This window comes from Blastococcus sp. SYSU DS0510 (assembly GCF_054050835.1).
Genome location: NZ_JBJHAC010000027.1, coordinates 1 through 56,747, shown reverse-complemented (window position 1 = coordinate 56,747; position 56,747 = coordinate 1). Strand labels below are relative to the sequence as shown.

Here is a 56,747-nt window from a genome sequence, read left to right as displayed (position 1 = left end):
CGGCGACGTCGGCCTGGACGACGGCGTGCCCGCGGCCGGGCAGCTCGGCGGCGACCCGCTCCGCGGCCTCCCGCGAGGTGCCGGAGTGCACGGCGACCCGGTCGCCACGGGCGGCGAAGGCGAGCGCGATGGCCCGCCCGATGCCGCGGGACGCGCCCGTGACGAGGACGGCGCGGGACTCCGGGGCGCTGGTCATGGCGGCAGTCAACCAGCCGCGTCGGCCGCGCCTGCCCCGCCGGGGTGCGCCCGCGCCCTAGGGTGCGCGGGTCCCCGTCCGAGGAGGTCCCGTGCCCGCCGAGCGCCCGTCCCGCCCCGGCCGCCCGGTCGGGCTCGCCGTCGTGGCGCTGCTCCTGGCGCTCGCCGCCTGGACCGTCGCAGGGCTGCAGCCGCCGGATCCGCGCCCCGCCGACGCCCCGCCCACCGAGTTCAGCGCCGCCCGCGCCGTCGCGCACGTCGAGCGCATCGCGGCCGAGCCGCGCGTGGCGGGCAGCCCCGCGAGCGACGCGGTGGTGGCCGACCTGGTGGCCACGCTGACCGACCTCGGCCTGGACACCCGCGTGCAGAACGCCGTCGGCAGCCGGCCCGGCGGGGCGGGGGAGGCGCGCATGGCCCGGGTCCGCAACGTCGTCGCCGTCCTCCCCGGTGCCGACCCCACCGGCCGGCTCTACCTCGTGGCGCACCACGACTCGGTGGAGGGCGGCCCGGGCGCGGCCGACGACGCCGCCGGGGTCGCCACGCTGCTGGAGTCGGTCCGCGCGCTGACGGAGGGCCCGTCGCTGCGCAACGACGTCGTCGTCGTCCTCACCGACGCCGAGGAGGCCTGCCTCTGCGGGGCCGAGGCGTTCACCGCCTCGCACCCGCTGGCCGGCGGCGGCGTGGCGCTCAACGTCGAGGCCCGCGGCACCGGCGGGCCGCCGATCATGTTCGAGACCTCGCGCGGGAACGCCGGCCTCGCCGCGGTGTACGCCGACGCCGCGCCGCACCCGGTCGCGAGCAGCGTTGCCGTCGAGGTCTACCGGGCGCTCCCCAACGACACCGACTTCAGCGTCCTCCTCGAGGACGGCGGCTTCACCGGCATGAACACCGCCTTCGTCGAGGGCGCGGCCGCCTACCACTCGCCGCAGGACACCCCGGACCGGCTCGACCGCGGCACGCTGCAGGCCCTCGGCGACAACACCCTGGCGCTGGCCCGCGAGCTCGGGGGCCGCGACCTGGCCGAGCTCGCCGGGCCCGCGGCCGAGGACGCCACCTACTTCCCCCTCCCGGGCCTGCTGGTCCGCTACCCGGGCTCGCTGGTGTGGCCGCTGGCCGGTGCGGCGCTGGCGGCGGCCGCCGGGCTGGCCTGGGCGCTGCACGCCCGCGGGCTCGGCTCGCTGCGGCGCACGGCCGTCGCGGCTGCGCTGGCGACCGTCCCGCTGGTGGCGGCGCCGCTCGCCGCGCAGGGCCTGTGGGCGGCGCTCGTCGCGGTCCGCCCCGGCTACGCCACGATGCTCGACCCCTGGCGGCCGGGCTGGTTCCGGCTGGCCGCGGTGGCGCTGGTGCTGGCCGTGGTCCTGGTCTGGTACGCCCTGCTGCGCCGGCGGGTCGGCGCCGCACCGCTGGCCGCGGGTGCGCTCCTCTGGCTCGCCGTGGTGGCGCTCGTGCTCGCCGCCGTGGCGCCCGGCGGCTCCTACCTGGCCGCGTGGCCGGCGCTGGTCGGCGGGCTCACCGGCACCGTCGCCGTCCTCGTGCCGGGCCGGGTCGTCCGCGTCCTGGCCGCGCTGCTCACCGGTGCGGCCGCGGTGCTCGTCCTCGCACCGACCGCCGCGCTCTTCTTCCCGGCCCTCGGGCTGTCCCAGGCGTTCGCGCCGTCGGTCGTCGTCGCCCTCGCCGCGCTGGCCCTGCTGCCGGCGTTCGACCTCCTCTTCCCCGACCCCGCGGGCAGGGCCCGGCTCGGGTCGGCCGTCGTGCCCGTGGTGGCGCTGGCCACCGCGGGGGCGTGCGCCGCGGTCGGGCTGGCGGTCGACCGGTTCGACGCGGACCACCCGATGCCCAGCCGGCTGGCGTACGTGCTCGACACCGAGCAGGACCAGGCCCGCTGGGTGACGACCGAGACGACGCCGGGGGAGTGGACCGCCCGCTTCGTCGACGGCCGCGGCACGCTCGGCGCCGACCTGCCCTACCTCGCCGGCCGCGACCTGCTGACCGGACCGGCCGAGGTCGCCGACCTCCCGGCGCCGGCGGTCACCGTGGTCTCCGACGAGGTCCTCGGCGGGCGGCGGGAGATCGCCGTGCGGGTGGCGCCGCAGCGGAGCGGCGTCCGGCTGGTCGACCTCGAGCTGACCGTCGACGGCGGCAGCGTCGTCCGCGCCCGGCTCGCCGGCCGGGACGTGCCCGAAGGGTCGCTGGGCGGCAGCGCCCTGCGGATCACCTTCCACGCGCCGCCTGCTGACGGGCTGCAGGCCGCGTTCACGGTGGAGGGCGACGGCCCGGTGCGGCTGCGCGCCACCGACGGCAGCGATGGGCTGCAGGAGCTCCCCGGGTTCGATCCTCGGCCCGAGGGGGTCGACGTCGCCGGCACGCACGGCGCGGACCTGGTGCTCGTCACGGGGGTCACCGAGCTCGGCTGACCTCATCCGGCGGCGGAGCGCCGCGCCGTGCAGCCGGCCCACTGCTCGGCGAGGGCCAGCCGGGCCTCGGTCGCCGCGGCCCATCCCGGCTGCTGCACCCGGAAGGGGCCGGTGGCCAGACCGACGAGCACGCCCGCCACCCGGGTCTCCAGCTGGCCCAGGGGCCAGCGCCCCGCGAGCAGGCCGGCCACCCGGTCGCGGTAGGCCGTGATCGGCGCCGGGTCGACGGCCAGGTGCTCCAGCAGGACCAGGTGGCCCAGCAGGGTGGCCCAGTCGTCGATCCGGGCCCCCGGACCGGCGGTGTCCACGTCGAGCAGGCCGACGACCGCCCCGGCGTCGTCCACGAGCAGTTGCGCCTCGTAGAAGTCACCGTGCACCGGCACGACGGGGTGCCGGCCGGCGCCGGCCGCCACCGCGGCGGTGACCCGCTCCAGCCGGGGCAGGAGGGCGGGGGACACCGTTCCGAGCACCGCCGCGTGCGCCCGCAGGGCGGGCAGCGGGTCGCCGGGCGCGCCGCGCCTCTTCCGCGCCGCCACGGCCGGGAGCCGGTCGAGCAGGAGGTCGAGTGCCTGCGGGTCGGGCAGCCGCGCGGGGTCCCCGGTCAGCGCCTCCCGCAGGGGCGTGCCGGGCAGGCCGGGCAGCACGACCACGCCGTCGGCGGTGCTCGCCAGCACGGGCGGGACCGGGACGGCCGGGGCCAGGGCGGTGTGGCGGTGCACGAGGTCAGCGACCGCCGACGGGCGGACGACCTTGAGGAACCAGCGACCGGCGGGCGAGGTCACCTCCACGACCGCGCGCCGGCCGGGCCGGTAGGCGCGCAGCCGCAGCCGGGGGGCGGGGACGTCGATGCCGAGCGCGGCCAGCCGCCCGGCCACCCCGGCGGCCGAGGTCGCCCAGGCCAGCCCGGGCAGCGCGGGGTCCAGCGGCCACCGCCAGAGACCCACGGCGAGCGGTGCACCCCCGGCCTCGCCCTCGACGACGGCGGCCCCCGGTGGGATCGCGGTGCCCGTCGTCGCCGCGAGGTGCTCGCGGGTGGTGCGCCCGTCGCCCCACTCGACGACGGCGGTGTGGCGGACGGTGGCCGCCCCGTCGGGGCGCAGGGACACCGACGTCGCCGCGAGGGTCCGGAGCCGGCCGGACAGCGGCCCCAGCACGGCCGACCAGAGATCGCCGGCCGGCTCGCCGAGCAGGAGCTGCAGCGAGGGGGGCCACCACGGGGGGACCCGCACCGGGCAGAGCGGGCCGCTGTCCACCCCGCCAGCCTCGGTGGCGGCGGTGAACCGCGCGTGAGAGCCCGATGAGGGAGCTCTCACCAGCGGCCCCGGTGCACCACCTCGTCGACGCCCCGCCGGCCGCGGCGCAGCGACGGCGACCGGCGGTCCTCCGCGCCGGGGTAGCCGACCGAGACGCAGCCGACCGGCCGGTACTCCTCCGGCACCCCGAACGCCGACCGGAACGCGCCGACCCGCTCGGCCGGGACGCCGAAGAAGCAGGCGCCGAGCCCCTCGTCCACCGCGGTGAGCAGCATCAGCAGCGAGGCCATCCCGGCGTCGACGTCCCAGTAGGGCACCGGCCAGCGGGCCTCGTCGCGGTCGGTCCAGCCCTTGTCCGGCTCGGCGTAGCGGTCGAGGTAGGCGCTCTTGTTGGCGAGCGGCACGACCAGCAGCGGGGCCCGCCGCATGCGCGTCAGCCAGCCGTCCGGGTGGGTGGGGGCCGGCGCAGTCGCCGACCAGAATCGGTCGCGCTCCTCCGGTGTCTCCAGCACGAGGAACGCCCAGCCCTGGCTGAACCCGGCCGACGGCGCCCGGATGGCGTGCTCGAGCAGCCTCTCCCGCACCTCGGGGGGCACCGGGCGGTCGGGGTCGTAGTCGCGCACCATGCGGCGACGGCGGACGACGTCAGCGAACTCCACGGCAGCACTCCACGCCGTCAGCCTGCCGCACGGGGACGACGCCGGGTCAGGCCCTCCGGCCGAGCCGGGCCAGCGCCCGCGTCGTCCGGTCGGCGTCGCCGGGCACCTCCAGGGCCGGGCGGCAGATGCCGTCCATGTGCAGGGCGGGGCCGAAGGCGTCCGCCCCCGCCTCGATCCGGTCCAGCTCCTCGTCGGTCAGGCCGGCGTCGGCGCCGACGGCGCGGGCGACGTCCCAGCGGTGCACGACCAGGTCCCAGACGTAGAACTGCACGAAGGCGGCGCCGACCGTGGTGCGGCCGAAGAAGCCCTCGAACTCCCGGGCGGCGACGGCGTCGTCCGACACCGCCTCGGCAGCGCGCTTGGCGTGCTCGCGCCAGGCGGTCGCGGGGTCGGCGGCGACGTCCGGGGCCTCGCCGAGGTCGACGCCGTGCGTGGTGAGGAAGTCGCGTTGGGTGCCGATCACGTGCCCGACGACGTCGGCGGCGTCCCAGCCCTCGCAGGGGGACGGGCGGGCCCAGCCGGCCGGGGGGACGGCGTCGAGCAGCGCGGTGAAGGGGCGTTCGGCGGCCTGGAAGCTCGCGGCGGTGGAGGTCATGCCCCGGAACGTAGGAGCGTGCGGCAGGCTCGGTCTTGATGAAACCCGACAGGGCCGGTGGGGCGATGGACCACGTCGAGCGCGCCCACCTCAAGGACCCGGACGACACCTCGCACGTCATCCACCGCTATCCCGCGGCGCCGGAGTTCGACGGCCTGCTGCAGCGGTTCTGGATCCCGGTGTGGTCGGTCCCGCCCGGCCGGGAGGCCCCGCAGCGGGTGCTGCAGTACCCGGTCGCGCTGCTGGTCGTCTCGGGGGGCTACGCCCGGTTCTACGGCGTCGTGAGCGGGCTGTCGGAGACGACGCTGACCGGCGACGGCTGGGCGGTGGGCGTCATGTGCGCTCCCGCCGCGGGCGCGCTGGTCGCCGGGGGGCCGATGAGCGGGTACACCGACCGGTACGTCGACGTCGCCGAGGTGCTGGGGCCCGAGGGGGAGCGGCTGACCACGCGCGTCCACGCCGCCATGGCGCGGGACCCGCACGCCCCGGAAGCGCACGCCGCGGCGATGGCCGCGTTCGGCGACGCGCTGCGTCCGTTCCTCCCGGTCGACGACGACGGCCGGCTGGTCAACGAGGTGGTGGCGTTCGTCGAGGGCGACCGCGAGGTGGTCCGCGTCGCGCAGGTGTGCGCGCGCTTCGGGCTCTCCGAACGGGCGCTGCAGCGGCTGGTGCACCGCCGCCTCGGGCTCACGCCCAAGTGGCTGATCCAGCGGCGCCGGCTCCAGGAGGCGGCCGAGCGGCTGCGCGGTAACCCGTCGAGCATCGGCGAGGTGGCGGCGGTGCTGGGCTACGCCGACCAGGCGCACTTCACCCGCGACTTCTCCCGCGTGACCGCGATGACCCCCGGGCGGTTCGCCGCCCGGCACGCGGCCGGGAGCTGACGCCGGGCGCGCCGGAGGCGGTCCCTAGGCTGGCACCGTGCCGAAGCTGCAGCTGCTCCCCGCCGTCGACGTCGCCGACGGCCAGGCCGTCCGTCTGGTCCAGGGGGAGGCCGGGAGCGAGACCTCCTACGGCGATCCCCTCGAGGCGGCCATGCAGTGGCAGCGCGACGGCGCCGAGTGGGTGCACCTGGTCGACCTCGACGCCGCCTTCGGCCGCGGCAGCAACCGCGAGCTGCTGGCCCGCGTCGTCGGCGAGCTGGACGTCGACGTGGAGCTCTCCGGCGGCATCCGCGACGACGCCTCACTGGAGGCCGCGCTCGCCACCGGCTGCCGCCGGGTCAACCTCGGCACCGCCGCCCTGGAGTCGCCCGAGTGGTGCGCCCGGGCCATCGCCGAGCACGGCGACCGCATCGCCGTCGGCCTCGACGTCCGCGGCACCCGCCTGGCCGCCCGTGGCTGGACCCAGGAGGGCGGGGAGCTGTACGAGACCCTCGCCCGCCTGGACGCCGAGGGCTGCGCCCGCTACGTGGTCACCGACATCACCAAGGACGGCACCCTCAAGGGGCCGAACCTGGAGCTGCTGCGCGAGGTCTGCGCCGCCACCCCGCGGCCGGTGATCGCCTCGGGCGGGGTCAGCTCGCTCGACGACATCCGCGCGCTCGCCGCGCTGACCGCCATCGGCGTCGAGGGCGCCATCGTCGGCAAGGCCCTCTACGCGGGTGCTTTCACGCTGCCGGAGGCCCTGCGGGTCACCGAGGAGCTGGCGTGACGGTGCTCAACCTCGGCTCGGCGAACCCGTGGGAGCCGGTGGTCGGCTACAGCCGGATCGTCGTCCGGGGCGACACCGCCTGGGTGAGCGGGACGACGGCGCTCGTCGACGGCGAGGTCGCGCACCCCGGGGACGCCGCGGCGCAGACCCGCCAGGTGCTCGCCACCATCGAGCGCTCCCTGGAGCGGGCGGGGTTCGCCCTCGCCGACGTCGTCCGCACCCGGATGTACGTCACCGACATCAGCCGCTGGGAGGAGGTCGGCCGCGCTCACGGCGAGGTCTTCGGCGGCATCCGGCCGGCGTCGACCATGGTCGAGGTGTCGGCGCTCATCGACCCCGAGCTGCTGGTGGAGATCGAGGCCGACGCCGTGCGGGAGCCCGCGGCGTGACGCTCGCCGTGCGGGTCATCCCGTGCCTCGACGTCGACGCCGGGCGCGTGGTCAAGGGCGTGAACTTCGTCGACCTCCGCGACGCCGGGGACCCGGTCGAGATGGCCCGGGTCTACGACGCCGAGGGCGCCGACGAGCTGACCTTCCTGGACATCACCGCCAGCTCCGGCAACCGCGAGACCACCTACGACGTCGTCCGCCGCACCGCCGAGAGCGTCTTCATCCCGCTGACCGTCGGCGGCGGCGTGCGCGGCGTCGAGGACGTCGACAAGCTGCTGCGCGCCGGCGCGGACAAGGTCGCGGTCAACACCGCCGCCGTGGCCCGGCCGGAGCTGATCGCCGAGATCGCCCACCGGTTCGGCAACCAGGTGCTGGTGCTGTCGCTGGACGCGCGCCGGACCCGCGACGGCGCGGTGACCGACTCCGGCTACGAGATCACCACCCACGGCGGCCGCCGGGGCACCGGCCGCGACGCCGTCGAGTGGTGCGTGCAGGCAGCGGAGCTCGGGGTCGGCGAGATCCTGCTCAACTCCATGGACGCCGACGGCACCCGCGCCGGCTTCGACACCGACCTCATCGCGCAGGTGCGCCGCGAGGTGAGCGTGCCGCTGATCGCCAGCGGTGGGGCGGGCGCGGTGGAGCACTTCCCGCCCGCCGTCGCGGCGGGCGCCGACGCGGTGCTGGCGGCGAGCGTCTTCCACTTCGGCCAGCTCCGCGTCGGCGACGTCAAGGCCGGGCTCGCCGCGGCCGGCGTGCCGATCCGCCAGGAGACCGACCAGCCACTCCCCTGACGGTTGCCGGAGCGCGCCGGAGCCGGCGTGCGCCGCGCGCGGTATCCCGCAAGCGGGACGAAGGTCCGTCGCGGGGGCCGCGAGCCGGGAGCACCATGGTCGCTCCCGACTCCAGGAGGCAGTCATGGCGACTCCCACGCTGCAGTCCGGCATCCGCGGCTTCCGCGGTGAGGTGCTCCGGCCCGGCGACCCCGGCTACGACGACGCCCGCCGGGTCTTCAACGGCATGGTCGACCGTTCGCCCGCACTGATCGCCCGGTGCACCGGCACGGACGACGTCGTGGCGGCGGTGGGGCACGCCCGCGACGCCGGTCTCCCGCTCGCGGTGCACGGCGGGGGGCACGGCGTCGTGGGACACGCCGTCTGCGACGGCGGGCTCATGCTGGACCTCCGCCCGATGAACCGCGTGCAGGTCCAGGTGTCCGACCGCTCGGTGCGCGCCGAGGGAGGGGCCACGTGGGCGCAGTTCGACGCCGCCACCCAGGAGCACGGGCTGGCGGTCACCGGCGGGCGGGTGTCGTCGACGGGCGTCGGCGGGCTCGCGCTCGGCAGCGGCAGCGGCTGGCTCGAGCGCACGCTGGGCTACACCTGCGACAGCCTCATCGGCGCCGAGGTCGTGACGGCCGCCGGCCAGGTGCTCGAGGTCGGCCCCGAGCAGGAGCCCGACCTGTTCTGGGCGCTGCGCGGTGGCGGGGGCAACTTCGGCGTCGTGACCCGGTTCGACTTCCGTGCTTCGCCGATGGGGCCGGTGCTCCTCGGCGGCATGGTGATGCACCCGCACGAGGCCGCCGTCGACGTGGTCCGCCACTACCGCGAGTTCATGGCCCAGGCGCCGGACGAGGTCAACGGTGCCGCCGCCTTCATCTCCGCCCCACCGGAGCCGTTCGTACCGGAACCCGTGCGGGGCCGTCCGGTGCTGGGGCTGGTCGTCGTGTACGCCGGCGACGTGGCGCAGGGGCAGGAGGTCCTGCGGCCACTGCTCGAGTACGGCTCCCCGATCGTCACGATGGTGCAGCCGATGCCCTACACGGCGATCCAGCAGATGCTCGACCTCGCCTGCCCGCGAGGCATGCGCAACTGGTGGACGGCGGACTTCCTGCGGGAGCTGCCCGACGACGGCATCGAGAGGATCGCCGAGCTGACCGGCCGCGTGCCCTCACCGATGACCCAGGTGATCCTCGCGCCCGGCGGCGGCGCGCTGGCGCGGGTCCCGCGCGAGGCCACGGCCTTCGACCTGCGGGACGCGCCCTGGAACATCCACTTCCTGAGCATGTGGCCCGACCCGGCCGACGACGAGCGCAACATCGGCTGGACCCGGGAGCTGGCCGCCTCCGTGAAGCCGTACGCCGCCGCCGGCGCCTACCTCAACTTCCTGGGCGACGAGGGGGTCGACCGGGTCCGTGCCGCCTTCGGCCCGGACAAGTACGACCGCCTGGTGGCGATCAAGGACCGCTACGACCCGGACAACCTGTTCTGCCTCAACCAGAACATCGCCCCGTCCAGCAGGCAGCCGGGGCCGCACCCGGGCAGCTGACCCCTCCGGGTGGCGGTCAGCCCACGTCGATGCGGGCGACGTCGCGCCGGCCCGCGGCCCAGAGCAGCAGCTCGAGCGGCTCGCCGGTGACCGTGCGCCCGCCGGCACCGAACCGCTTCTCCTCGCCGGCGGCGTCCGAGCGGCGGAGCACGAGGCCGCGGCGACCGGCGGCCCGCCGGGCGTGGAGCGCGGCGACCGACCACAGCTGGTCCTGCTCGGCCCGGGCGAGCGTGCGCGGCGCCCACCCGGGCTGGGCGCGACGGACGTCCTCGTGGTGGATGGCGAACTCCGACACGTTGATCGCCCGGGCCACGGCCGGCCAGGCCGTGGGCGCCCAGGACGGCGGGCCGGAGCGGACCTGGCCCACCACCTCGGCGTAGGGGGTGGACCCGCGCAGCCGGTCCTCCAGCCGGTGGGACCACCAGCCCAGCCGCTCACCGCCGGGCACCATCTCCAGGCCGTAGCCCGGGAGGGCGTCGGGCCGCCGGTCGCGGACGGCGAGGTGCGCGGCCAGGTGCGCCGTGGTCCACCCCTCGCAGCACGTCGGCGCCTCCGGCCCGAGCTCGTCGAGGAGGTCGGCCAGGGCGGCGCGCTCGCGGTCCTGCAGGGGCGGGGGAGAGGCGCTCATCGCACCTTCGTACCGGGCGGGTGCGTCCGGCGACACCCGGGCCCGGGAAGAAGTCGCGTGCGGGCGTGGTTGGCGCCGCTTAGCGTTCCTAACGACCGCGCACCCCGTCCCGGTCGCCCGACCCCCGAGGAGCCCTGTGTCCCGCCGCAGAGACGCCGTCGTGCGACGCGGGCTCCGCCACATCCGCCGGGCGGTCCGCGAGCAGCCCCGGATGTTCACCCTGGCCCTCCTGGCCAGCAGCCTCTACGGCGCGATGACCGTCGCCAGCGCGTGGGTGATCGGCGAGATCACCTCCCGCGTGCTGCTGCCCTCCTTCGAGGACGGCGCCACCACGGGCACGGCGCTCGCGCTGGCCTCGGTCGCCATCCTCGGCGTCGCGCTGCTGAAGATCCTGGGCATCCTGGGCCGTCGCCTGTTCGCCGGGATCATGAGCTACCGGCTGCAGGCGGAGTACCGGCGCCGCGTGACCGGCCAGTACCTGCGCCTGCCGCTGTCCTGGCACCAGCGCCACCCCACCGGCCAGCTGCTCTCCAACGCCAACTCCGACGTCGAGTCGGCTTGGTTCTTCGTCGCGCCGCTGCCCTTCGCCTGCGGCGCGCTGGTGATGATCGGGATCACCGTGGTGGCGCTGGTCCTCACCGATCCGCTGCTGGCGCTGGTGGGCCTCGTCGTCTTCCCGCTGGTGTTCGCCGCCAACGTCGTCTACTCGCAGGTCATGAGCCCCCGGATGCAGCGGGCCCAGCAGCTGCGCGCCGAGGTCAGCGAGATCGCCCACGAGAGCTTCGACGCAGCCCTCGTGGTGAAGACCCTCGGCCGCGAGGACACCGAGACCGAGCGCTTCGCCGACCGGGCCGAGCAGCTGCGCGACGGGCTGATCGCCGTCGGCCGGGTGCGCGGGCTGTTCGACCCGCTGATGGAGGCGCTGCCCAGCCTGGGCACGCTCGCCGTCCTGCTCATCGGCGCCGGCCGGGTCGCCGACGGCGCGACCGACGCCGGCGAGCTGGTCTCCATCGCCTACCTGTTCACCCTGCTGGCGCTGCCCATCCGCGCCATCGGCTGGGTGCTGGCCGACCTGCCCCGCGCCCTCGCCGGGTTCGACCGGGTCACGCCCGTCCTGGAGGCGACCGGCGAGACCCCCTACGGGCCGGACGACGCCGTCGCGGGCGCCGGGGGTGCCGGGGTGGCCCTGCGCGACGTCGCCTTCCGGTTCGACGGGAGCGCCCGGCCCACGCTGAGCGGGGTGACCTTCGACGTGCCGGCCGGCCGGACGGTGGCCGTCGTCGGCCCCACCGGCTCGGGCAAGTCCACGCTCGCCGGCCTGCTGGTGCGCCTGGTCGACCCGGCCGACGGCGGCGTGCTCCTCGACGGGGTCGACCTGCGCCGGCTGCGCGAGGGCGAGGTCAGCGGGCAGGTGGCGTTCGTCGCCCAGAGCGCCTTCCTCTTCGACGACACGGTGCGCGGCAACGTCACCCTCGGCGCCCCCTACGACGACGACGAGGTGTGGGCCGCCCTGCGCGTGGCCGCCGCCGACGACTTCGTGGGCGCGCTGCCCGAGGGGCTGGACACCCGCGTGGGCGAGCGGGGCGCGTCGCTGTCGGGCGGCCAGCGGCAGCGGCTGGCGCTGGCCCGCGCCGTCGTCCGCCGACCCCGCCTGCTGGTCCTCGACGACGCGACCAGCGCCGTCGACCCGGCGGTGGAGGCGCGCATCCTCGACGCGCTCCGCGGCAGCGGGACGCCGACGACCGTCGTCGTGGTCGCCTACCGGCAGGCGACGATCGCGCTGGCCGACGAGGTGGTCTGGCTGGCGGACGGGCGCGCCGTCGCCCGTGGCACCCACGAGGAGCTGCTGGCCGAGGTCCCGGGCTACGCGGCCCTCGTCCGCGCCTACTCGCAGGCGGAGGTGCCGGCGTGACCGCCGCTGCCCAGCTCGAGGACCGCGAGCACGAGGGCGCCCTGGCCACGCTGCGGCGGGGCCTGCGCATGATGCCGGAGTTCCGGCGCGGCCTGCCGGTCACCTTCGCCCTCGCGCTGGTCGCCACGGCCGGCCGGGTGGTCGTCCCCATCGCCGTGCAGCAGGTCATCGACCGCGGCCTGGGCTCGCCCGAGGGCCCCGACCTGGACTTCGTCGCGTGGGTGGTGGCGGCCTGCGCGGTCGTCGTCGTGCTCACCGCCGTTGCGGTCTACCGCATGAACGTGCGCCTGTTCCGCACCACCGAGACCGCGCTGGCCGGCCTGCGCGCACGGGCGTTCCGGCACGTGCACGACCTCTCCGTGCTGCACCAGCAGGGTCAGCGGCGCGGCTCGCTGGTCTCGCGGGTGACCAGCGACGTCGACCAGCTCTCGGTGTTCATGCAGTGGGGCGGCGTGCTCGGGCTGGTCAGCGTGGGCCAGCTCGTCGTCGCCACCGCCGTCATGTTCGTCTACTCCTGGCAGCTGACCCTGCTGGTGCTGGTCTGCTTCATCCCCCTGGTGTTCGCCGTCCGCTGGTTCGCCCAGCGGCTGGTGCAGGTCTACGCCGTGGTCCGCGAGCGGGTCGGCGACGTGCTGGCCGCGGTGGCCGAGTCGGTGGTCGGCGCCCCCACCGTGCGCGCCTACGGGGTCCGCGCCCGCACGGCCGAGCGGCTCGACGCCGCCATCGACCGGCACTACCGCGCGCAGGTCGACGCGCAGAAGGTGACCGCCGCCGTGTTCGTCAGCGGGGAGTTCGTCGCCGCCGTCGCCAACGCCGCCGTCGTGGTCGTCGGCGTGCTGCTCGGGCTCGCCGGCGACATCACCCCGGGCACGCTCGTGGCCTTCCTCTTCCTCGTCACCCTCTTCGTCGCCCCGGTGCAGACCGCCAGCGAGGTGCTCAACGAGGCGCAGAACGCCGTCGCCGGCTTCCGCCGGGTGCTCGACGTGCTCGACACCGAGCCCGACGTCCGCGACCCGGCCGTCGCCGCGCCCGGCCGGGTGCGCGAGCTGCCGGCCGGCCCTCTCGGTGTCCGGTTCGAGCACGTCACCTTCCGCTACGCGCCGGGTGCGCGGGCGGCGCTGGACGACGTCGAGCTGACCATCGCGCCGCGCGCCCGCGTCGCGATCGTGGGCGAGACCGGCTCGGGCAAGACCACCTTCGCCAAGCTCGTCACCCGGCTCATGGACCCCGTCGAGGGGCGGGTGCTGCTCGGCTCCGACGACGCCGGCTGGGTGCCGCTGTCCGAGGTCGCCTTCTCCTCGCTGCGCGCGCGGGTGGTGATGGTCCCGCAGGACGGGTTCCTCTTCGACGCCACGGTGGCCGACAACGTCCGCTACGGCCGGCCCGGCATGACCGACGACGAGGTCGTCGCCGCGTTCGACGACCTCGGCCTGGCGCCGTGGGTCGCCGGCCTGCCGGCGGGCGTGGGGACGGCGGTGGGCCAGCGCGGGGAGTCGCTGTCGGCGGGGGAGCGGCAGCTGGTCGCCGTCGCCCGCGCCTACGTGGCCGACCCCGACCTGCTGGTGCTCGACGAGGCGACCAGCGCCGTCGACCCGGCCACCGAGCAGCGGCTCACCCGCGCGCTGGACACCCTGACCGAGGGCCGGACGACGCTGACCATCGCGCACCGGCTCTCCACCGCGGAGCGGGCCGACGAGGTGCTGGTCGTCGACGCCGGCCGCGTCGTCCAGCGGGGCGCGCACGCCGACCTGGTCGACGCGGACGGGCCCTACGCGCGGCTGCACGCGTCGTGGCGCCGCTCGTCGGCGGGGGAGCCGGAACCCGCGCGCTGAGCGGCCGGCGTTGTCTAGCCTGCCGGGATGGGCTCTGCACCGCGGGCGCGCGGGGACACCGGCACCCCCTCCCCGCGGATCCCCGGCATCGCGCTGGCCGCCGCGGCCATCGGGATCGTCGGCGCGATGCCCTCGGTGCTGCTGGCCCTCATCGTCCTGGGCCTGGAGGGGTGGCAGGCGGTCACCTCCGGGCTCTCGTGGACGTGGCTGCTGCTGATCGCCCCGGTGGTGCAGCTGCTCGCCGCGTTCTGGTTGCTGGCCCGGCGTGGCTGGCTGCCGCTGGCGCTGGCCTGGGTGCCGATCGCCCTCTTCATCGGCGCCGTCGCAGTGGTCGGCGCCGACGCTCCCGAGGGCGGCGCGGCGGCCCTTGCGCTGCTCCAGCTCGCCCTCCCGGTCCTCGCCGCGGTGCTGGCCTCGACCCGGCGGGTCCGCCGCTGGACCGCGGGGTGACGGTGCCCCGGCCGGTCCCGGCGGCACCCGGGCGAGCGAGTCGCGCCCGCGCAGGGCGGCGCGCTTCGGCGACGGCCCGCTAGCGTCACGGTCGTGGACACCGAGAAGGCCGGCATGGAGGCAGACGTCGTCGTGGTGGGGGCAGGCCTGGCCGGCCTCGTCGCCACCGCCGAGCTCGCGGACGCCGGCAAGCGGGTGATCCTGGTCGACCAGGAGCCCGAGGCGTCCCTCGGCGGTCAGGCCTGGTGGTCCTTCGGCGGCCTCTTCCTCGTCGACTCCCCGGAGCAGCGCCGCCTGCGGGTGCGCGACTCCCTCGAGCTCGCCCGCCAGGACTGGTTCGGCACCGCCGGCTTCGACCGCGACAGCGACCACTGGCCCCGCCGGTGGGCCGAGGCCTACCTGCAGTTCGCGGCCGGTGAGAAGCGCGCCTGGCTCAAGGAGCAGGGCATCGGCTTCTTCCCGGTGGTGGGCTGGGCCGAGCGCGGCGGCTACACCGCCACCGGGCACGGCAACTCGGTGCCGCGCTTCCACATCGTCTGGGGCACCGGGCCCGGCATCGTCGCCCCGTTCGAGCGCCGGGTGCGGGCCGCCGTCGACGCCGGCCTGGTGCAGCTGCGGTTCCGCCACCGCGTCTCCGAGCTCGTGGTCGCCGACGGCACCGTGACCGGGGTGCGGGGTGCGGTGCTGGAGCCGAGCGCCGTCGCGCGCGGCGAGGCCAGCTCGCGCACCGAGGTCGGGGAGTTCGAGCTGCGGGCGCAGGCCGTCGTCGTCACCTCCGGCGGCATCGGCGGCAACCACGGGCTGGTCCGGAAGCACTGGCCGGCCCGCCTCGGTCCCGCCCCGCAGCGGCTGCTCTCCGGCGTCCCCGCGCACGTGGACGGGCACATGCAGGAGGCGGCGATCGCGGCGGGCGCCAGCCTGGTGAACGGCGACCGGATGTGGCACTACACCGAGGGCGTCGTCAACCACTCGCCGGTGTGGGACAAGCACGGCATCCGCATCCTCCCGGGGCCGTCGTCGCTGTGGCTCGACGCCACCGGCCAGCGGCTCCCGGTGCCGCTCTTCCCGGGCTTCGACACCCTCGGGACCCTGGCCCACATCGGGCAGACCGGCTACGAGCACACCTGGTTCGTCGCCACGCACAAGATCGTGGAGAAGGAGTTCGCGCTCTCGGGGTCCGAGCAGAACCCCGACCTCACGGGCAAGGACCTCCGGCTCCTGATGACCCGCGTGAAGGCCGGCGTCTCCGGCCCGGTCCAGGCGTTCCTGGACAAGGGGGAGGACTTCGTCGTCGCCCGCACGCTGCCCGAGCTGGTCGCGGGCATGAACCGCGTCACCGGCGGCACCCCCGAGCTGGACCTCGCCCAGGTCGAGCGGGAGATCGTCGCCCGCGACCGAGAGGTCGGCAACACCTTCACCAAGGACCTGCAGCTCACCGCCATCCGGGGCGCCCGCAACTACCTCGGCGACAAGCTCATCCGGGTCGCGCCGCCGCACCGGCTGCTCGACCCCGATGCCGGGCCGCTCGTCGCGGTGCGGCTCAACCTGCTCACCCGCAAGAGCCTCGGCGGGCTGGAGACCGACCTCTCCGGCCGCGTGCTCCGACCCGGTGGCGAGGTGTTCCGGGGCCTGTACGCGGCCGGTGAGGTGGCCGGCTTCGGCGGGGGTGGCGTGCACGGCTACCGCTCGCTCGAGGGCACGTTCCTCGGCGGCTGCCTCTTCTCGGGCCGGGGCGCGGGGCGCGCGCTCGCGGCCGCGCTGTGACGGGGCAGCGGTGAGCGCACCACGCGACCCCTGGTCGGACCCGACGACCCCGACCGAGCCGGGGCCGGTCTACACCGGTCCGCCGCCCACGCTGCCGCCGCCCTCGCCGTACGGCGCACCGCCGTACGGTGTGCCGCCGTACGGCCACCCCGGCCCGTACGGCTACGCCGGCCCCTGGGGGGCGGCGCCGTTCCCCGGTGGCCCGGTCCCGCCCCGGGCCGGGCGTCGCCCGGGCCAGGTCGTCGGGGCCGCGGTGCTGAGCTTCGTCCAGGCGCTGCTGGTGCTGATCGCCTCGCTGTACGTGTGGTTCTTCGCCTCGCTGGCGCAGATGGCGATCGAGCAGAGCCCGACCGCCGCCCCCACCCAGGCGTACGAGTTCGCCCGCGAGGGAGGCGTGCTCTCGATCGTCCAGGTGGTCTCGGTGGTGCTGCTGGTGACCGCCGGCATCCTCGCGCTGACCCGGCGCACCCGGGTGGCCTGGCTGGCGCTGCTGGCCGCGCACGGCGCCCAGCTGCTGCTCGCCGCCTACTGGTGGGCCGAGCTCACCGACCTGCTCGGCCCGGCCGCGGCCACCGAGGACGTCGGCGGCGTGGTGGCGGCGTTCAGCCTGTTCTTCGCCGCGGCCCCGCTGGTCGCCCTCGGGCTGGTGCTGTTCGGCGGCGGTCGCAGCTGGTTCACCGCCCCGCAGGGTTGAGGCGCCCGCACGGCACACTGGGCGGCATGCCCGCGACCGACCCCTCCGTCCCCGCGCCGGCCCCCGAGGTCGCCGCCCTGCTGCGCCGCGACCCGGCCGGCCTGGTCGCCGCCGTCGTCCAGCAGCACGACACCCGCGAGGTGCTCATGGTGGCCTGGATGGACGACGAGGCCGTGCAGCGCACGCTGACCACCGGGCGGGCCACCTACTGGTCGCGCAGCCGGCAGGAGTACTGGGTCAAGGGGGAGACCTCCGGGCACCGCCAGTGGGTGCGGGAGGTCCGGCTCGACTGCGACGGCGACGCGCTGCTGCTGCTCGTCGACCAGGAGGGCGCCGCCTGCCACACCGGCGAGCGCAGCTGCTTCCACCGGGTGCTGCCCGCCGTGCAGGGGGTCGCGCCGTGAGGTTCGGGGTCACCGCGCCCTCGCGCGCGGAGTTCGCGGCGTCGGACGCTGCGGTCGTGCCGGTCACCCGCCGCCTGCTGGCCGACGGCGAGACCGCGGTCGGCGTCTACCGCAAGCTCGCCGGCAACCGCCCGGGCACGGTGCTGCTCGAGTCGGCCGAGCAGGGCAAGCGGTGGGCCCGCTACAGCTTCGTCGGCGTCCGGAGCGCCGGCGTGCTGACCGAGCGCGACGGGCGCACCCAGTGGCTCGGTGACCACGTGCCCGGGCTCACCGACGACCTCCCCGAGGACCCGCTGGAGGCGGTGCGGGTGCTCGCTCGGCGGCTGCGCTCGCCCCGAGGCGCGGGTCTGCCCCCGCTCACCGGCGGGCTCGTGGGCTACCTCGGCTACGACGTCGTCCGCCGGCTGGAGCGGCTGCCGAGCACGAGCACCGACGACCTCGGCATGCCGGAGCTGGCGATGATGCTGGTCACCGACCTGGCCGTGCTCGACCACAGCGACGGGTCGGTGCTGCTCATCGCCAACGCCCTGCCCGGGCGGGGGGCCGGCTCGGCGGACGCCGCCTACGACGACGCCGTCGCCCGCCTGGACGCCATGGCCGCCGCGCTGGTCCGGCCGGCCCCGTCGGCGGTCGCCGTCTTCGAGCCCGCCGACGTCCCGGCGTCGGTGCGCAGCAACCTGGCGCCCGGCGTCTTCCGGGACGGCGTCGAGGAGGTGCGCGAGCACATCCGCGCCGGCGACGCCTTCCAGGTGGTGCTGGCGCAGCGGTTCGAGCTCGTGACCGACGTCGCCGCGCTCGACCTCTACCGCGTGCTGCGGGCGACCAACCCGTCGCCGTACATGTACCTGCTCCGGTTCGCCGGACGGGAGAGCCCGTTCGACATCGTGGGCTCCTCCCCGGAGGCGCTGGTGACCGTGTCCGGCAGCTCGGCCGTCGTCCACCCGCCGGCCGGCACCCGCCCCCGCGGGGCGACCCCCGAGGAGGACGTGCGCCTCGCCGAGGGGCTGCTGGCCGACCCCAAGGAGCGCGCCGAGCACGTCATGCTCGTCGACCTCGCCCGCAACGACCTGGGCCGGGTCTGCGTCCCGGGCAGCGTCGAGGTCCCCGACTTCATGCGGGTCGAGCACTACAGCCACGTGATGCACCTGGTCTCGACCGTCGCCGGCGAGGTGCGGCCGGGGTGCGACGCCCTCGACGTCTTCGACGCCACGTTCCCCGCGGGCACCGTCTCCGGCGCGCCGAAGCCCAGCGCCATGACGATCATCGAGTCGCTGGAGCCGACCCGGCGCGCGCTGTACGCGGGCACCGTCGGCTACGTCGACGCCAGCGGGGACATGGACATGGCGATCGCCATCCGCACCGCGGTCCTGCACCAGGGTCGCGCCTACGTGCAGGCCGGCGCGGGGATCGTGGCCGACAGCGACGCCGCCAGCGAGGAGGCCGAGACCCGGCACAAGGCGCGCGCGGTGCTCGCGGCGATCGCGACGGCGGAGAGGCTGCGGGAGCTGGCGTGAGCGGCGCGACGGGCGGCGGTCGGCCCGGCGGGGCGCGGCGGGAGCTGACGGCCGCCGTCGTCGGCGCTGCTGCCGCCGGGGCGCTGGCGCTGTCGGCCGCGAGCCAGCGCTGGGCGGAGGTGACCGCCGAACGGCGGCCGCCCCTGCCCCCGGTGTCCGGGACGCTCACCGGCGGCGCCGCGGCACCGCTGGTGACCGCCGCCGGCCTGGTGCTGCTGGCCGCCGCCGTCGCGCTGCTGGCCGTGCGGGGCGCCGGCCGGCTGGCCGTGGGGCTGCTGGTCGCCGCCTGCGGTGGCGCCGTGGCCTGGTCCGGTGCCCGGGTGCTGGCCGGGGGAGTGGCCGACGCCGCCGCCGACCTGCCGGGCGTGAGCGGCACCAGCGTCACCGCGACGACGGTCGAGGTCGCCGCGGTCTGGCCCGGGCTCGCCGTCGTCGCCGGAGTGCTGGCGGCCCTCGCCGGGGTGCTCACCGTCCTGCGCGGGGCGTCCTGGCCGGCGATGGGGCAGCGCTACGAGCGCGACGCCGGGCCGGTGCGGGCGCGGTCGGACGAGGACCGCGCGGACGACGCCTGGAAGGCCCTGGACCGCGGGGAGGACCCGACCGAGCCCCCGCCGGCGCCGCGGTCCGACCGCACCACGTAGCGGAACGGGTCAGGGCCGCCTCGGCCGCCCCCGGGCCGGGGGGCGTCCGGCCCGCCTCTAGAGTGGGCCCACCCATCCGCCCGGGATCGACGTACGAGAGGCAGTGGCGCAGATGAACGACCACGGGACCTCGGCCGAGGCTGCGACCACGCCGTGAACGTGCTCGACGAGATCATCGAGGGCGTCCGCGCCGACCTCGCCGTCCGCGAGGCCGCGACGCCGCTGGACGAGGTGAAGGCCGCCGCGCAGGCGGCCCGGCCGGCGCGCGACGCGCTGGCGGCCCTGCGCGCTCCCGGCGTCGGCGTGATCGCCGAGGTCAAGCGGCGCAGCCCCTCCAAGGGCGACCTGGCCGACATCGCCGACCCGGCCTCCCTGGCGCAGCAGTACGCCGCCGGGGGCGCCCGCGTCATCTCGGTGCTCACCGAGGGGCGCCGCTTCGGGGGGTCGCACGCCGACCTCGCCGCCGTCCGCGCCGTCGTGGACGTCCCGGTGCTGTGCAAGGACTTCGTCGTCAGCAGCTACCAGGTGCACGAGGCCCGCGCGCACGGCGCCGACGTCGTCCTGCTGATCGTGGCGGCGCTGGAGCAGAACGTGCTGGTCGGCCTGCTCGAGCGGGTCGAGTCCCTGGGCATGACGGCGCTGGTCGAGGTGCACACGGAGGCCGAGGCCGACCGCGCGATGGCGGCCGGCGCCTCGGTGATCGGGGTGAACGCCCGCGACCTGACCACGCTGCAGGTCGACCGGTCCACCTTCGAGCGGATCGCCCCCGGGCTGCCGTCGGAGGTCGTGAAGGTCGCCGAGTCGGGCGTCCGTGGCCCGCACGACCTGATCAGCTACGCCGCCGCCGGGGCCGACGCCGTGCTCGTGGGCGAGGGCCTGGTCACCGCCGGGGACGCCCGCCAGGCGGTCGCGGACCTGGTGACGGCGGGCAGCCACCCCGCCACCCCGCGCACCACCCGCTGACCGGTCCCGGCCTCTCGACCCGGTCTGACGCGGTGAGCCCCCGGCGTGACCGCCGGTCCAGGCGCTGACCTGCGGGAAGTGTCGTACCGCCGGCTTAGCCTGCGGTTGTGTCGGTGGTCGGGTTCGCGGTCGGGGTGACGGTTGGGCCGGTGTCCGACGCGCCCTCGCCCTGGGAGCTGGCCGATCCGGAGCCGCGGCGGTTCGACGAGCCGCTGTCGGCGTGGCTGCCCGCCCGCCGCAGCGCCGGGGAGGTCGCGGATCTGCTGGGGCAGATCGTGGCCGCCGAGGCGCGGCTGGCGGCGCTGCGGGTGGAGCTGGTGATGGACCTGGCGGCGGCCCGCCTGGCCCCGGCCGATCCGCTGCCCGGCGGGGAGCGGGCCGGAACGGTGGGGCCCGCGGGTGTGAGTGAGTTCGTGCCCGATGAGCTGGCGGCGGTGCACAACTGCAGCCGGGCGGCGGCGGTCACGCTGCTGGAGCACGTCGAGGTCTCACCACCCGGCTGCCGGCCACCTTCGCCCGGCTGCGGCTGGGGCTGCTGGACTGGCCCCGGGCCCGGGCGATCGCCGCGGAGGTCGCCGCGGCTGGGGCCGACACCGATCCGGCGGTGATCGCCGCCGCGGAGGCCGCGGTGCTGCCCGGCGCCACCGGGCTCGGGGTGGGCCGGCTGCGCGAAGCCATGCGCGCGGAGCTGGTGGCCCGCGACGCCGCCGCGGCCGACCGGCGCCGGGAGATCCGCCGGCGCGGCGCGGACGTGTCGGTGCGGCCGGTCGGGGACGGGATGAGCGAGCTGCGCGCCCTGCTCCCGCATCCCGACGCCCGGGCCTGCCGGGCGGCGGTCGACGCGCACGCCCGGGCGGCGAAGGAGGCCGGGGACGAGCGGCCGATCGGCATGCTGCGCGCCGGCGCCCTGGCCGATCTGCTGCTGCGCCCCTGGCAGGACGCCCCGGCGGTGACCGCGCAGCTGACCGTGATCGCCCCGCTGGGCGCGCTCACCCCGGCCGGCTTCCTCGCCGCCGGCAACCCGCTGCCGGCCGCCTTCACCGCACCCGGGGTTCCCGAGCCGGTGGGGGAGGTGGACGGTGAGCCGATCACCGCCGCGCACCTGCGCGAACTGCTCGCCCAGCTCGACGCCTGCACCCTGCAAGCCCCGCCCGGCGGCAGCCTGGACATCGCCATCACCGACGACACCGGGGCGCTGCGGGCCGTCACCGGCCGGGCGGAGCTGGCGCGGCTGGCGGCCCGTGGCTGCCCGACCCACCCCGACGCCGCCTGCGGCTGCCCGCTGCTGGGCCCGCCGCCGGCGGTGGACCGCTACCGGCCCTCGGCCGCCCAGCAGCGGTTCCTGCGGGTCCGCGACCGCACCTGCCGCCACCCCGGCTGCACCGTGCCCGCGGGCTGGGCCGACCTGGACCACGTTCTCGCCCACGCCGACGGCGGCCAGACCGCCTGCCACAACCTGTGCTGCCTGTGCCGCCGCCACCACCGGCTCAAGACCTTCGCCCGCGGCTGGCAGCACACCATGAGCGATGACGGCGTGCTCACCGTCACCACCCCGAGCGGGGTCACCCGCACCACCCGACCACCCGGCTACCGCGTCCTGACCCAGCGACCCGGACCACCACCAGACCCGGAACCGGACCCGGACCCCGGCCCGGAACCGGACCCGGACCCCGGCCCGGAACCGGCGGAGGACGACCCGCCACCTTTCTGACCGCATGCGGCTGCGCTGGTCCGATCCGGTGACGTCGCGCGCCCCCCTGCACCGCTCGCGGCGCCCGGCGCGGGACACTGTGCGCATGACGACGACCAGCCCACCGCAGACCGGAGACCTCTCGCTCCCGGCGCGACCGGGCTGGCCCGACGCCACCGGGCACTTCGGGGTGTTCGGCGGCCGCTTCGTCCCGGAGGCGCTGATCGCCGCGCTCGACGAGCTGACCGAGGCCTACGAGGCCATGCGGGTCGACCCGGCCTTCCTGACCGAGTTCGCCCGCCTGCAGCGCGACTACACCGGCCGGCCGAGCCCGGTCACCGAGGTGCCGAAGTTCGCCGCCCACGCCGGCGGGGCGCGGATCCTGCTCAAGCGCGAGGACCTGAACCACACCGGCTCCCACAAGATCAACAACGTGCTGGGCCAGGCGCTGCTCACGAAGCGGATCGGCAAGACCCGCGTCATCGCCGAGACCGGCGCCGGCCAGCACGGCGTCGCGACGGCGACCGCGGCGGCGCTCATGGGGCTGTCCTGCACCGTCTACATGGGCGAGGAGGACACCCGCCGCCAGGCGCTCAACGTCGCCCGCATGCGGCTGCTCGGCGCCGAGGTGATCCCGGTGACCACCGGCTCGCGCACCCTCAAGGACGCGATCAACGAGGCCTTCCGCGACTGGGTGACCAACGTGGAGACGACCAACTACGTCTTCGGCACCGTCGCCGGCCCGCACCCGTTCCCCGCGATGGTCCGGGACTTCCAGCGGGTCATCGGCGACGAGGCCCGCGCCCAGGTGCTCGAGCGGGAGGGGCGGCTGCCCGACGCCGTCCTCGCCTGCGTCGGCGGCGGCTCGAACGCGATCGGCATCTTCACCGCCTTCGTGCCCGACGAGGGCGTGCGGCTGGTCGGCCTGGAGGCGGGCGGCGACGGCGTCGGCACCGGCCGGCACGCGGCGACGATCACCGGGGGGACCCCGGGCGTGCTGCACGGCGCCCGCTCGTTCCTCCTCCAGGACGAGAACGGCCAGACCGTGGAGTCCCACTCCATCAGCGCCGGCCTGGACTACCCGGGCGTCGGCCCGGAGCACTCCTACCTCCACCACATCGGGCGGGCCGAGTACCGGCCGGTCACCGATGCCGAGGCCATGGAGGCGTTCGCTCTCCTCTGCCGGACCGAGGGCATCATCCCGGCGATCGAGTCCGCCCACGCCCTCGCCGGCGCGCTCGTGCTCGGCAAGGAGCTCGGGCCGGACACGCTGCTCCTGGTGAACCTCTCCGGGCGGGGCGACAAGGACGTCGAGACGGCGTCCCGCTGGTTCGGGCTGGGCGACCGTCAGGAGGTCGACCCGGGCCCGGGTCTGGACACCGACCAGCGGCCCACCGAGGGTGCGGTCAGCAACGCCGAGGCCGTCGCCGGCCAGGACGCGGGGGAGACGGCGTGAGCGCGCTGCAGGAACGGATCGACGCGGCGAAGGCGGAGGGCCGCGCCGCCCTGATCGCCTACCTCCCGGTCGGCTACCCGGACGTCGAGGGCTCGATCGAGGCCATGGTGGCCGCGGTCGAGGCCGGTGCCGACGTCGTCGAGATCGGCGTCCCCTACAGCGACCCGGGCATGGACGGGCCGGTGATCCAGGAGGCCGTGGAGGTCGCCGTGCGCGCCGGGGTCGGCATGCCGGACGTCCTCCGCGCCGTGGCGGCCGTCGCTGCCGCGGGCGCCGTCCCGGTCGTGATGAGCTACTGGAACCCGATCGAGCGCTACGGCGTCGCCCGGTTCGCCGCGGACCTGGCCGCGGCCGGGGGAGCGGGCGCCATCACGCCCGACCTCATCCCCGACGAGGCCGGGGAGTGGCTGGCCGGGGCGGAGGAGCACGGCCTGGACCGGGTGTTCCTCGTCGCGCCGTCGTCGACCGACGCGCGCCTGCGCTCGACCACCGCCGCCTGCCGCGGGTTCGTCTACGCGGCCTCGACGATGGGGGTCACCGGCACGCGGGCCACGGTCGGCGACGCTGCCGAGAAGCTCGTGGCCCGCACCCGGGAGGCCGCGCCCGGCCTGCCGGTCTGCGTCGGCCTGGGCGTCTCGGACGGCGGCCAGGCGGCCGAGGTCGCCGCGTTCGCCGACGGGGTCATCGTGGGCTCCGCCTACGTCCGCGAGCTGCTGGAGGGCCGGGGGGTGGAGGGCGTCCGCGCGCTCACCCGGGACCTCGCCGCCGGTGTCCGCCGGGCGGGGGTGCCGGCGTGACGGTGCTCGCCGCCATCCCGAGCCCCACCCAGGGCGTCTGGGAGCTCGGGCCGCTGCCGATCCGGGGCTATGCGCTGTGCATCGTCGCCGGCATCGTCGCGGCCGTCCTGATCACCGAGCGGCGCTGGGTCGCTCGCGGCGGAGCGCCCGGGGACGTGCTGGACATCGCCGTGTGGGCGGTGCCTTTCGGCATCGTCGGCGGGCGCATCTACCACGTGATCTCCAGCCCGCGGCCGTACTTCGGCGAGGACGGCGCCCCGCTGCGGGCCTTCGCCATCTGGGAGGGCGGCCTCGGCATCTGGGGCGCCATCGCGCTCGGCGGCGTGGGGGCCTGGATCGCCTGCCGGCGGCGTGGCATCCCGCTGCCCGCGTTCGCCGACGCCCTGGCGCCGGGGCTCCTGGTGGCGCAGGCGATCGGCCGGCTGGGCAACTGGTTCAACAACGAGCTCTACGGCGGCCCCACCGACCTGCCCTGGGCGCTGACGATCTACGAGTGGAGCGGGGGCCGGGCGGTCACCGGCGCCGACGGCGAACCGGTGGTGCTCGGCACCTTCCACCCGACGTTCCTCTACGAGCTGCTGTGGAACCTCGCCGCGGCGGTGCTGGTCGTCTGGGCCGACCGCCGCTTCCGCCTCGGGCACGGCCGGGCGTTCGCGCTCTACGTGGCCTCCTACTGCGCCGGCCGGCTCTGGATCGAGCTGCTGCGCACCGACCCGGCCGAGACCTTCTTCGGCGTCCGGGTCAACGTCTTCACCTCGATCGTCGTCGGGCTGCTGGCGGTGGCCTACTTCGTCTGGCAGCGCGGCCGCCCCCGCGAGGTCATCGACCGCGGCGACGCGGCCACCTCCGGCGAGCCGGCCGCGCCGGGGTCCCCGGCATCCACCGAGGCGTCCGCCGGGCCCTCCTCCGGGGCGACGGCGGCCGGGGCGCGTGAGGACGATCACCGGCCGTCGTCCGGGAGCTGACCGGGGGCTCGCCGGGCGGCCCGCGCCTGAGCGTGTGCACCGTCACGGATCGGCTTCAGCCGTGTCAGGACGGCGTTACGGCTGTGTACGCTTCCGCCTGACCCACCCAGCGATCCTGGCGGGGTCGTAGTGTCGGACCGGGCCAGCGCTGCCCCGCGGACGACGGCTCGCCGGCACCAACCGGTGGGCTCGCGCGCGTCAGCCGGTCGGGGCCACCTGTGCCCGCCCGGTACCCCGCGATCCGCACGTGCCGCCATCTCCGCCGCCCTTGACCTCCGGCCCGGGCCCCCGCCCCCGTCCCGCCCTCGCCCCCGAGGGACGACGGTGCGCCGACGACGGGAGTGACATGACCGACCTTCCCGCCCCCGCCACCGCGGCAGCCACCACCACCGCCGTGCCGCCGGCCGTGCCGTTCTCGGCCGTGCCCGCGCCGTCCGGCCTGTACGACCCGGCCAACGACAAGGACGCCTGCGGCGTCGCCTTCGTCGCCGACGCCCGCGGCCGCCGCAGCCGCCGCATCGTCCAGGCCGGCCTCACCGCGCTGCACAACCTGGACCACCGCGGCGCCGCCGGGTCCGAGCCGAACTCCGGCGACGGCGCCGGCATCCTCACCCAGATCCCCGACGCGCTGCTGCGCGCCGAGGTCGACTTCGACCTCCCCCCGCTGGGCGAGTACTCCGTCGGCATCGCGTTCCTGCCGACCGACGCGGCCGAGCGCGCCGCCCGCCACGAGGACGTCGCCCGCCTGGCCGAGGAGGAGGGGCTCACCGTCCTGGGCTGGCGCGACGTGCCGGTCGACCCCGACGGCGCCGACCTCGGTCCCACGGCGCGGGCGGTCATGCCGCACTTCGCGCAGGTCTTCGTCGCCGAGACCATGGGCGGCCGGGCCGACGAGAAGGCCTTCGGCGGGAACATCGTCTGCAACGGCGTGACCCGGCTGGAGCGCCGCTCGTTCGTGCTGCGCAAGCGCGCCGAGCGGGCCGCGGTGGACGCGGGCAGCTCCCTGTACATCACCTCGCTGTCGTCGCGCACGATCACCTACAAGGGCATGCTGACCACCGACCAGCTGCCGCTCTTCTTCCCCGACCTGCGCGACGAGCGCTACGAGTCGGCGATCGCGCTGGTGCACAGCCGCTTCTCGACCAACACCTTCCCGAGCTGGCCGCTGGCGCACCCGTTCCGCTTCATCGCGCACAACGGCGAGATCAACACCATCAAGGGCAACCGCAACCGCATGCGGGCGCGCGAGGCCAAGCTCGACACCCAGCTCTTCGACGGCCCGGCCGGCCCCGCCTCCGAGCTCGGGCTGGACCGGATCTTCCCGGTCACCGCGAGCGACTTCAGCGACTCGGCCACCTTCGACGAGGTGCTCGAGCTGCTGCACCTGTCGGGCCGCTCGCTGCCGCACGCGGTGCTGATGATGATCCCGGAGGCGTGGGAGAACCACGACGAGATGGACCCGGCCCGCCGGGCCTTCTACCGGTTCCACTCCTCGATCATGGAGCCCTGGGACGGCCCCGCGGCCGTCTGCTTCACCGACGGCACGCTCATCGGCGCGGTCCTGGACCGCAACGGGCTGCGCCCGGGCCGCTGGTGGCACACCCGCGACGACCTGGTCGTCATGGCCAGCGAGGTCGGCGTGCTCGACATCCCGGCCGCCGACGTCGTCGCCAAGGGCCGGCTGCAGCCGGGCCGGATGTTCCTCGTCGACACCGCCTCCGGGCGGATCGTCTCGGACGAGGAGGTCAAGGGCGCCCTGGCCGCGGAGCACCCCTACGAGGACTGGCTGCACGCCGGCCTGGTGCACCTGCCGCAGCTGCCCGAGCGCCGCCGCTCGCGTCCGAGCCACGAGTCCGTCGTCCGCCGGCAGATGCTCTTCGGGTACACCGAGGAGGACCTGCGCATGCTGGTCACCCCGATGGCCGCCAGCGGCGCCGAGCCGATCGGCTCCATGGGCACCGACACCCCGATCGCGGCGCTGTCGGACCGCTCCCGGCTGCTCTACGACTACTTCGGGCAGCTGTTCGCCCAGGTGACCAACCCGCCGCTGGACGCCATCCGCGAGGAGCTGGTGACCAGCCTGGGCCGCACCTTCGGCCCGGAGCAGAACCTGCTGACCGCCACGCCGGCGTCCTGCCGGCAGGTGCACCTGCCGTTCCCGGTCATCGACAACGACGAGCTGGCCAAGATCCTGCACATCGACGACGACGGCGACCTGCCCGGTTACGCCGCCGTCCGGATCACCGGCCACTTCGACGTCAACGGCGGCGGCACCGCCCTGGCCGAGGCCGTCGAGCAGCTGCGGACCAAGGTCTCGAAGGCGATCTCGGCCGGCGCCCGGATCATCGTGCTCTCCGACCGCGACTGCGACGAGAAGCGCGCGCCGATCCCGTCGCTGCTGATGACCGCGGCGGTGCACCACCACCTGGTGCGGGAGAAGACCCGCATGGAGGTCGGGCTCGTCGTCGAGTCCGGCGACTGCCGCGAGGTCCACCACGTCGCCCTGCTGCTGGGCTACGGCGCCGCGGCGGTCAACCCGTACCTGGCGTTCGAGTCCATCGAGGACCTGATCCGCGACGGCGCCCTGACCGGCGTGGAGCCGGCGCAGGCCGTCCGCAACATGGTCAAGGCGCTGGGCAAGGGCGTCCTCAAGGTCATGAGCAAGATGGGCATCAGCACCGTCGGCTCGTACACGATGGCGCAGATCTTCGAGGCGGTCGGCCTCTCCCAGGAGCTCGTCGACGAGTACTTCACCGGCACCTCCTGCCCGCTGGGCGGCGTCGGCATCGACGTGCTCGCCGAGGAGGTGGCCATGCGCCACCGCCGCGCCTACCCGGAGAACCCGACGGAGCGTGCGCACCGCCGGCTGGAGACCGGCGGGGAGTACCAGTGGCGCCGCGAGGGCGAGGTGCACCTCTTCAGCCCCGAGACGGTGTTCCTGCTCCAGCACGCCACCCGGGCCCGGCAGTACGACGTCTTCGAGAAGTACACGCAGACGGTCGACAAGATGTCCGAGGAGGCCGCGACCCTGCGCGGGCTCTTCACGCTGAAGACGGGCGTGCGGCCGCCCGTGCCGCTCGACGAGGTCGAGCCGGTCAGCGAGATCGTCAAGCGCTTCAACACCGGTGCGATGAGCTACGGCTCGATCTCGCAGGAGGCGCACGAGACCCTCGCCATCGCGATGAACCGCCTGGGCGGGCGGTCGAACACCGGTGAGGGCGGCGAGGACCCCGACCGGTTCACCGCCGACCCGAACGGGGACCTGCGCCGCTCGGCGATCAAGCAGGTGGCGTCCGGCCGCTTCGGCGTCACCAGCGAGTACCTGGTCAACGCCGACGACATCCAGATCAAGATGGCGCAGGGCGCCAAGCCCGGCGAGGGCGGGCAGCTCCCCGGCGGCAAGGTGTACCCGTGGGTGGCGCGCACCCGGCACTCGACGCCGGGCGTGGGCCTGATCAGCCCGCCGCCGCACCACGACATCTACTCGATCGAGGACCTCAAGCAGCTCATCCACGACCTGAAGAACGCCAACGACGCGGCGAGGATCCACGTCAAGCTGGTCGCCGAGGTCGGCGTCGGGACGGTCGCGGCCGGGGTGAGCAAGGCGCACGCCGACGTCGTCCTGATCTCCGGGATGGACGGCGGCACGGGTGCGGCGCCTCTGACGTCGCTCAAGCACGCCGGCTCCCCCTGGGAGCTGGGGCTCGCCGAGACCCAGCAGACGCTCCTGGCCAACGGTCTGCGCGACCGGATCGTGGTGCAGGTCGACGGCCAGATGAAGACCGGCCGCGACGTCGTCGTGGCGGCGCTGCTCGGCGCCGAGGAGTTCGGCTTCGCCACCGCGCCGCTGGTCGTCTCCGGCTGCGTGATGATGCGGGTCTGCCACCTCGACACCTGCCCGGTGGGCGTGGCCACGCAGAACCCGGAGCTGCGCAAGCGCTTCACCGGCCGGCCGGAGTTCGTCGTCACCTTCTTCGAGTTCCTCGCCGAACAGGTGCGGCACTACCTGGCCGAGCTGGGTTTCCGGTCCATCGACGAGGCAGTCGGCCACGCCGAGCTGCTCGACACCCGCCAGGCCGTCGACCACTGGAAGGCGCAGGGGCTGGACCTCTCGCCGGTCCTCGTCGTCCCCGAGCTGCCCGAGGGCACCCCGCGGCGCGCGGTCCGCGGTCAGGACCACGGCCTGGACGTCGCCCTGGACCAGACGCTGATCCAGCTGTGCGAGGGGGCGCTGCTCGACGCGCGGCCGGTCAGCCTCGAGCTGCCGGTGCGCAACGTCAACCGGACCGTCGGCACGATGCTGGGCTCGATGGTCACCCGCCGCTTCGGGGGCGAGGGGCTGCCCGACGGCACGATCGACCTCACCTTCGGCGGGTCGGCCGGCCAGTCCTTCGGCGCCTTCCTGCCCCGGGGCATCACCATGCGGCTCTTCGGCGACGCCAACGACTACGTCGGCAAGGGCCTGTCGGGCGGGCGGATCATCGTGCGGCCCTCACGGGAGGCGCCGTTCCTCGCCGAGGACAACGTCATCGCCGGCAACGTCATCGGCTACGGCGCGACCAGCGGGGAGATCTTCCTGCGCGGCCGGGTCGGCGAGCGCTTCTGCGTGCGCAACTCCGGCGCGCTGGCGGTCGTCGAGGGCGTCGGTGACCACGCGCTGGAGTACATGACCGGCGGGCGCGCGGTGATCCTCGGGGCCACCGGCCGCAACATCGCGGCCGGCATGTCGGGTGGGATCGGCTACGTGCTCGACCTCGCGCGGCACCGGGTGAACCCCGAGATGGTCGACGTCGAGCCGCTGGACGTCGAGTCGGCGCAGTGGCTGCGCGACGTGCTCGTGCGCTACGCCGCGGACACGGAGTCCAGCGTGGCCGCCGCGCTGCTGGCCGACTGGGGTCGCTGGTCGGAGCGGTTCAGCGTGATCATGCCGCGCGACTACCGGCGGGCGCTGGAGGCCCGGCGCGCCGCCGAGGCCGCCGGCACCGACGTGGATCGAGCAGTGATGGAGGCAGCACGTGGCTGACCAGACCGGTTTCCTCAAGTACGAGCGCGCGCTGCCGCCGCGCCGGCCCGTGGAGGTCCGCCTCCTGGACTGGAAGGACGTCTACAGCCGGCGGGAGAACGGGGAGGACCCGCTCTTCCCGACGGCCGAGGTGCGCACCCAGGCGGCCCGCTGCATGGACTGCGGCATCCCGTTCTGCCACCACGCGTGCCCGGTGGCGAACCTGATCCCGGAGTGGAACGACCTGGCCCGCCGCGACGACTGGCAGGACGCCATCGAGCGCCTGCACGCGACGAACAACTTCCCGGAGTTCACCGGGAAGCTCTGCCCGGCGCCGTGCGAGGGCTCCTGCGTGCTGAACCTGCAGGAGTCGCCGGTCACCATCAAGCAGATCGAGTGGGAGATCATCGACCGCGCCTGGGACGAGGGCTGGGTCAGCCCCCAGACCCCGGCCGAGCGCACCGGCAAGAAGGTCGCCGTCGTCGGCTCCGGCCCCGCCGGGCTCGCCGCCGCCCAGCAGCTCACCCGCGCCGGGCACGACGTCACCGTCTACGAGCGGGCGGACCGCATCGGCGGCCTGCTCCGGTACGGCATCCCCGAGTTCAAGATGGAGAAGTCCGTCCTGGACCGGCGGCTGGACCAGATGCGCGCCGAGGGCACCCGGTTCGTCACCGGGGTCGACGTGGGCAGCGGCCGGGACGGCGACGTGACCGTCGAGCAGCTGCGCGGCGACTTCGACGCCGTCGTGCTCGCCGGCGGCGCGACCATCGGCCGCGACCTGCCCGCGCCCGGCCGGGAGCTGGCCGGCATCCACCTGGCCATGGAGTACCTGCCCTACGGCAACCGGCAGGCGCTCGGCGAGCTCGACGACCCGCCGATCAACGCGCACGGCAAGCACGTCGTGATCATCGGCGGTGGCGACACCGGCGCCGACTGCCTCGGCACCGCGCACCGGCAGGGCGCCGCCTCGGTCACCCAGCTCGAGATCATGCCGGCGCCGCCGGACCGGCGGGACCAGGGCAGCAACCCGTGGCCGACCTACCCGATGATCATGCGCGTCTCCAGCGCCCACGAGGAGGGCGGCGAGCGGCTCTACTCGGTCAACACCGAGCGCTTCGTCGGCGACCACTCCGGTCACGTGCGCGCCCTGCTGCTGCACGAGGTGGAGCGGGTCGACGGCCGGTTCCAGAAGATCGAGGGCACCGAGCGCGAGCTCCCCGCCGACCTGGTCTTCCTGGCCATGGGCTTCACCGGGGCCCAGCGGGAGGGGCTGGTCGACTCCCTCGGCGTGGAGGTCGACGGCCGCGGCAACGTGGTCCGCGACGACGAGTTCATGTCGACCGTCCCCGGCGTCTTCGTCGCCGGTGACATGGGGCGCGGCCAGTCGCTGATCGTCTGGGCCATCGCCGAGGGCCGGGCCGCGGCGGCCGGCGTCGACACCTGGCTCACGGGGGAGTCGGCGCTGCCCCGGCCGGTCACCCCCACCGCGGTCGCCCTGAGGTAGCCGAGACGCCGTCCTGCCACCGAGCACGCCCGAGGTGGACCGGTCGCGGGGCCCGGAGGGTCCCCGGCCGGTCCACGGGAAGCGGCTCAGCGGCAGTGGGGAACGGCACGAGGCCGTGGTGCGGTCCGGAGGATCGCGATGCCATAGCGTTATCGCCATGTCCCGCCGCGCGAAGATCGTCTGCACCCTCGGTCCGGCCACCAGCTCCCCCGAGCAGGTCACCGCCCTCGTCGAGTCGGGCATGGACGTCGCCCGGCTCAACTTCAGCCACGGCGCGCACGAGGACCACGCCGCCGCGTACCACCTGGTGCGGAAGGCCTCGGACAGCACCGGGCACGCCGTCGCCATCCTGGCCGACCTGCAGGGCCCCAAGATCCGCCTCGGCACGTTCGCCGACGGGCCGGTCACCTGGGCCACCGGCAGCCAGGTCTGCATCACCGTCGAGGACGTCGAGGGCACCGCCGAGCGGGTCTCGACCACCTACAAGGACCTCGCCAACGACGTCCGCGTCGGCGACCGGCTCCTGGTGGACGACGGCAACCTCTCGCTCAGCGTCGTCCGCGTCGAGGGGCCCGACGTCTTCTGCCTGGTCGTCGAGGGCGGCACGGTGTCGAACAACAAGGGGCTCTCGCTGCCCGGCGTCTCGGTGAGCGTGCCGGCGCTGTCGGACAAGGACGAGCGGGACCTGCGCTTCGCGCTGCACCTGGGCGTGGACTTCATCGCGCTCTCCTTCGTGCGCTCGCCCACCGACGTCGCCCTGGTCCGCGACATCATGCGCCAGGAGGACATCTCCGTCCCCGTCATCGCGAAGCTGGAGAAGCCGGAGGCGGTCCGCAACCTCGACGCGATCGTCGAGGCGTTCGACGGGATCATGGTCGCCCGCGGCGACCTCGGCGTGGAGCTGGCCCTGGAGCAGGTGCCGCTGGTGCAGAAGCGCGCCATCCAGGCCGCCCGCGAGCGGAACAAGCCCGTCATCGTGGCCACCCAGATGCTCGAGTCGATGATCACGAACTCGCGGCCGACCCGGGCGGAGGCCTCCGACGTCGCCAACGCCGTCCTCGACGGCGCCGACGCCGTCATGCTGTCGGGGGAGACCTCGGTGGGGCAGTACCCCATCGGCGCGGTCCGGACGATGGACCGGATCATCGAGGCCGTCGAGAGCGACCACCTGTGGGTGCCCGAGCTCGCGCGCCGCTCGCGCTCGCGGTCGGGGGCGATCGTGCGCGCCGCCCGGGACATCGGGGAGTCCCTCGACGTCAAGGCGCTGGCGACCTTCACGCAGACCGGGGAGACCGCCCGCCGGCTGGCCGCCCTGCACCCCCGGCAGCCGCTGCTCGCGTTCACGGTCGACGCCCGCGTCCGGAGCCTGCTGGCCCTCTCCTGGGGTGTCGAGACCTTCCTGGTGCCCGCGGTCGAGCACACCGACGACATGGTCGCCCAGGTGGACTTCTCGCTGCTGTCCATCGGCCGCCTGCAGGTGGGCGACCGCGTCGTCGTGGTCGCCGGCAGCCCGCCGAACACCGTCGGGTCCACCAACCTCATCCGGGTGCACGAGGTGGGTACCGACTCGTGAGCGGCGGGGCGGAGGACACCCAGGCGGCGGCGCTGCTGTCGGTGCTGGACCTGACCGAGCGGGAGCCCGACGTCTTCGTCGGCAAGACGCCGAGCAGCGAGCGGCAGCGCATCTTCGGCGGCCAGGTCGCCGGCCAGGCGCTCGTGGCCGCGGGGCGCACCGTACCGGCCGGGCGGGGCGTGCACTCGCTGCACTCCTACTTCCTCCGGCCCGGCGACCCCTCGGAGGAGATCCGCTACTCCGTCGACCGCATCCGGGACGGACGCTCCTTCTCGACGCGGCGGGTGATCGCCTGCCAGCGGCGCAAGGGCGAGGACGTCGCGATCTTCGCGCTCACCGCGGACTTCCACGTCGGCGAGCCGGCCGTGGCCGAGCACTCCCTCCCGATGCCGCAGGTGGCCGGTCCCGCGGAGATGATCGGCACCGAGGAGATCGTCGCCCGGCACGGCGCCCGGGCCGCCTTCATGGCCGCCATGGGACGGGTCGTCGAGCAGCGCTTCCTGCACGACCCGTTCGCGGCGCCGCCCAAGTCACCGCCGCACACGCAGTCCTGGACCTGGTTCCGGGTGGCCGGCGAGCTGCACGACGACCCCGTGGTGCAGGCGGCCGCGCTGACCTTCGTGAGCGACCTGACGCTGCTCTCGGCCGGGTTCGCGCGCCTCGGCGGCGGCTGGCCAGACTTCATCGGCGCGAGCCTCGACCACGCCGTGTGGTTCCACCGCCCCGTGCGCGCGGACGACTGGCTGCTCTACGAGACCGACAGCCCGGCGGCCTCGGCCGGCCGGGCGCTGTGCTTCGGCCAGATCTGGTCCGCCGACGGCACGCACGTGGCGACCGTCGCCCAGGAGGGGCTGATCCGGTCCCCGGAGCGCTGAGCGCCGCTCCGGGGACCGTGCCGGTGCCCCGGCCGATCAGACGGGGTGCGCGGCGTCCTCGCCGGCCGGCTCGGTGACCGGCTCCTCCGTCGGCCGGCCCGGGGCCTGCTCGTCGTCGGCCTGCGCCTGCTCGCGCTCGGCCCGCTCCCGCTCCGCGTGCTCCCGCTCCGCGTGCTCCCGCTCCGCGCGCTCGCGCTCCGCGCGCTCGCGCTCCGCGCGCTCGCGCTCGGCGGCGCGGGCCGCGGCCTGCTCCTCGGCCTGCGCGGCGAAGTCGGCGGCGAGCCAGTCGTGGCCCTCGACGAGGAGCGCCCACGCCCGCTCGACGTGCGCCCGCGTGGTCGCAGGCGAGCCGATCGCCACGCGGAGGACCGCTTCCCGCCGGACCGTGGTGTGGGTCAGGAAGACCTCGCCGCCGTCGTTGAGGCGGTCCAGCAGCGTCATCGTCGCGACGTCGGCGTCCACCCCGGCCGGCCACCGCGGCTTGAGGCAGACCAGCGAGAGCGGGTGCGGGGCGACGACGTCGAACCGCTCGTCGGCCGCGGCCCAGCCGGCGAGCTCCTGGGCGAGGGCGACGTGGCCGCGCACGTGGGCGCGCAGCCCCTCGGCGCCGTACCAGCGGAGCACGAACCAGAGCTTGAGCGCGCGGAACCGGCGGCCCAGCTCGATCTGCCAGTCGCGGTAGTCGACCACGGCGCCGGCATCGGTGGCGGCGTTGCGGAGGTAGTCGGGGAGGATCGCCAGCGCGCCGGTGAGGGCCGCGCGGTCGGCGACCCAGAACAGCGTGGCGTCGAAGCCGGTGAGCAGCCACTTGTGGGCGTCGGTGGTGTAGCTGTCGGCCCACTCGACCCCGGCCTGCAGCTGGCGCAGCTCGGGCGCGACCGCGCTGACCCCGGCGTACGCGGCGTCGACGTGCAGCCAGACCCCGAAGCGCTGGCAGATCGGCCCGATCGCGGCGAGGGGGTCGACCGCGGTGGTGGAGGTGCTGCCCACCGTGGCGCAGACCAGCACGGGCCGGTACCCGCGGGCGACGTCGCGCTCGAGCCGTGCGGCGAGCGCGGCGGGGTTCATGGCGAGCTCGCCGTCGACCTCGACGATCCGGACCGCCTCGGTCCCGAGCCCGGCGATGCGGACGGCCTTCTCCATGGAGGAGTGCGTCTCGCTGGAGACGTAGACGGTGGCGCGGTCCGGCTGCACGCCCTGGCGGACGGTCGCCCCGCCGCTGGCCCGGTGCAGCGCGGCGAGCAGGGCCACGAGGTTGGCCCCGGAGCTGGAGTCCTGGACGACGCCGCCGCCGGTGCCGGTGGAGAGGAACGAGTCGGGGAGCCCGAGGAGCCCGGCGAACCAGTCCATGACGTGCTGCTCGAGCTCGGTGGCCGCGGGGCTGGTCACCCACGACATGCCCTGCACCCCGAGGCCGGCGGAGACCAGGTCGCCCAGCACCGAGGGGCCGGAGGTGTTCGCCGGGAAGTAGCCGAGGAAGCCGGGGTGCTGCCAGTGGGTCACGCCCGGGAGGACGACCCGGTCGAGGTCGGCGAGCACCGCGGCGAAGGGCTCGCCCTGCTCCGGCGGCTGCTCCGGCAGCATGGCCCGGACGTCGCCGGGGGAGACCTGCGAGCGCACCGGGAAGGAGCCGATGCGCGCCCAGTAGTCGGCGATCCAGTCGACCACCTCGTGGCCGTGCTGCCGGAACTGCTCGGGCGTCATGTGCGGCGCGGGCTCGGTCACAGGGCCACGGTAGGGGGATCGTGGCGAGTGGGGCCCGGAGGGTCCCGCGTCGCCGCGATGGACGCGCTCGTCGCAGCGGGGGAGCGGCACGTGGGCGCGGTGTCGTCCGGAGGACGACGGATCACGAGGACGACGGATCACGAGGACGACGGATCACACGGTGCCCCCGGTGCGACTCGAACGCACACTGCGCGGGTTTTGAATCCGCTCCCTCTGCCGATTGGGGTACGGGGGCGTGCCGGGTGCGACCGGCGCCCGAGAAGAGTAGCCGGGCGGTGCTCCCCGGCTGACGCCGATAGGCTCCACCCCCGTGAGCAGCGAGCCGATCCGTGTCCTGATCGCCGAGGACGAGGCACTCATCCGTCTGGACCTCAAGGAGATGCTCGAGGAGGAGGGGTACAGCGTCGTCGCGGAGGTCGGCGACGGGCAGCAGGCCGTGGAACGCGCCGAGGAGCTGCGCCCCGACCTGGTGATCCTCGACATCCAGATGCCGGTGCTCGACGGCCTGTCGGCCGCGGAGCGGATCGCCTCGGCCCGCACCGCGCCGGTCATCGTGCTCACGGCCTTCAGCCAGCGCGAGCTGGTGGAGCGGGCCCGCGACGCCGGCGCCATGGCCTACCTGGTCAAGCCGTTCTCCAAGAACGACCTCGTGCCGGCCATCGAGGTGGCGCGCGGCCGGTTCGCCGAGATGACCGCGCTCGACGGCGAGGTGCGCACGCTGGAGGAGCGCCTGGAGACGCGCAAGGTCGTCGAGCGGGCGAAGGGCCGGCTCATGGCCGAGCAGGGCATGACCGAGGCCGAGGCCTTCCGCTGGATCCAGCGCACCGCCATGAACCAGCGGACGAGCATGAAGGCTCTGGCGGAGTCGGTCCTGGCGGCGGCGACGGCCGACGACGGCCCTGCCTGAACCCCCGATCGCCTCCGCGCTGCGCCCGCCGGGCGGCAGCGTCGTCCGGCCCTCACGCGGTGTGTTTCCTGGTCCACGGTGCGGACGGCGAGGTCACGACCTCATCACGGTCGTTGCGCATGAGGGTGCAACCCCCAGTGCGGAAGCTAGGTTCTGCGCACTGATCGGCGCCCGGTCGGTGGTCGTCGCGTACGCGCGCCGGCGCCCGGGTGCACTGATGACACTGGGAGTTGCTTGATGCGCACTGGCACTACTGCCCGCAGCATCGCCGTCACCGGTGCTGCCCTGCTGGCGCTGACCGCCTGCGGTGGCGGCGACGAGGGCGGCACGTCGGCCGAAGGTGGCGGCGGCGGCGAAGGCGAGAGGCAGGTCAACGTCTACGGCACCGACGGCAACATGGGCAACGCGCTCGGGGAGTCGTTCTCGGAGCAGGGTGCCCTCGCCGGTATGCGGGGCACCACGCCGCTCACCGAGCTGGGCACGGAGTTCACCGACCGGCTGCTGGAGATCGACCCGGACCTCCAGGACTTCAACTACGCCGGCGAGACCTATGACGCGATCATGATCTCCGCGATCGCCGCGCAGCTGGCCGGCAGCACCGACCCGGCCGTCTTCGCCCCCTACATCAACGGGGTCACCTTCGGCGGCGAGGCCTGCGAGGACTTCGCCTCCTGCAAGGAGATCGTCGACGGCGGGGGCAACCCCGACTACGAGGGCGTCTCCGGTCCGCTGGCCTTCGCCGAGCCCGGTGAGCCGTCGGTCGCCAGCTTCGGCATCCTGCAGTTCGGCGAGGACAACACGATCGCCGCCGACGAGACGCAGTACGTGCTCGCCGGTGACGAGGCCAACGCCGCGTCCGACGAGGGGCCGGCCCCGGCCGCTCCCGGCGCCACCGCGACCGACCCGCTGGTCATCGGCACGCTGCTGCCGCAGACCGGTGACCTGGCCTTCCTCGGCCCTCCGGAGATCGCCGGCGCCGACCTGGCCGTCCAGGAGATCAACGAGGCCGGTGGGGTCCTCGGCCAGCCGGTGCAGCTGATCCAGCGCGACTCCGGTGACACCTCGACCGACATCGCCACCCAGTCGGTCGACGCGCTGCTGCAGCAGAACGTCGACGTCATCGTCGGTGCGGCCTCCTCGGCCGTCACCCGCACGGTCATCGACAAGATCACCGGCGCCGGTGTCGTGCAGATCTCGCCGGCCAACACGTCGGACGAGTTCACGTCGTACAACGACAACGGGCTGTACTTCCGCACCGCCCCGCCGGACACGCTGCAGTCGCGTGCCCTGGCCGACCTCATCATCGAGGACGGCGCGAACACGGTGGGCATCCTGGCCCGCAACGACTCCTACGGCACCGGCCTGGCGGAGAACACCGTCGAGAACCTGGTGAGCAGCGGGCTCTCGGAGGACAGCATCGAGCTGGTCATCTACGACCCCACGGCGTCCAACTACGACGCCGAGATCCAGGACATGGTGGAGCTGAACCCCGACGCGATCGTGGTCATCGGCTTCGACGAGTCGGCGCGGATCATCGAGGGTCTGAACTCGCAGGGCATCGGCCCGGCGCGCGGCTGACCCGGCCGGCGGATCGCTGATCCGCTCACGGCCAGCAGGAGCCCGGCACCGCATCGCGGTGCCGGGCTCCTGCGCGTCCGCCCGCCGCCGGCCACGGCCGCACCCCGGCGCTGCGCAGGACGACGACGGCGCCGGCAACCCCGTGGGGGGTCACCGGCGCCGTCGTCGTGCGCGCGGGAGGTGCTAGTGCGCCTTGGCGAGGGTCCCCAGGTAGAGCTCGATGACCTTGGGGTCGTGCATGAGCGACTCGCCGGTCGCGGTGTAGGCGTTGCGGCCCTGGTCCAGGACGTAGCCGCGGTCGCAGATCTGCAGGCAGCGCCGGGCGTTCTGCTCGACCATGATGATCGAGACCCCGGTCGCGTTGATCCGGCGGCACCGGATGAAGACCTCGTCCTGGTAGGCGGGGGAGAGGCCCGCCGAGGGCTCGTCGAGCAGCAGCACCGACGGCTCCATCATCAGCGCCCGCCCCATGGCGACCATCTGACGCTCACCGCCCGAGAGCGAGCCGGCCTTGATGCGGCGACGCTCGCCGAGCATGGGGAACAGCTCGGCGACGTAGTCGAACCGCTCCCTGAACGCCTTGGGGCGCAGGTAGGCGCCCATCTGCATGTTCTCCTCGATGGTGAGCGAGGGGAACACGTTGTTGTTCTGCGGCACGTACCCGACGCCCAGGGACACCAGCCGGTGCGCGGGTGCGGAGGTGATGTCCTCCCCGCGCAGCGTGACCGCGCCCGACCGGACCGGGATCAACCCGAAGAGGGTCTTGAGCAGTGTCGACTTCCCGGCCCCGTTCGGGCCGATGATGCCGACGAGCTCGCCCTCCTGCAGGTAGAAGTCGCACCCGTTGAGGATGTTGACGCCGGGCACGTAGCCCGCGACGAGCTCGTCGGCGCGCACCAGCGCGCCCTCCGCGAGCCTGGTGTGCTCGGGGCGGGTCGCGGCGAGCTCGGCGGGGGAGAGGCCGGCGGTCGCGCCGTCGCGGTCGCCCGCGGCGTCGGTGGCCGCCGGGGCGTCGCCGCCCTGGTCGACCGGACGGTCGAACTCGTACTCGGGGTTCGTGCTGGTGCGGGGGTCCTTGCCCGCCCCCGGATCGATCGTCATCGGTCGCCGCCCTTCCGGTGCGTGCCCTCGGAGCCCAGGACGTCCCCGTCCCGGGTGTTCTGCCGCGCGATCGCCTCCTCGGCCTCCGCGAGCTGCGCCTCCTCCTCCTCGACGGTGAGGGGGGCGTCGTGGTGGGCGCCGAGGTAGGCGTCGACCACGGCCTGGTTCTGGCTGATCGACTCCGGCGGGCCCTCGGCGATCACGTTGCCCGCGGCCATCACGACGACCCAGTCGCTGATGTCGCGGACGACGTCCATGTCGTGCTCCACGAAGATGACCGTCATGCCCTGCTCGCGCAGGTCCTTGACGTGGCCGAGCAGGCTCTGCGTCAGGGCGGGGTTCACCCCGGCCATCGGCTCGTCCAGCATGACCACCTTCGGGTCGCTCATCAGCGCCCGGGCCATCTCCAGCAGCTTGCGCTGTCCACCGGAGAGAGTGCCGGCGAACTCGTCCTTCTTGGTGTCGAGCTTGAAGCGGCGCAGCAGCTCGAGCGCCTTCTCGGTGTTGGCCTTCTCCTGCGCCCGCCACAGGCCGGGCACCAGCGCGGAGAAGAAACCCTCACCCTTCTGCCCCTGGGCCCCGAGCAGCATGTTCTGCAGCACGGTGAGCCGGGACAGCGCCTTGGTGAGCTGGAAGGTGCGGACGACGCCGAGGCGGGCGACCTGGTGCGAGGGCAGCTTGCCCAGCGGGCGGCCGTCGAAGGACCAGGTGCCGCCGTCGGGCTGGTCGAACCCGGTGAGCAGGTTGAACAGCGTGGTCTTGCCGGCGCCGTTCGGGCCGATCAGCCCGGTGATGCCGCCGCGCTGGATCTCCAGGTGGTCGACCGAGACGGCGGTCAGGCCGCCGAAGGTGCGGGTCACCCCGTCGACGACGATCGTCGGGTCCGGCTTGGCGACGCCGATCTCCCACGGGATGTCCCGCAGGGCTGCCTGGGCGAGCCGCTGCGGCGCGGCGCCGGTGGACGCGGCGTGCGCGCCGGTGGGGATGGGCTCAGCGGGCATCGAGCATCACCTCTCGTCGGTCACCGAAGATGCCCTGCGGCCGGAACACCAGCAGCAGGATCAGCCCGAGACCGATGATGACGAAGCGGATCTGTGCGACGTCGGTCGTCGAGAGCAGGCCCTCGGGGATGACGCCGGTCTGGATGAGGCTCCGGAGACCGGAGTCGGCGAACTGGATGATGAAGTACATCAGCATGGCGCCGGCGACGGGACCGAGCACGCGCGCCGCGCCACCGAGGATGAGCGCGCCGTAGGCGAGGAACGTGTTGGCGTTCTGGTACTGGTCCGGCGTGGCCGAGCCCGTGCCGAGGGCGTAGATCATGCCGCCCAGGGCCCCGAAGACGCCACCGAGGACCAGCGCCTGCATCTTGTAGACGTACACGTTCTTGCCGAGGGCGCGGACGGCGTCCTCGTCCTCGCGGATCGACTTCACGACCCGGCCCCACGGGCTGCGGACCAGGCCCCAGATGAGCAGGCAGGCCAGGGCGACCAGGGTCCAGCCCACCGCGGTCACCCACAGGTCCGCGCCGCTCCAGAAGGTGCCCAGCAGCCGGTACCGGCGGCTGGTGTCCCACGGGGCGAGCTGGACGAAGGCGTTGTTGAAGCCGGAGATGCCGCGGGAGCCGTTCGTGACCGGTGTCGCGGAGACCGATCGGAAGAGCAGGCGGAGCCCCTCCGCCGTCGCGATGGTCGCGATGGCCAGGTAGTCGGCGCGCAGCCGCAGCGTGGGCAACCCGAGCAGCAGGGCGAGGAGGACGGCGCCGGCGATGCCGATGGCCACGCCGACCCAGAAGTTGAGCCCCCACTGGCTGACCGAGACCGCGATGCCGTAGGCGCCGACCATCGCGAAGGCGATCTGGCCGAAGTTGAGCAGCCCGGTGTACCCGAACTGCATGTTGATGCCGAGCGCCAGCAGGGCCAGGAACACGGCTTGGAAGCCGAGGCCCGCCTTGACGGCGATCGCCAGTGCGTCGATGAACTCACCCATTGCTCAACCCACCCGAACCCGGCTGCCGAGGATGCCCTGCGGCCGCACCATGAGGATCACGATCAGCAGCAGGAGCCCGCCGACGTACTTGATGTCGTTCGGGATGACCAGCGTGGACATCTGCACGAAGACGCCGACGACGATGCTGCCGACCAGGGCGCCGTAGGCCGTGCCGAGCCCGCCCAGGGTGACGCCGGCGAACATCAGGAGCAGCAGGCGGAAGCCCATGTCCCACTGCACCTCGTCCGAGAGGCCGAGCAGCACGCCGCCCAGGGCCGCGAGCGCGCCGCCCATCATCCAGACGACCAGGATCACCCGGTTGACGTCGATGCCGGAGGAGGCCGCGAGGTCGCGGTTGTCGGCGACGGCGCGCATCGCCTTGCCGATGCTGGTGCGCTGCAGCATGAGCGCGACCAGCACGAGCACGACGAGGGCGATGACGATCGAGTAGAGGTCCTTGTCCGTCAGGTTGAAGGGGCCGTAGTCGACCGCCCGCTGGCCCCGGTAGTCGGCGTAGGCCTCGGAGCTGCCGCCGAAGAAGATCTGGTAGCCGTAGCGGAGCAGCAGCGACAGGCCGATGGAGATGACCAGCGCGGCCACCAGCCCGGTGCCCCGCCGCCGCAGCGGCCGCCACAGCAGCCGCTCGTTGGCCGCGCCGATGAGGGCGCCGATGAGCATCGCCAGGAGGGCGGCCGGGATGAGCGGCACCCCGCCGTCGACGTTGATGAACCAGGCGACGATCGCCCCGATGGTGACCAGCTCGCCGTGCGCGAAGTTGGTGAGCCCCGTGGTGCCGAAGATGAGCGAGAGGCCGACGGCGGCCATGGCGATCAGCAGCCCGAAGCGCAGGCCGTCGACCAGGAGCTGGATCCAGAGGACCGTGCCGCCCCCGGAGTTCCGGCTGCCGTCGTCCAGGCCGATGATGACGCCCTGGTTGCGGCCGGCGTCGACGGTGACGGTGCGGCTGTTGCCCGCGGCGAACTCCACGCCCTCGGGCAGCGCGTCCTCGGGGACGGTGACCGTGTACTCACCGGGGCCGGGCACCTCCACGGAGAAGCGGCCGTTCTCGTCGGTCTCGTCGGTGCCGACCTCGTCACCGGCGGGGGTCGTGACGACGACCTCGACCCCTTCGATCGGTCCGCTGAGGCTGGTGCGCAGGGTGCCCGAGACGGATTCCCCCTGGGCGTGCGCGACACCGGGGGTCAGCGTGGCCAGGCCGGCGGTGAACAGCGCGACCAGCAGCAGGTGCAGGGCGGTGAGGCCCCTGCGGCGCGCTGCACCGGCCGGCGTCCGAGACCCTGCTCGCGCGGGCCTGCTTCGTCGACCGTGCCGGCGGACACGGCCCGTCGGGTGCGTCACTCGACCTCCTCGGCGGATTCGTTGAGGTCGGAACCTAACGCAGTTGCCGGGCCCTGCCGCCACCATGCGCCGAGCTGTGACCTTTCCGCGACACGCCGTGGCGTCAGGGTCGCGCACAGTGGTGAAGACCCGGCGCGGTCGGGTGACGGGTGGCTCAGCCCGCGTCGCGGCCGGCCGGGCGCCGCGCGGCGAGCGTCATGCAGGTCAGCCGCGCGGTGGCGGTGCGCCGTCCCTGGTCGTCGGTGACGTCGATGAGGAAGGTGGAGAGCGTGCGGCCCCGGCGCACCGGCGTGCAGACGGCGGTCACCGTGCCCGCGGTCGCCGCGCGGAGGTAGCTGACGTTGAGCTCGATGCCGACGACCTGCCGGTCCGGCCCGGCGCCCACGGCCGCGGCCATCGACCCGATCGTCTCCGCGAGCGTGCAGGTGGCGCCGCCGTGCAGGAGGCCGAAGGGCTGCTCGTTGCCCGCGACCGGCATCGTCGCGACCAGCCGGTCGGGGTTCCAGTCGGTGATCCGCACGCCGAGCTTGTCGTCGAGGGGGCTGCTGATGCCGTCGGGCAGCCAGTCCGGGGGAGGGGTGCTCACGGCACGGCACGGTAGTGGCCCCGTCGCAGGGACCCGCGGCGAGCGTGCGAGTCGTGGGAGGCGACGGGGTCCTTTCACTACGATCGGCGGCGATGTCCGCTCCGGTCTCCACCTCCGCGCCCGCCGCCCCTCCGAGCTCGGGCACCCGCCCGCGGCTGCTGCTCCTCGACGGGCACTCGCTGGCCTACCGGGCGTTCTTCGCGCTGCCGGTGGAGAACTTCTCGACCACCACGGGCCAGCCGACGAACGCCGTCTACGGCTTCACGTCGATGCTGATCAACATCCTGCGCGACGAGCAGCCCACGCACCTCGCCGTCGCCTTCGACGTCGGCCGGAAGACGTTCCGGAGCGAGATCTTCGCCGAGTACAAGGCCAACCGCGCCGAGAGCCCGACCGACTTCCGCGGGCAGGTAAGCCTCGTGCAGGAGGTCCTCGGCGCGCTGCGCGTCCCGGTCATCACCGCCGAGGGCTACGAGGCCGACGACGTCATCGCCACGCTCACCGTGCAGGCCGTCGAGCAGGGCATGGACGTGCTGATCGCCACCGGCGACCGCGACGCCCTGCAGCTGGTCAACGACCACGTCACCGTGCTGTACCCGCGCAAGGGCGTCTCGGACATGACGCGCTTCACGCCAGAGGAGGTCGAGACCAAGTACGGCCTGTCGCCCGCGCAGTACCCCGACTTCGCGGCGCTGCGGGGCGACCCCAGCGACAACCTGCCCAGCATCCCGAGCGTCGGCGAGAAGACCGCCGCCAAGTGGGTGCGCGAGTACGGCTCGCTGGACGCCCTCGTCGACCAGGTGGACACCGTCAAGGGCAAGGTGGGGGAGAAGCTGCGCGAGCACCTCTCCTCCGTGCTGCAGAACCGGCGGCTCACCGAGCTGGACCGGCAGGTGCCGCTGGAGGTGGGGCCGGCCGACCTCGCCGTCCAGCCGTGGGACCGCAACGAGGTGCACACCCTCTTCGACAACCTGCAGTTCCGCGTGCTCCGCGACCGGCTCTTCGCCACCCTCACCAGCGCCGAGCCCGAGGTCGAGGGCGGCTTCGACGTCACCGTCGACGAGGTGCCGGCCGGCGGGCTGGGCGCCTGGCTCGACGCGCACGCCCGCACCGGCCGCACCGGTCTGATCTTCCGCGGCACCTGGGGGCGCGGCGCCGGCGAGCTGACCGGCCTGGCCCTGGCGGCGGCGGACGACCACACCGCCTTCGTCGACCTGGGCCCGGCCCTGGACATCGCGGACGAGCAGGCGCTGGCCGCCTGGCTCGCCGACGCCGACCGGCCGAAGGTGGTGCACGAGGTCAAGGGCCCGCTGCTGGCGATCTGGGCCCGCGGCTGGGAGCTCGCCGGGGTGGTCAGCGACACCGCGCTCGCCGCCTACCTCGCGTTGCCGGGGCAGCGCTCCTTCGACCTCGGCGACCTGGCGGTCCGCTACCTGCGCCGGGAGCTCAAGGACGCCGCCGAGCCCGAGGAGCAGCTGACCCTCGACGGCCTGGGCCCCAGCGAGGACGACGTCGCCGCCGAGGCCGCGAAGGCCGACGTCCTCAAGGCCGTGGCGGTCAACGACCTCTCCGACGCGCTCGAGCAGGTGCTCGGCCAGCGCGGCGGCGGCCACCTGCTCGGCGAGATCGAGCTGCCGCTGACGTTCGTGCTGGGCCGCATGGAGCACCGGGGAATCGCCGCCGACCTGGACTTCCTGCACGAGCTGCAGCGGGAGTTCGCCGAGGGGGTCGCCGCCGCGGCGGCCGAGTGCTACGCCGTCATCGGCCGCGAGGTGAACCTCGGCTCGCCCAAGCAGCTGCAGATCGTGCTCTTCGACGAGCTCGGCCTGCCCAAGACGAAGAAGAACAAGACCGGCTACACCACCGACGCCGAGGCGCTGACCAACCTGCTCGCCCAGACCGGGCACCCGTTCCTCGAGCACCTCATGCGCCACCGCGACGTCACCCGGCTGCGCACCGTCATCGACGGGCTGATCCCCATGGTCGACGACGCCGGGCGGATCCACACCACCTTCCAGCAGACCATCGCGGCGACCGGGCGGCTCTCCTCGACCGACCCGAACCTGCAGAACATCCCGATCCGCACCGCCGAGGGCCGACGGATCCGCCAGGCCTTCGTCGTCGGGCAGGGCTACGAGTCGCTGATGACGGCCGACTACAGCCAGATCGAGATGCGGATCATGGCGCACCTCTCGGGCGACGAGGGGCTCATCGAGGCCTTCATGTCGGGGGAGGACCTGCACTCCTTCGTCGCCTCGCGCGCGTTCGACATCCCGATCGAGGAGGTCGACCCGGAGATGCGCCGCCGGATCAAGGCGATGAGCTACGGGCTGGCCTACGGGCTCTCCGCCTACGGGCTGTCCGGGCAGCTGCGCATCTCCGTCGAGGAGGCGCGCGAGCAGATGCACGCCTACTTCGAGCGCTTCGGCGGCATCCGCGACTACCTCGACGGCGTCGTGGACGACGCCCGCCAGACCGGCTACACCGAGACGACGCTGGGCCGGCGGCGCTACCTGCCCGACCTCACCAGCGACAACGGGCAGCGCCGGCAGATGGCCGAGCGCATGGCGCTCAACGCCCCCATCCAGGGTTCCGCGGCCGACGTCATCAAGGTGGCGATGCTCAACGTGGAGAAGGCGATCGCGGCCGAGGGGCTGGCCTCGCGGATGCTGCTGCAGGTCCACGACGAGCTCGTGCTCGAGGTCGCGCCGGGGGAGAAGGAGGCCCTGGAAGAGCTGGTCCGCCGGGAGATGGCGGGCGCCGCGCAGCTGTCGGTGCCGCTCGAGGTCTCCGTCGGCGTCGGCGCGAGCTGGGACGCCGCGGCCCACTGACGGCGGGCCGGCGGGGCGTCACCAGCAGGCCGGGCCGCGCGTTACAGCCTGTTGTCGATTCCGGCCGGCGGGGCCGGAGGACGTGTCAGGCCCGGCGTCCCGGTCCACACCGGGTCCATGGGCTCTCCACCACCGACGGAACCGACCCGTCCCGCGGTCCCCGCCTGGCTGGCCACGTCCTCGGCCGTGGGCGGCCGGTTGCTCGTCCTCGCGGTGCTGCTGTGGCTCCTCGCCGGCTTCGCGGTCAAGGTGACCTTGCCGCTCGTGGCCGTCCTGGTCGCGCTGCTGGTCGCCGGGATCCTGGCGCCGCTGGTCGAGTGGGGGCACGGCCGCGGAGCCCCGCGCTGGCTGGCGGCCGGCTCCGCCGTGCTGCTCCTGGTGGCCGTCCTCGGCGGTGCGCTGCTCGCCATCGGCGCGCGGGTCGCCGGCCAGCTGCCCCAGCTCCGCGGGCAGTTCCAGCAAGCCTCCTCCGACCTCTCCCAGCGCTTCGGGATCGACCTGCCGAGCTTCGGCTCCGCCGGCTCCGGCGGGGGCGGATCGGGCGGTGGGACCACCGCCGGCGACCTGCTCGCCCCCGCGCGGACGGTGGCCGAGGTGGTGATCGGCGCCTTCCTGGTGGTCGCCCTGGCCTACCTCTTCCTGCACGGTGGCCCGGGGATCTGGCGCTGGCTGCTGGGGAAGTTCGGCGGCCGGCTGCGGGAGGACGTCGACGCCGGCGGCCGCGCGGCCTGGACCACCGTGGGCGGCTACGTCCGCGGCCTGACGATCGTGGCGCTCTTCGACGCGGTGGGCATCGGGGTCGGCCTGCTGGTCATCGGCGTCCCGCTGGCGCTGACCCTCGCGGCGCTGCAGTTCCTGGCGTCCTACATCCCGACGATCGGCGCCTTCGTCGCGGGGCTGGTCGCCGTCGTCGTCGCCTACGCCTCCGGGGGGCTGGCCACCGCCGCGCTGGTCCTGGGGCTGGTCGTGGTCGTGCAGCAGCTCGGCAACTCGTTCGTGGAGCCCTACGTGATGCGCAACCGGCTGCCCCTCAACGCCGCGACGGTGCTGCTCGCGGTCACCGTCGGCGGGGTGCTGTGGGGGATCGCCGGGGCGCTGCTGTTCGTGCCGCTGGCCGCCGCGATCTCCGCCGCCGCCCACGAACTGTGGGTGCGGCACGGGCGCCGGCCCGTCGCGGGCGGCTGACCCCTCACGCGGGCGCGCGGCAGACCAGGATCAGCGTGCCCGGGACCAGGGCGCCGCGCTCGGGGGACCACTGCCCCCAGTTCTCCGTGCGGCCGGGCGTCCACTCCGGCTCGACCAGGTCCTCCAGCACCAGCCCGGCGCCCACGACGGCGCGCACCCAGTCGCCCACGGTGCGGTGGTGCTCCACGTAGACGGCCCGGCCGTCGTCGTCGGTCTCCACGTAGGGGGTGCGGTCGAAGTAGGAGGAGACGATCCGCAGGTCCTCCGGGTCGGGGGAGTCGGGGAACGGCCAGCGCATCGGGTGGTTGACCGACGCGACGAAGCGCCCACCCGGTCGCAGCACCCGGGCCACCTCCCGCAGCGCCCCCTCGACGTCGGCGACGAACGGCAGCCCGCCGAACGCCGAGCAGGCCAGGTCGACGCTGGCACCGGCCAGCGGGAGCGCACCGGCGTCGGCCTGCAGCAGCGGGACGCCGATGCCGGTGGAGCGGTTGAGCTCGGCGGCGTGCGCGAGCATCCCGGCCGAGAGGTCCATCGCCACGACGTCGGCGCCCGCGGTCCGCAGCCACCGGGCGCACGGCGCCGAGCCGCAGCCGATCTCCAGCACCCGACGGCCGGCGACCTCGCCCAGCAGGTGCGCGTCCGCCTCGCGCAGGCCCTCGGGGCACCACAGGAAGTCGGCGTCACCGAGGTCGGAGCCGTGCTCGGCGAGGTACGCCGGCGCCGCCGCGTCCCACCACCGGCGGTTGGCCCGCGCCGACTCCTCGGTCCCGGCGGCGCGGCGGGCCACCCCGCCCGCCGCGGGGTAGCCGTCGCTGCCGAGGGGGAGGCCCGGGCCGGCGGAGGGTGCGCTCATGACACGCCGATCGTGACACGCCGCCGACCGGGGAAGACCGGTCGCACCCAGGTGGACCGCGCGCGCCCGGCGTCCGTACCATGGAGAGGCGCCAGAGGTCTGTCGTGCCCTTCCCCTCCGGGAATGCCCGCGCCGGTTCTCCCCGCTGTACCTCCCCGCGGTCCGACGGCCGCGGGTCGTCCTGTCCCTACGCATAAACCGTCCGGAGCAACCAACCACATGACCTCCACTCAGGTCCGTCCTTCCAGCACCCCCCAGGTCGCCATCAACGACATCGGCACCGCCGAGGACTTCCTCGCGGCGATCGACCAGACGATCAAGTACTTCAACGATGGCGACATCGTCGAGGGCGTCATCGTCAAGGTGGACCGGGACGAGGTGCTGCTGGACATCGGCTACAAGACCGAGGGCGTCATCCCCTCGCGCGAGCTGTCCATCAAGCACGACGTCGACCCCAACGAGGTCGTGAGCGTCGGCGACGAGGTGGAAGCCCTGGTCCTCCAGAAGGAGGACAAGGAAGGGCGGCTGATCCTCTCCAAGAAGCGTGCGCAGTACGAGCGCGCCTGGGGCACGATCGAGGCCAAGAAGGAAGCCGACGAGGTCGTCACCGGCACCGTCATCGAGGTCGTCAAGGGTGGCCTCATCCTCGACATCGGCCTGCGCGGGTTCCTCCCCGCCTCGCTGGTCGAGATGCGCCGCGTCCGCGACCTGCAGCCCTACGTGGGCCGCGAGCTCGAGGCGAAGATCATCGAGCTCGACAAGAACCGCAACAACGTCGTCCTCTCGCGCCGCCAGTGGCTGGAGCAGACGCAGTCCGAGGTGCGCAGCGAGTTCCTCAACAAGCTCGCCAAGGGCCAGGTGCGCTCGGGTGTCGTCTCCTCGATCGTCAACTTCGGTGCGTTCGTGGACCTGGGCGGCGTCGACGGCCTCGTGCACGTCTCCGAGCTGTCCTGGAAGCACATCGACCACCCGTCCGAGGTCGTCGAGGTGGGCCAGGAGGTCACCGTCGAGGTCCTCGACGTCGACCTGGACCGCGAGCGGGTCTCCCTGTCGCTGAAGGCGACGCAGGAGGACCCGTGGCGTCAGTTCGCCCGCACGCACCAGATCGGGCAGGTCGTGCCCGGCAAGGTCACCAAGCTGGTCCCCTTCGGTGCGTTCGTGCGCGTCGACGAGGGCATCGAGGGCCTGGTGCACATCTCCGAGCTGGCCGAGCGCCACGTGGAGATCCCGGAGCAGGTCGTGCAGGTCGGCGACGAGATCCTGGTCAAGGTCATCGACATCGACCTGGACCGCCGCCGGATCTCGCTGTCGCTCAAGCAGGCCAACGAGGGTGTCGTCGGCGACGAGGAGACCTTCGACCCGGCCGCCTACGGCATGGCCGCCTCCTACGACGAGCAGGGCAACTACATCTACCCCGAGGGCTTCGACGCCGAGACCGGCGAGTGGCTCGAGGGCTACGACGAGGCCCGCGAGACGTGGGAGCGGCAGTACGCCGAGGCCCAGGCCCGCTTCGAGGCGCACCGCAAGCAGATCGCGGCGGCCAAGGAGGCCGACGCCGAGGCTGCGGCCGGCGGCAGCTACTCCAGCGCCGAGCCCACGCCGGACGCCCCGAGCACCGGTGGCACGCTCGCCAGCGACGAGGCGCTCGCCGCGCTGCGCGCGAAGCTGGCCGGCGGCGAGTGATCTGAGGGTCTGAGACCCGCAGGCACCGCACGTCGGAGGCCCAGGACCCGGTGGTCCTGGGCCTCTGGCGTTTCCGGGCCCGGCGCCCCTGGGAGCGGCGGGTGCACCGAACTCCGCGAGCACGACGAAGGCCCGGGGACGGTGTCCACGGGCCTTCGTCGGAAGCCGGGTGCACGGCCCGCTCCTGTGCGCTGCCCCACCGCGAGGGCGGGGCGGGCGGGGCGGCTACAGGCTGAGGATGATGGCGAACGCCGTGCGGGGGCGCCCGCCGGAGCCCGCGAGGAAGCTCCAGGTGTGCCGGCCGGTGGTCGGCGTGGAGAACATCCAGCGCAGCAGCGAGCTGCGGTGGGCGACGGCGGGGCGCTGGTACTGCATGCGCTCCCGGACGGCCGGGATGTCGGCGCAGCGCACGCCCGTGGCAGAGCCGAGCCGGTGCCGGCCGGCGGCGCGGGACGACGGGGACGCAGCGGGCGTGTGACGGGACATGTTCTCGGTCCACCTCTCTCAGCGGGGAAGATCGCCGGGGCAGACGTTAACGGTGGTGCGCGTGTGACTGCTGCGACGCGCCCGGCGCGTCGCCGGCGTGTTACCTCGCCGTGATCTCCGGGAGGGATGGGTCGCTACTGTCCGTGCGTGCTGAGGATCGGACTGACGGGCGGGATCGGCTCGGGCAAGAGCACCGTGTCCAGGTTGCTGGCCGAACGTGGCGCCGTGGTGGTGGACGCCGACCTGATCGCCCGGGAGGTGCTCGAACCAGGGACGCCGGGCCTCGCCGCGGTCGTGAGGGAGTTCGGCGAGGGGGTGCTGGCCGAGGATGGCTCCCTGGACCGGGCGGCGCTGGCGGCCATCGTCTTCTCCGACGAGGAGGCGCGGCGGCGTCTCGACGCCCTGGTCCACCCGCTCGTGCGGCAGCGGTCGGCCGAGCTGGTCGCCGCGGCTCCCGAGGACGCCGTCGTCGTCAACGACGTGCCGCTGCTCGTGGAGACCGGGCAGGCGGGGAGCTACGACCTCGTCGTCGTCGTGGAGACGCGGCAGGAGATCCGCGTGGCCCGGCTGGTGGAGCGGGGCCTGACCGAGGCCGACGCGCGCGCCCGCATCGCCGCCCAGGCGACCGACGAGCAGCGGCGCGCTGTCGCCGACGTCGTCCTCGACAACAGCGGGAGCCTGCAGCACCTGGCCGAGCAGGTCGACCGGTTCTGGTCGGAGCGGGTCCAGCCGATCCGTGGCTGACGGGGACGCGCTGCTCCGTCGCCGCCGGCAGCTCCTGCTGTGCCTCGGCCCGGCCCTGGCCTCGCGGCGACGGTTGCGCCAGGAGGTGGCCCGCGAGGGGGCGGCCGCGTCGGCTCGGTCTCGCCATGCGGAGGACGGCGACCGTCTCGTCGGCGACCTCGACCTCCGCCGGTAGGCCGCCGGAACGACGAGGCCCCGGGCGCCTGTCGGCATCCCGGGGTCTTCGTGTGGTGGGCGATACTGGGTTCGAACCAGTGACCTCTTCCGTGTCAAGGAAGCGCGCTACCACTGCGCCAATCGCCCGATCCGGCCGGTGGGCCGGCTCCCTCCTCCGCGCTCGTGCCCCGCGAGGAAGCGACGAGGTGGAGACGGGATTTGAACCCGTGTAGACGGCTTTGCAGGCCGTTGCCTCGCCTCTCGGCCACTCCACCGCACGCGGGCACCAGTCTCTCGACCGGTGCCCGAGGTTCCGAGCGGACGACGGGATTCGAACCCGCGACCCTCACCTTGGCAAGGTGATGCTCTACCAACTGAGCCACGTCCGCGTTACGGGAAGAACTCTAGCGGACGCCCTGAGGGGGCGTGCAGGGGGGGTCCCCCACCCGTCCCCCCGGCGGCCTGCCGGAGCGTTTCCGCTGGTCAGCGCCCCGGTGCGTCGGGTCCGCCGTTGGACAGCAGGGCGTCGAGCTCCTGGTCGAGCTGCAGCAGCGCGCCCTCCGAACCCGACGGCACCAGGGCCTCGGTGTGCCGGAGGAAGGCCGAGACCGTCGCGCGGGAGAGCTCGAAGAGGGCCTCTCCCGACGGGGCGCGCAGGTGCAGGTAGAGCAGGTCCGACGTCGCGCGCGCCGGCCAGATCCGGACGTCGCCGTCGCCCGCGGGGTGCTCGAGACCGGCCTGGAGCAGCTCGCGGCTGACCAGCCAGGCGATGCCCTCCTCGCCGTCGACCGCGCCGTCCTGCTCGCCGGCGTCACCGAAGGCGATGCGCACCGCGTAGGGGTCGGTCGGGTCGTAGCACAGCAGCGCCGGGACCTCGGTCCACGACCGCGGGCCGACCAGCTGAAGAGTGATGGGCGAGATGTGGCCCGAGGTCCATCGGCTCGTCATGACAGTTCCAACGAGCGCGCTTGGCAGAAGTGACGTGCTGGGTCTCGTCGAGTCACAGCAGCATCATGCGTCACGGACGGGTGTTGCAAACCGGATGGGCGCGTCGCACCGAACTCCTCGTGTGACGATGGGCGCCGTGAGCCGACCGGTCCTCCGGCCGGAGGACGGCGTCGGCGACGTCGAGATCCTCCGGCGCATCCGTGCCGGGGACCGGGACGCCGTCGACGAGCTGTACCAGCGCTTCCGCCGGCCGGCGTTCGCCCTGGCGCGGCGCATCCTCGCCGACGACGGTCTGGCCGAGGACGTGCTGCAGGACGTGTTCCTCGGCGTGTGGCGGGACCCGGACGCCTACGACCAGGCCCGCGGCAGCTTCTCGTCCTGGCTGCTGGCCGTCGTCCACCACAAGGCGGTCGACGCCGTGCGCCGCGAGGAGTCGCAGCGCCGTCGTCAGCACCGGGCCGAGGACGAGGCGGCGCTCGAGGGGCCGGTGGCCGCCCGGGACGTCGAGGACGACGCCTGGTCCCGCGTGGTGTCCCAGCAGGTGCGCTCCGCGCTGGGCGAGCTGCCCGCGGCCCAGAAGGAGGCGCTGACGCTGGCCTACTACGGGGGCTACACGCAGCGGGAGGTGGCCGCCCTGACGGGGACGCCGCTCGGCACGGTCAAGACCAGGATGCTGGCCGGGATGCGCCGGCTCCGGTCGGAGCTCGGCGGGCTGGCCGGCCCGCCAGGGGGCAGTGCGCTGGAGGGCGGCTCGCCGGTGGACGGGACGACGCGATGAACGGCGAGCACGCGTACGACGAGCTCGCGGTCGGCTGGGCCCTGCACTCGCTCGAGCCGGAGGACGACGCCCGGTTCGCGCGGCACCTGTCCACCTGCGAGCGCTGCGCCCGCACGGTGGCCGAGACCTCGGAGCTCATGGCTGCCATGGCGCACGACCTGCCGGTCGCCGAACCCTCGCCGCAGCTCCGCGACCGCCTCCGGGCCGCCGTCGACGCGACCGAGCAGCTGCCGCCCCGGGCGGCCACCGAGGCGCCGGCTCCCGCACCCCTTCGCAAGGAGGCGCCTCCGGCGCCCCGCCCGGCACCGGGGCGGCGCAGGCTGCTGCCCCGGGCGCTGGTCGCGGCGGCGGTCGCCGGCGTCGTCGGGCTGGGCGTGTGGGTGGCCGCGCTGGACCGCGCCCGTGACGACCTGCGTTCCACGGTCGCCGCCCAGGAGGAGGTCGTGACCGAGCTGCTGCGCCCCGGCCGGGCCACGATCGCGCCGCTGACCGCCGAGGACGAGCGCCAGGTGGCGACCGTGGTGGTCCGGGAGGGGGTAGTCCAGGTGGTCACCGACGGGCTGGAGCGCAACGACACGTCGTCCACGACCTACGTGGTGTGGGGGCTCGGCGCCGGGGACCCGGTGGCGCTCGGGGAGTTCGACGTCGTGCGTTCGCAGATCGAGGTCCGGGCCGTAGGCTCCGAGGGGACCGGCCTCGACGACTTCCCCGCATACGGCATCAGCATCGAGCCCGGTCGGCAGGCTCCGTCGGCACCGACGGAGGTAGTGGCGACCGGGCAGGTGACCAGCTGAGCGCGCGAGAGACGACGACGGGACCCGTGGCTGAGGCGCGCCAGCAGCCGGAGACCCCGGGCGAGCGGCGGGCGCGGTACGACAACGACGACGTGCACAGCCTGCGCGAGCGCATCGCCGGGGCACGCTGGCGCCGGCGTCTTGCACTGCGCCGTGGCTTGAACCACAGCTACCGGGTGGGCGTCGGCATCGTCGGCAGCCTGATCGTCGCCATGGGCCTGCTCACCATCCCGCTGCCCGGCCCGGGCTGGCTCACCGTGCTCGCCGGCCTGTTCATCCTGGCCACGGAGTTCACCTGGGCCGAGCGGACGCTGGAGTTCACCAAGCGCCACGTCACCCGCTGGACCGAGTGGGTCGGCGCCCAACGGGTCTGGGTCCGGCTGCTCATCGGGCTCGCGACCGCCGCGTTCGTGTACGGCATCCTCGTCGTCTCGCTGCACCTCATGGGGGTGCCCGACTGGGTGCCGGGGTGGGTGCCGCTCTGGCGGTGAGCGTCTGGCACAATCGGATGCGCAACGGGCGATTGGCTCAGTGGTAGAGCGCTTCGTTCACACCGAAGAGGTCACTGGTTCGAACCCAGTATCGCCCACCGGCACGCAGGGCCAGGGAAACCCGGAGACGGGGGAACCTGGCCCTGCGTCGTCTCTCGGCGGGTGCGGGGGCGCGGATCGCGGGACCATGGACGGCGATGACCGCGCAGCCCGACCGCGCCGCCCGGCTCCAGCTGGTGCTGGACCGCGACGGCCCCACCTGCGTGTGGTGCGGGCGCACCTTCTCCCCGCTGGTCACCCCCACCACCGAGCACGTCGTGCCCCGCGTCAAGGGCGGGCCGTCGTGGCTGGAGAACGAGGTGGCGGCGTGCCGCCGGTGCAACGGGGAGCGGGGGCACCGCAGCCCGGTCGAGTGGCTGGAGGAGTGCCGCCGGCGGGGGTGGCCGGCCGACGCGACCCGCCTGGCCCGCGCCCTGGACGGCCTGGCCGTGGCGATCGCCCGCACCGGTGGCCAGCGGCGGGCCCGCCCCTACCTGGACGCCCAGCTCCGCCGCCTGCGCCGGTCCCGGCCGGCGGCCTAGGGTCGGTGCCGTGACGACGACCGGGCGCGTGGCGCGCATCTGGGTCTACCCCGTGAAGTCCCTCGGCGGCACCGCCCGGGAGAGCGTCCACGTGGACACGGCCGGTCCGGCGGGCGACCGCGCCTGGACCGTCGTCGACGCGGCGAGCGGCGAGGTCGTGCGCGGCAAGCACGCCCCGGGCCTGGCCGTGCTCACCCCGACCGGCGACCCCGACGCCGATGCCCGGGCGGTCACGGGGGCGCTCGGCCGCCCGGTGCGGATCGAGCCGGCGCCCGACGGCTCCGCGGCCGACGCCGCTCCCGTGCACCTGGTCTCCCGCCAGGCGATCGACCGGGCCGCGGCCGGCGACGTCCCCGAGGGCTGCTCGGTCGACGATCCGCGCGCCAACGTGCTGCTCGACCTGCCCGACGACGACGAGCGCACCTGGGTCGGCCGCGAGCTGCGCATCGGCACCGCCCGGCTGACCGTCGTCCGGACCCCCAAGCACTGCCTGGGCGTCTACGCCGAGGTCCGGCAGCCCGGCGAGATCTCCGTCGGCGACCCCGTGCTGCTCTAGCTCGTCGCCCATGCGTCGCTGGTGGGCCGCCGGGGCGGCCGCGCTCCTGCTGACCGGCTGCGGCAGCGAGGCGGGTGCGCCCGCCGAGCGGGCCGGGGACCCCGTCGCCACGGCCCCCGCCGGGACCCCGGAACCGCCGCCGGAGCCGGAGAGCTTCACGCTCGTGGCGACCGGCGACGTGCTGGTGCACCAGGGGCGGGCGCTGACCTCCGGCGCGCTCCGCCCCGACGGCTCCTACGACTTCAGCGGTGTGCTCGCGCCGGTCTCCGGGATCATCGGCGGGGCCGACCTGGCCATCTGCCACCTGGAGACGCCGGTGGCGCCGGAGGGCGGGCCGTACCGCGGCTACCCGAGCTTCAACGTCCAGCCCGAGATCCTCGAGGCGCTGGCCGGTGCGGGCTACGACGTGTGCTCGACGGCGTCCAACCACTCGCTGGACGCCGGCTTCGACGGGCTCACCCGCACCCTCGACGCCCTGGAGCAGGTGGGGATCGCGGCCACCGGCACGTACCGCACCGAGGGGGAGGGCGCGGAGCCGACGATCGTCGACGTGGACGGCGTGCGGGTGGGCCACGTCGCCGCGACGTTCAGCCTCAACGGGGTGCCGCTGCCCGCGGGCCGGGAGTGGTCGGTCGACGTCGTCGCGGTGCCGGACGTCTCCGGGATGCTGGCCGGGGCGGCGCGGGCGCGGGCCGCGGGCGCGGACGTCGTCGTCGCCAGCCTGCACTGCTGCCAGGAGTACGACCACGACCCGACGGAGGGCCAGGCCGCCGCGGCCCGTGCGCTGCTCGCCTCCCCGGACGTCGACCTGGTGCTGGGCCACCACGCGCACGTGGTGCAGCCCTTCGAGCGCATCGACGGCGAGTGGGTCGCCTACGGCCTGGGCAACCACATCGCCGAGCACGCCACCCGGGGCTACCCGACGGAGGACTCGGTGGCCGCGCGCTTCACCTTCACCCGCGGGGACGACGGCCGGTTCGCCGTCTCGGCGGCCGAAGCGGTGCCGCTGCGCATCGAGTTCGGCGCGGGCGTGCGGGTGGTGCCGGCCGACCCGGTCAGCTTCGCGCGGATCGTCGACGTCCTCGACGGTCGGGGCGCGGTCGCGGCCGGGCTGGAGGTCGTCCGGGACTGAGCCGGGCGCGCACTAGGCTCGGGACCGCAGAACGGGGGGGGGGGGGGGGCCCCCCCCCCCCCACCCCGCCACCCCCCCCGCGCCCCGCGCCCGGGTCGCCGTCGCCCCCCCCGCCCCCCCCCCCCCCCGCCACCACG

General features: G+C 74.7%; 50 protein-coding genes and 5 tRNA genes (1 of these 55 running past the window's edge). 37 read left to right on the top strand and 18 right to left on the bottom strand.

What is annotated here, in order from left to right; translation table 11 throughout:
- Nucleotides 1-196, bottom strand: the 5' portion of a protein-coding gene (locus ACI79P_RS18885) for an SDR family NAD(P)-dependent oxidoreductase (RefSeq protein WP_456582601.1). The gene continues 569 nt to the left of window position 1, outside the view; only the first 196 of its 765 coding nucleotides appear in the window; the start codon lies at nt 194-196; the stop codon falls past the left edge of the window.
- 91 nt (nt 197-287) lie between these two features.
- Between ACI79P_RS18885 and ACI79P_RS18880 the strand changes: the two genes are divergently transcribed.
- Entirely contained in the window at nt 288-2,609 is a 2,322-nt protein-coding gene (locus ACI79P_RS18880) for a M28 family peptidase (protein ID WP_456582600.1), read from the top strand.
- 2 nt (nt 2,610-2,611) lie between these two features.
- Here ACI79P_RS18880 and ACI79P_RS18875 read toward each other — a convergent pair whose 3' ends face one another.
- From ACI79P_RS18875 to ACI79P_RS18865, 3 genes are read right to left on the bottom strand one after another with little or no spacing between them, the layout of a single operon-like run.
- A complete protein-coding gene (locus ACI79P_RS18875) occupies nt 2,612-3,862 on the bottom strand; it encodes an aminoglycoside phosphotransferase family protein (RefSeq protein ID WP_456582599.1) in 1,251 nt (416 codons plus the stop codon).
- A 56-nt stretch (nt 3,863-3,918) separates the two neighbouring features.
- Nucleotides 3,919-4,521, bottom strand: coding sequence for a nitroreductase family protein (locus ACI79P_RS18870; protein WP_456582598.1), 603 nt, complete (start codon nt 4,519-4,521; stop codon nt 3,919-3,921).
- Between the two features lie 46 nt (nt 4,522-4,567).
- Complete coding sequence (locus ACI79P_RS18865) at nt 4,568-5,116, bottom strand: TIGR03086 family metal-binding protein (protein WP_456582597.1); 549 nt, start codon at nt 5,114-5,116, stop codon at nt 4,568-4,570.
- 38 nt (nt 5,117-5,154) lie between these two features.
- Here ACI79P_RS18865 and ACI79P_RS18860 point away from each other — a divergent pair, with 38 nt between their 5' ends.
- From ACI79P_RS18860 to ACI79P_RS18840, 5 genes are all read left to right on the top strand, one after another.
- A complete protein-coding gene (locus tag ACI79P_RS18860) occupies nt 5,155-5,997 on the top strand; it encodes a helix-turn-helix domain-containing protein (protein WP_456582596.1) in 843 nt (280 codons plus the stop codon).
- A gap of 37 nt (nt 5,998-6,034) precedes the next feature.
- On the top strand, nt 6,035-6,766 hold the full coding sequence (priA, locus tag ACI79P_RS18855; RefSeq protein WP_456582595.1) for a bifunctional 1-(5-phosphoribosyl)-5-((5-phosphoribosylamino)methylideneamino)imidazole-4-carboxamide isomerase/phosphoribosylanthranilate isomerase PriA: 732 nt from the start codon (nt 6,035-6,037) through the stop codon (nt 6,764-6,766).
- The gene (locus ACI79P_RS18850; protein WP_456582594.1) at nt 6,763-7,155 is read left to right on the top strand and encodes a RidA family protein; all 393 of its coding nucleotides are present in this window, start codon (nt 6,763-6,765) and stop codon (nt 7,153-7,155) included. The genes priA and ACI79P_RS18850 overlap by 4 nt, the downstream gene beginning before the upstream one ends.
- Nucleotides 7,152-7,946, top strand: a complete 795-nt coding sequence (gene hisF, locus ACI79P_RS18845) for an imidazole glycerol phosphate synthase subunit HisF (RefSeq protein WP_456582593.1) — start codon at nt 7,152-7,154, stop codon at nt 7,944-7,946. The genes ACI79P_RS18850 and hisF overlap by 4 nt, the downstream gene beginning before the upstream one ends.
- Before the next feature lie 124 nt (nt 7,947-8,070).
- The gene (locus ACI79P_RS18840; RefSeq protein WP_456582592.1) at nt 8,071-9,480 is read left to right on the top strand and encodes an FAD-binding oxidoreductase; all 1,410 of its coding nucleotides are present in this window, start codon (nt 8,071-8,073) and stop codon (nt 9,478-9,480) included.
- A gap of 16 nt (nt 9,481-9,496) precedes the next feature.
- Here the strand turns inward: ACI79P_RS18840 and ACI79P_RS18835 are convergent, their stop codons facing one another.
- Entirely contained in the window at nt 9,497-10,108 is a 612-nt protein-coding gene (locus tag ACI79P_RS18835; RefSeq protein ID WP_456582591.1) for a TIGR03085 family metal-binding protein, read from the bottom strand.
- Between the two features lie 136 nt (nt 10,109-10,244).
- On the opposite strand from ACI79P_RS18835, the gene ACI79P_RS18830 reads away from it, so the two are divergent.
- The 18 genes from ACI79P_RS18830 to ACI79P_RS18745 all read left to right on the top strand — a co-directional run bounded on the left by ACI79P_RS18830 (nt 10,245) and on the right by ACI79P_RS18745 (nt 34,144).
- A complete protein-coding gene (locus ACI79P_RS18830; protein ID WP_456582590.1) occupies nt 10,245-12,020 on the top strand; it encodes an ABC transporter ATP-binding protein in 1,776 nt (591 codons plus the stop codon).
- Nucleotides 12,017-13,852, top strand: coding sequence for an ABC transporter ATP-binding protein (locus tag ACI79P_RS18825; RefSeq protein ID WP_456582589.1), 1,836 nt, complete (start codon nt 12,017-12,019; stop codon nt 13,850-13,852). The genes ACI79P_RS18830 and ACI79P_RS18825 overlap by 4 nt, the downstream gene beginning before the upstream one ends.
- Nucleotides 13,853-13,879: 27 nt before the next feature.
- Nucleotides 13,880-14,302: a hypothetical protein gene (locus ACI79P_RS18820; RefSeq protein WP_456582588.1), complete on the top strand. Its 423-nt coding sequence runs from the start codon at nt 13,880-13,882 to the stop codon at nt 14,300-14,302.
- A 93-nt stretch (nt 14,303-14,395) separates the two neighbouring features.
- Nucleotides 14,396-16,066 (top strand): FAD-binding dehydrogenase, encoded by a 1,671-nt coding sequence (locus ACI79P_RS18815; protein ID WP_456582587.1) that lies wholly within the window; start codon nt 14,396-14,398, stop codon nt 16,064-16,066.
- A gap of 10 nt (nt 16,067-16,076) precedes the next feature.
- A complete protein-coding gene (locus ACI79P_RS18810; RefSeq protein WP_456582586.1) occupies nt 16,077-16,760 on the top strand; it encodes a hypothetical protein in 684 nt (227 codons plus the stop codon).
- A gap of 26 nt (nt 16,761-16,786) precedes the next feature.
- On the top strand, nt 16,787-17,164 hold the full coding sequence (gene hisI, locus ACI79P_RS18805; protein ID WP_456582585.1) for a phosphoribosyl-AMP cyclohydrolase: 378 nt from the start codon (nt 16,787-16,789) through the stop codon (nt 17,162-17,164).
- Nucleotides 17,161-18,678, top strand: a complete 1,518-nt coding sequence (locus ACI79P_RS18800) for an anthranilate synthase component I (protein ID WP_456582584.1) — start codon at nt 17,161-17,163, stop codon at nt 18,676-18,678. The genes hisI and ACI79P_RS18800 overlap by 4 nt, the downstream gene beginning before the upstream one ends.
- Complete coding sequence (locus tag ACI79P_RS18795) at nt 18,675-19,319, top strand: Trp biosynthesis-associated membrane protein (RefSeq protein ID WP_456582583.1); 645 nt, start codon at nt 18,675-18,677, stop codon at nt 19,317-19,319. The genes ACI79P_RS18800 and ACI79P_RS18795 overlap by 4 nt, the downstream gene beginning before the upstream one ends.
- Before the next feature lie 153 nt (nt 19,320-19,472).
- Nucleotides 19,473-20,282, top strand: a complete 810-nt coding sequence (trpC, locus tag ACI79P_RS18790) for an indole-3-glycerol phosphate synthase TrpC (RefSeq protein ID WP_456582582.1) — start codon at nt 19,473-19,475, stop codon at nt 20,280-20,282.
- 149 nt (nt 20,283-20,431) lie between these two features.
- Nucleotides 20,432-20,890, top strand: coding sequence for a hypothetical protein (locus tag ACI79P_RS18785; RefSeq protein WP_456582581.1), 459 nt, complete (start codon nt 20,432-20,434; stop codon nt 20,888-20,890).
- The gene (locus tag ACI79P_RS18780) at nt 20,782-21,993 is read left to right on the top strand and encodes an HNH endonuclease signature motif containing protein (protein WP_456582603.1); all 1,212 of its coding nucleotides are present in this window, start codon (nt 20,782-20,784) and stop codon (nt 21,991-21,993) included. The genes ACI79P_RS18785 and ACI79P_RS18780 overlap by 109 nt, the downstream gene beginning before the upstream one ends.
- 85 nt (nt 21,994-22,078) lie before the next feature.
- Nucleotides 22,079-23,428, top strand: coding sequence for a tryptophan synthase subunit beta (trpB, locus tag ACI79P_RS18775; protein WP_456582580.1), 1,350 nt, complete (start codon nt 22,079-22,081; stop codon nt 23,426-23,428).
- A complete protein-coding gene (trpA, locus tag ACI79P_RS18770) occupies nt 23,425-24,225 on the top strand; it encodes a tryptophan synthase subunit alpha (protein WP_456582579.1) in 801 nt (266 codons plus the stop codon). Before trpB ends, trpA begins: the two co-directional genes overlap by 4 nt.
- Nucleotides 24,222-25,190, top strand: a complete 969-nt coding sequence (gene lgt / locus ACI79P_RS18765; RefSeq protein WP_456582578.1) for a prolipoprotein diacylglyceryl transferase — start codon at nt 24,222-24,224, stop codon at nt 25,188-25,190. Before trpA ends, lgt begins: the two co-directional genes overlap by 4 nt.
- Nucleotides 25,191-25,536: 346 nt before the next feature.
- Nucleotides 25,537-30,213 (top strand): glutamate synthase large subunit, encoded by a 4,677-nt coding sequence (gene gltB, locus ACI79P_RS18760; protein ID WP_456582577.1) that lies wholly within the window; start codon nt 25,537-25,539, stop codon nt 30,211-30,213.
- On the top strand, nt 30,206-31,696 hold the full coding sequence (locus tag ACI79P_RS18755) for a glutamate synthase subunit beta (protein ID WP_456582576.1): 1,491 nt from the start codon (nt 30,206-30,208) through the stop codon (nt 31,694-31,696). The genes gltB and ACI79P_RS18755 overlap by 8 nt, the downstream gene beginning before the upstream one ends.
- Before the next feature lie 157 nt (nt 31,697-31,853).
- Nucleotides 31,854-33,269, top strand: a complete 1,416-nt coding sequence (gene pyk / locus ACI79P_RS18750) for a pyruvate kinase (protein WP_456582575.1) — start codon at nt 31,854-31,856, stop codon at nt 33,267-33,269.
- Nucleotides 33,266-34,144: an acyl-CoA thioesterase gene (locus ACI79P_RS18745; RefSeq protein ID WP_456582574.1), complete on the top strand. Its 879-nt coding sequence runs from the start codon at nt 33,266-33,268 to the stop codon at nt 34,142-34,144. Before pyk ends, ACI79P_RS18745 begins: the two co-directional genes overlap by 4 nt.
- A gap of 36 nt (nt 34,145-34,180) precedes the next feature.
- Here ACI79P_RS18745 and ACI79P_RS18740 read toward each other — a convergent pair whose 3' ends face one another.
- Together ACI79P_RS18740 and ACI79P_RS18735 are read right to left on the bottom strand one after the other, a co-directional pair.
- The gene (locus ACI79P_RS18740) at nt 34,181-35,869 is read right to left on the bottom strand and encodes a pyridoxal-dependent decarboxylase (RefSeq protein ID WP_456582573.1); all 1,689 of its coding nucleotides are present in this window, start codon (nt 35,867-35,869) and stop codon (nt 34,181-34,183) included.
- A gap of 161 nt (nt 35,870-36,030) precedes the next feature.
- Nucleotides 36,031-36,104: transfer RNA gene (locus tag ACI79P_RS18735), tRNA-Leu, on the bottom strand.
- Nucleotides 36,105-36,179: 75 nt separating this feature from the next.
- Here ACI79P_RS18735 and ACI79P_RS18730 point away from each other — a divergent pair.
- Nucleotides 36,180-36,776: an ANTAR domain-containing response regulator gene (locus tag ACI79P_RS18730; protein WP_456582572.1), complete on the top strand. Its 597-nt coding sequence runs from the start codon at nt 36,180-36,182 to the stop codon at nt 36,774-36,776.
- Between the two features lie 237 nt (nt 36,777-37,013).
- Nucleotides 37,014-38,354 carry an ABC transporter substrate-binding protein gene (locus ACI79P_RS18725; protein WP_456582571.1) on the top strand — a complete coding sequence of 447 codons (1,341 nt, stop codon included), beginning with the start codon at nt 37,014-37,016 and terminating at the stop codon, nt 38,352-38,354.
- Between the two features lie 183 nt (nt 38,355-38,537).
- On the opposite strand, the gene ACI79P_RS18720 is transcribed toward ACI79P_RS18725, so the two are convergent.
- The 5 genes from ACI79P_RS18720 to ACI79P_RS18700 form a co-directional block, all read right to left on the bottom strand.
- Entirely contained in the window at nt 38,538-39,455 is a 918-nt protein-coding gene (locus tag ACI79P_RS18720) for an ABC transporter ATP-binding protein (RefSeq protein WP_456582570.1), read from the bottom strand.
- On the bottom strand, nt 39,452-40,456 hold the full coding sequence (locus tag ACI79P_RS18715; RefSeq protein WP_456582569.1) for an ABC transporter ATP-binding protein: 1,005 nt from the start codon (nt 40,454-40,456) through the stop codon (nt 39,452-39,454). Before ACI79P_RS18715 ends, ACI79P_RS18720 begins: the two co-directional genes overlap by 4 nt.
- Entirely contained in the window at nt 40,446-41,444 is a 999-nt protein-coding gene (locus tag ACI79P_RS18710; RefSeq protein WP_456582568.1) for a branched-chain amino acid ABC transporter permease, read from the bottom strand. The genes ACI79P_RS18715 and ACI79P_RS18710 overlap by 11 nt, the downstream gene beginning before the upstream one ends.
- Before the next feature lie 3 nt (nt 41,445-41,447).
- On the bottom strand, nt 41,448-42,803 hold the full coding sequence (locus ACI79P_RS18705; protein WP_456582567.1) for a branched-chain amino acid ABC transporter permease: 1,356 nt from the start codon (nt 42,801-42,803) through the stop codon (nt 41,448-41,450).
- 154 nt (nt 42,804-42,957) lie between these two features.
- Entirely contained in the window at nt 42,958-43,389 is a 432-nt protein-coding gene (locus ACI79P_RS18700; RefSeq protein WP_456582566.1) for a PaaI family thioesterase, read from the bottom strand.
- Between the two features lie 92 nt (nt 43,390-43,481).
- On the opposite strand from ACI79P_RS18700, the gene polA reads away from it, so the two are divergent.
- Together polA and ACI79P_RS18690 are read left to right on the top strand one after the other, a co-directional pair.
- Nucleotides 43,482-46,220 (top strand): DNA polymerase I, encoded by a 2,739-nt coding sequence (polA, locus tag ACI79P_RS18695; RefSeq protein WP_456582565.1) that lies wholly within the window; start codon nt 43,482-43,484, stop codon nt 46,218-46,220.
- Between the two features lie 117 nt (nt 46,221-46,337).
- A complete protein-coding gene (locus tag ACI79P_RS18690; RefSeq protein ID WP_456582564.1) occupies nt 46,338-47,405 on the top strand; it encodes an AI-2E family transporter in 1,068 nt (355 codons plus the stop codon).
- A gap of 4 nt (nt 47,406-47,409) precedes the next feature.
- Here the strand turns inward: ACI79P_RS18690 and ACI79P_RS18685 are convergent, their stop codons facing one another.
- On the bottom strand, nt 47,410-48,261 hold the full coding sequence (locus tag ACI79P_RS18685) for a class I SAM-dependent methyltransferase (RefSeq protein WP_456582563.1): 852 nt from the start codon (nt 48,259-48,261) through the stop codon (nt 47,410-47,412).
- Nucleotides 48,262-48,480: 219 nt separating this feature from the next.
- Here ACI79P_RS18685 and rpsA point away from each other — a divergent pair, with 219 nt between their 5' ends.
- On the top strand, nt 48,481-49,944 hold the full coding sequence (gene rpsA / locus ACI79P_RS18680; RefSeq protein ID WP_456582562.1) for a 30S ribosomal protein S1: 1,464 nt from the start codon (nt 48,481-48,483) through the stop codon (nt 49,942-49,944).
- A 225-nt stretch (nt 49,945-50,169) separates the two neighbouring features.
- Here rpsA and ACI79P_RS18675 read toward each other — a convergent pair whose 3' ends face one another.
- A complete protein-coding gene (locus ACI79P_RS18675) occupies nt 50,170-50,430 on the bottom strand; it encodes a hypothetical protein (RefSeq protein WP_456582561.1) in 261 nt (86 codons plus the stop codon).
- A 147-nt stretch (nt 50,431-50,577) separates the two neighbouring features.
- Between ACI79P_RS18675 and coaE the strand changes: the two genes are divergently transcribed.
- Entirely contained in the window at nt 50,578-51,174 is a 597-nt protein-coding gene (coaE, locus tag ACI79P_RS18670) for a dephospho-CoA kinase (protein WP_456582560.1), read from the top strand.
- A gap of 228 nt (nt 51,175-51,402) precedes the next feature.
- On the opposite strand, the gene ACI79P_RS18665 is transcribed toward coaE, so the two are convergent.
- The 4 genes from ACI79P_RS18665 to ACI79P_RS18650 form a co-directional block, all read right to left on the bottom strand.
- Nucleotides 51,403-51,477 (bottom strand) — tRNA-Val (locus ACI79P_RS18665).
- A 57-nt stretch (nt 51,478-51,534) separates the two neighbouring features.
- Nucleotides 51,535-51,605: transfer RNA gene (locus ACI79P_RS18660), tRNA-Cys, on the bottom strand.
- Nucleotides 51,606-51,646: 41 nt separating this feature from the next.
- Nucleotides 51,647-51,719, bottom strand: a tRNA-Gly gene (locus ACI79P_RS18655).
- A 94-nt stretch (nt 51,720-51,813) separates the two neighbouring features.
- Nucleotides 51,814-52,278 carry an SsgA family sporulation/cell division regulator gene (locus tag ACI79P_RS18650; RefSeq protein WP_456582559.1) on the bottom strand — a complete coding sequence of 155 codons (465 nt, stop codon included), beginning with the start codon at nt 52,276-52,278 and terminating at the stop codon, nt 51,814-51,816.
- A gap of 127 nt (nt 52,279-52,405) precedes the next feature.
- On the opposite strand from ACI79P_RS18650, the gene ACI79P_RS18645 reads away from it, so the two are divergent.
- From ACI79P_RS18645 to ACI79P_RS18615, 7 genes are all read left to right on the top strand, one after another.
- On the top strand, nt 52,406-53,056 hold the full coding sequence (locus ACI79P_RS18645; protein WP_456582558.1) for a sigma-70 family RNA polymerase sigma factor: 651 nt from the start codon (nt 52,406-52,408) through the stop codon (nt 53,054-53,056).
- On the top strand, nt 53,053-53,850 hold the full coding sequence (locus tag ACI79P_RS18640) for an anti-sigma factor (RefSeq protein WP_456582557.1): 798 nt from the start codon (nt 53,053-53,055) through the stop codon (nt 53,848-53,850). The genes ACI79P_RS18645 and ACI79P_RS18640 overlap by 4 nt, the downstream gene beginning before the upstream one ends.
- Before the next feature lie 26 nt (nt 53,851-53,876).
- Nucleotides 53,877-54,341 carry a TIGR02611 family protein gene (locus ACI79P_RS18635; RefSeq protein WP_456582556.1) on the top strand — a complete coding sequence of 155 codons (465 nt, stop codon included), beginning with the start codon at nt 53,877-53,879 and terminating at the stop codon, nt 54,339-54,341.
- 26 nt (nt 54,342-54,367) lie between these two features.
- Nucleotides 54,368-54,439, top strand: a tRNA-Val gene (locus ACI79P_RS18630).
- A 99-nt stretch (nt 54,440-54,538) separates the two neighbouring features.
- On the top strand, nt 54,539-54,922 hold the full coding sequence (locus tag ACI79P_RS18625) for an HNH endonuclease (protein ID WP_456582555.1): 384 nt from the start codon (nt 54,539-54,541) through the stop codon (nt 54,920-54,922).
- Between the two features lie 10 nt (nt 54,923-54,932).
- Nucleotides 54,933-55,478, top strand: a complete 546-nt coding sequence (locus ACI79P_RS18620) for an MOSC N-terminal beta barrel domain-containing protein (protein WP_456582554.1) — start codon at nt 54,933-54,935, stop codon at nt 55,476-55,478.
- Nucleotides 55,479-55,488: 10 nt separating this feature from the next.
- A complete protein-coding gene (locus ACI79P_RS18615) occupies nt 55,489-56,610 on the top strand; it encodes a CapA family protein (protein WP_456582553.1) in 1,122 nt (373 codons plus the stop codon).
- Nucleotides 56,611-56,747 lie beyond the last annotated feature (137 nt).

Coding starts and splice junctions, on each gene's coding strand:
- ACI79P_RS18645 (WP_456582558.1), top strand. CDS start 52,406: ATGGGCGCCGTGAGCCGACCGGTCCTCCGGCCGGAGGACGGCGTCGGC.
- ACI79P_RS18690 (WP_456582564.1), top strand. CDS start 46,338: ATGGGCTCTCCACCACCGACGGAACCGACCCGTCCCGCGGTCCCCGCC.
- ACI79P_RS18710 (WP_456582568.1), bottom strand. CDS start 41,444: ATGGGTGAGTTCATCGACGCACTGGCGATCGCCGTCAAGGCGGGCCTC.
- ACI79P_RS18685 (WP_456582563.1), bottom strand. CDS start 48,261: ATGAGCGCACCCTCCGCCGGCCCGGGCCTCCCCCTCGGCAGCGACGGC.
- ACI79P_RS18650 (WP_456582559.1), bottom strand. CDS start 52,278: ATGACGAGCCGATGGACCTCGGGCCACATCTCGCCCATCACTCTTCAG.
- ACI79P_RS18640 (WP_456582557.1), top strand. CDS start 53,053: ATGAACGGCGAGCACGCGTACGACGAGCTCGCGGTCGGCTGGGCCCTG.
- pyk (WP_456582575.1), top strand. CDS start 31,854: ATGTCCCGCCGCGCGAAGATCGTCTGCACCCTCGGTCCGGCCACCAGC.
- ACI79P_RS18865 (WP_456582597.1), bottom strand. CDS start 5,116: ATGACCTCCACCGCCGCGAGCTTCCAGGCCGCCGAACGCCCCTTCACC.
- ACI79P_RS18835 (WP_456582591.1), bottom strand. CDS start 10,108: ATGAGCGCCTCTCCCCCGCCCCTGCAGGACCGCGAGCGCGCCGCCCTG.
- ACI79P_RS18860 (WP_456582596.1), top strand. CDS start 5,155: ATGAAACCCGACAGGGCCGGTGGGGCGATGGACCACGTCGAGCGCGCC.
- ACI79P_RS18625 (WP_456582555.1), top strand. CDS start 54,539: ATGACCGCGCAGCCCGACCGCGCCGCCCGGCTCCAGCTGGTGCTGGAC.
- polA (WP_456582565.1), top strand. CDS start 43,482: ATGTCCGCTCCGGTCTCCACCTCCGCGCCCGCCGCCCCTCCGAGCTCG.
- ACI79P_RS18720 (WP_456582570.1), bottom strand. CDS start 39,455: ATGACGATCGATCCGGGGGCGGGCAAGGACCCCCGCACCAGCACGAAC.
- hisI (WP_456582585.1), top strand. CDS start 16,787: ATGCCCGCGACCGACCCCTCCGTCCCCGCGCCGGCCCCCGAGGTCGCC.
- ACI79P_RS18725 (WP_456582571.1), top strand. CDS start 37,014: ATGCGCACTGGCACTACTGCCCGCAGCATCGCCGTCACCGGTGCTGCC.
- ACI79P_RS18675 (WP_456582561.1), bottom strand. CDS start 50,430: ATGTCCCGTCACACGCCCGCTGCGTCCCCGTCGTCCCGCGCCGCCGGC.
- ACI79P_RS18615 (WP_456582553.1), top strand. CDS start 55,489: ATGCGTCGCTGGTGGGCCGCCGGGGCGGCCGCGCTCCTGCTGACCGGC.
- trpB (WP_456582580.1), top strand. CDS start 22,079: ATGACGACGACCAGCCCACCGCAGACCGGAGACCTCTCGCTCCCGGCG.
- rpsA (WP_456582562.1), top strand. CDS start 48,481: ATGACCTCCACTCAGGTCCGTCCTTCCAGCACCCCCCAGGTCGCCATC.
- ACI79P_RS18840 (WP_456582592.1), top strand. CDS start 8,071: ATGGCGACTCCCACGCTGCAGTCCGGCATCCGCGGCTTCCGCGGTGAG.
- ACI79P_RS18715 (WP_456582569.1), bottom strand. CDS start 40,456: ATGCCCGCTGAGCCCATCCCCACCGGCGCGCACGCCGCGTCCACCGGC.
- gltB (WP_456582577.1), top strand. CDS start 25,537: ATGACCGACCTTCCCGCCCCCGCCACCGCGGCAGCCACCACCACCGCC.
- ACI79P_RS18820 (WP_456582588.1), top strand. CDS start 13,880: ATGGGCTCTGCACCGCGGGCGCGCGGGGACACCGGCACCCCCTCCCCG.